Annotated in this window: 56 protein-coding genes (2 of these 56 only partly in view); 28 read left to right on the top strand and 28 right to left on the bottom strand. The window is 66.3% G+C overall.

What is annotated here, in order from left to right:
* From ACN0RC_RS07280 to ACN0RC_RS07245, 8 genes are all read right to left on the bottom strand, one after another.
* Positions 1–464, bottom strand: partial view of an amino acid ABC transporter permease gene (locus ACN0RC_RS07280; protein ID WP_417510254.1) — the 5' portion only. It extends 334 nt beyond the left edge of the window; 464 of the gene's 798 nt are visible here — the first part of the coding sequence; the start codon lies at positions 462–464; its stop codon lies beyond the left edge, outside the window.
* A gap of 35 nt (positions 465–499) precedes the next feature.
* Positions 500–1327: a transporter substrate-binding domain-containing protein gene (locus ACN0RC_RS07275; protein ID WP_417510252.1), complete on the bottom strand. Its 828-nt coding sequence runs from the start codon at positions 1325–1327 to the stop codon at positions 500–502.
* A gap of 144 nt (positions 1328–1471) precedes the next feature.
* Positions 1472–1774, bottom strand: a complete 303-nt coding sequence (locus tag ACN0RC_RS07270) for a Dabb family protein (protein ID WP_417510250.1) — start codon at positions 1772–1774, stop codon at positions 1472–1474.
* Positions 1771–2028 carry a glutaredoxin family protein gene (locus ACN0RC_RS07265; RefSeq protein WP_417510248.1) on the bottom strand — a complete coding sequence of 86 codons (258 nt, stop codon included), beginning with the start codon at positions 2026–2028 and terminating at the stop codon, positions 1771–1773. Before ACN0RC_RS07265 ends, ACN0RC_RS07270 begins: the two co-directional genes overlap by 4 nt.
* Complete coding sequence (locus tag ACN0RC_RS07260) at positions 2025–2327, bottom strand: rhodanese-like domain-containing protein (protein WP_417510246.1); 303 nt, start codon at positions 2325–2327, stop codon at positions 2025–2027. Before ACN0RC_RS07260 ends, ACN0RC_RS07265 begins: the two co-directional genes overlap by 4 nt.
* 68 nt (positions 2328–2395) lie before the next feature.
* Positions 2396–2494, bottom strand: coding sequence for a 30S ribosomal protein bS22 (locus ACN0RC_RS07255; RefSeq protein WP_003792170.1), 99 nt, complete (start codon positions 2492–2494; stop codon positions 2396–2398).
* A 136-nt stretch (positions 2495–2630) separates the two neighbouring features.
* Complete coding sequence (locus ACN0RC_RS07250) at positions 2631–2822, bottom strand: helix-turn-helix domain-containing protein (RefSeq protein WP_417510244.1); 192 nt, start codon at positions 2820–2822, stop codon at positions 2631–2633.
* Between the two features lie 160 nt (positions 2823–2982).
* Positions 2983–3399, bottom strand: a complete 417-nt coding sequence (locus ACN0RC_RS07245) for an ArsR/SmtB family transcription factor (protein WP_417510242.1) — start codon at positions 3397–3399, stop codon at positions 2983–2985.
* A 94-nt stretch (positions 3400–3493) separates the two neighbouring features.
* Between ACN0RC_RS07245 and ACN0RC_RS07240 the strand changes: the two genes are divergently transcribed.
* Together ACN0RC_RS07240 and ACN0RC_RS07235 are read left to right on the top strand one after the other, a co-directional pair.
* Entirely contained in the window at positions 3494–4924 is a 1431-nt protein-coding gene (locus ACN0RC_RS07240; protein ID WP_417510240.1) for a TrkH family potassium uptake protein, read from the top strand.
* On the top strand, positions 4917–5588 hold the full coding sequence (locus ACN0RC_RS07235) for a potassium channel family protein (protein WP_417510238.1): 672 nt from the start codon (positions 4917–4919) through the stop codon (positions 5586–5588). Before ACN0RC_RS07240 ends, ACN0RC_RS07235 begins: the two co-directional genes overlap by 8 nt.
* 1 nt (position 5589) lies before the next feature.
* On the opposite strand, the gene proC is transcribed toward ACN0RC_RS07235, so the two are convergent.
* On the bottom strand, positions 5590–6429 hold the full coding sequence (gene proC / locus ACN0RC_RS07230; protein ID WP_417510236.1) for a pyrroline-5-carboxylate reductase: 840 nt from the start codon (positions 6427–6429) through the stop codon (positions 5590–5592).
* Positions 6430–6507: 78 nt separating this feature from the next.
* Here proC and ACN0RC_RS07225 point away from each other — a divergent pair, with 78 nt between their 5' ends.
* On the top strand, positions 6508–6819 hold the full coding sequence (locus ACN0RC_RS07225; RefSeq protein WP_417510234.1) for a hypothetical protein: 312 nt from the start codon (positions 6508–6510) through the stop codon (positions 6817–6819).
* 171 nt (positions 6820–6990) lie between these two features.
* On the opposite strand, the gene tadA is transcribed toward ACN0RC_RS07225, so the two are convergent.
* Positions 6991–7446: a tRNA adenosine(34) deaminase TadA gene (tadA, locus tag ACN0RC_RS07220; RefSeq protein ID WP_417510232.1), complete on the bottom strand. Its 456-nt coding sequence runs from the start codon at positions 7444–7446 to the stop codon at positions 6991–6993.
* A 77-nt stretch (positions 7447–7523) separates the two neighbouring features.
* Here tadA and upp point away from each other — a divergent pair, with 77 nt between their 5' ends.
* Positions 7524–8156, top strand: coding sequence for a uracil phosphoribosyltransferase (gene upp / locus ACN0RC_RS07215; RefSeq protein WP_417510230.1), 633 nt, complete (start codon positions 7524–7526; stop codon positions 8154–8156).
* A gap of 86 nt (positions 8157–8242) precedes the next feature.
* On the opposite strand, the gene ACN0RC_RS07210 is transcribed toward upp, so the two are convergent.
* Genes ACN0RC_RS07210 through nadE form a run of 3 tightly spaced genes read right to left on the bottom strand, consistent with a single transcriptional unit; the run spans position 8243 to position 13030 of the window.
* Positions 8243–8644 (bottom strand): VOC family protein, encoded by a 402-nt coding sequence (locus ACN0RC_RS07210; protein ID WP_417510229.1) that lies wholly within the window; start codon positions 8642–8644, stop codon positions 8243–8245.
* A 55-nt stretch (positions 8645–8699) separates the two neighbouring features.
* Positions 8700–12167, bottom strand: coding sequence for a TM0106 family RecB-like putative nuclease (locus ACN0RC_RS07205; RefSeq protein WP_417510227.1), 3468 nt, complete (start codon positions 12165–12167; stop codon positions 8700–8702).
* A gap of 44 nt (positions 12168–12211) precedes the next feature.
* Complete coding sequence (gene nadE / locus ACN0RC_RS07200; RefSeq protein ID WP_417510225.1) at positions 12212–13030, bottom strand: ammonia-dependent NAD(+) synthetase; 819 nt, start codon at positions 13028–13030, stop codon at positions 12212–12214.
* Positions 13031–13135: 105 nt separating this feature from the next.
* Between nadE and ACN0RC_RS07195 the strand changes: the two genes are divergently transcribed.
* On the top strand, positions 13136–14086 hold the full coding sequence (locus ACN0RC_RS07195; RefSeq protein ID WP_417510223.1) for an aldo/keto reductase: 951 nt from the start codon (positions 13136–13138) through the stop codon (positions 14084–14086).
* Between the two features lie 6 nt (positions 14087–14092).
* On the opposite strand, the gene ACN0RC_RS07190 is transcribed toward ACN0RC_RS07195, so the two are convergent.
* From ACN0RC_RS07190 to ACN0RC_RS07175, 4 genes are all read right to left on the bottom strand, one after another.
* Complete coding sequence (locus tag ACN0RC_RS07190; protein WP_417510221.1) at positions 14093–17077, bottom strand: AAA family ATPase; 2985 nt, start codon at positions 17075–17077, stop codon at positions 14093–14095.
* Entirely contained in the window at positions 17077–18231 is a 1155-nt protein-coding gene (locus ACN0RC_RS07185; RefSeq protein WP_417510219.1) for an exonuclease SbcCD subunit D, read from the bottom strand. The genes ACN0RC_RS07190 and ACN0RC_RS07185 overlap by 1 nt, the downstream gene beginning before the upstream one ends.
* Positions 18232–18289: 58 nt before the next feature.
* Positions 18290–19786, bottom strand: a complete 1497-nt coding sequence (locus tag ACN0RC_RS07180) for an MFS transporter (RefSeq protein WP_417510217.1) — start codon at positions 19784–19786, stop codon at positions 18290–18292.
* 213 nt (positions 19787–19999) lie between these two features.
* Entirely contained in the window at positions 20000–20308 is a 309-nt protein-coding gene (locus ACN0RC_RS07175) for a GNAT family N-acetyltransferase (protein WP_417510215.1), read from the bottom strand.
* 327 nt (positions 20309–20635) lie between these two features.
* Between ACN0RC_RS07175 and ACN0RC_RS07170 the strand changes: the two genes are divergently transcribed.
* The 3 genes from ACN0RC_RS07170 to ACN0RC_RS07160 all read left to right on the top strand — a co-directional run bounded on the left by ACN0RC_RS07170 (position 20636) and on the right by ACN0RC_RS07160 (position 22706).
* The gene (locus tag ACN0RC_RS07170) at positions 20636–21349 is read left to right on the top strand and encodes a winged helix-turn-helix domain-containing protein (RefSeq protein WP_417510213.1); all 714 of its coding nucleotides are present in this window, start codon (positions 20636–20638) and stop codon (positions 21347–21349) included.
* 169 nt (positions 21350–21518) lie between these two features.
* The gene (locus tag ACN0RC_RS07165) at positions 21519–22487 is read left to right on the top strand and encodes a DNA-3-methyladenine glycosylase family protein (RefSeq protein ID WP_417510211.1); all 969 of its coding nucleotides are present in this window, start codon (positions 21519–21521) and stop codon (positions 22485–22487) included.
* Between the two features lie 9 nt (positions 22488–22496).
* Positions 22497–22706, top strand: a complete 210-nt coding sequence (locus tag ACN0RC_RS07160) for a hypothetical protein (RefSeq protein WP_417510209.1) — start codon at positions 22497–22499, stop codon at positions 22704–22706.
* Between the two features lie 12 nt (positions 22707–22718).
* On the opposite strand, the gene ACN0RC_RS07155 is transcribed toward ACN0RC_RS07160, so the two are convergent.
* The 4 genes from ACN0RC_RS07155 to ACN0RC_RS07140 are packed head-to-tail and all read right to left on the bottom strand — an operon-like array spanning position 22719 to position 26488.
* Positions 22719–23474: an ABC transporter ATP-binding protein gene (locus tag ACN0RC_RS07155; RefSeq protein ID WP_417510207.1), complete on the bottom strand. Its 756-nt coding sequence runs from the start codon at positions 23472–23474 to the stop codon at positions 22719–22721.
* Complete coding sequence (locus ACN0RC_RS07150) at positions 23471–24508, bottom strand: iron chelate uptake ABC transporter family permease subunit (protein WP_417510205.1); 1038 nt, start codon at positions 24506–24508, stop codon at positions 23471–23473. The genes ACN0RC_RS07155 and ACN0RC_RS07150 overlap by 4 nt, the downstream gene beginning before the upstream one ends.
* Positions 24501–25487 carry an ABC transporter permease gene (locus tag ACN0RC_RS07145; RefSeq protein ID WP_417510204.1) on the bottom strand — a complete coding sequence of 329 codons (987 nt, stop codon included), beginning with the start codon at positions 25485–25487 and terminating at the stop codon, positions 24501–24503. The genes ACN0RC_RS07150 and ACN0RC_RS07145 overlap by 8 nt, the downstream gene beginning before the upstream one ends.
* 11 nt (positions 25488–25498) lie before the next feature.
* Positions 25499–26488 carry a siderophore ABC transporter substrate-binding protein gene (locus tag ACN0RC_RS07140; RefSeq protein ID WP_417510203.1) on the bottom strand — a complete coding sequence of 330 codons (990 nt, stop codon included), beginning with the start codon at positions 26486–26488 and terminating at the stop codon, positions 25499–25501.
* 91 nt (positions 26489–26579) lie between these two features.
* Between ACN0RC_RS07140 and ACN0RC_RS07135 the strand changes: the two genes are divergently transcribed.
* The gene (locus ACN0RC_RS07135; RefSeq protein WP_417510201.1) at positions 26580–27344 is read left to right on the top strand and encodes a siderophore-interacting protein; all 765 of its coding nucleotides are present in this window, start codon (positions 26580–26582) and stop codon (positions 27342–27344) included.
* A 20-nt stretch (positions 27345–27364) separates the two neighbouring features.
* Here the strand turns inward: ACN0RC_RS07135 and ACN0RC_RS07130 are convergent, their stop codons facing one another.
* Together ACN0RC_RS07130 and ACN0RC_RS07125 are read right to left on the bottom strand one after the other, a co-directional pair.
* On the bottom strand, positions 27365–28825 hold the full coding sequence (locus tag ACN0RC_RS07130) for an MFS transporter (protein ID WP_417510200.1): 1461 nt from the start codon (positions 28823–28825) through the stop codon (positions 27365–27367).
* A complete protein-coding gene (locus ACN0RC_RS07125; RefSeq protein ID WP_417510198.1) occupies positions 28815–30167 on the bottom strand; it encodes a M20/M25/M40 family metallo-hydrolase in 1353 nt (450 codons plus the stop codon). Before ACN0RC_RS07125 ends, ACN0RC_RS07130 begins: the two co-directional genes overlap by 11 nt.
* Positions 30168–30235: 68 nt before the next feature.
* On the opposite strand from ACN0RC_RS07125, the gene ACN0RC_RS07120 reads away from it, so the two are divergent.
* Positions 30236–30982, top strand: a complete 747-nt coding sequence (locus ACN0RC_RS07120) for an SDR family oxidoreductase (RefSeq protein ID WP_417510197.1) — start codon at positions 30236–30238, stop codon at positions 30980–30982.
* Positions 30983–31064: 82 nt separating this feature from the next.
* On the opposite strand, the gene ACN0RC_RS07115 is transcribed toward ACN0RC_RS07120, so the two are convergent.
* Positions 31065–32009 carry a LysR family transcriptional regulator gene (locus ACN0RC_RS07115; protein WP_417510195.1) on the bottom strand — a complete coding sequence of 315 codons (945 nt, stop codon included), beginning with the start codon at positions 32007–32009 and terminating at the stop codon, positions 31065–31067.
* Positions 32010–32211: 202 nt separating this feature from the next.
* Here ACN0RC_RS07115 and ACN0RC_RS07110 point away from each other — a divergent pair, with 202 nt between their 5' ends.
* The 8 genes from ACN0RC_RS07110 (at position 32212) to ACN0RC_RS07075 (ending at position 39112) form a co-directional block, all read left to right on the top strand.
* Entirely contained in the window at positions 32212–33027 is an 816-nt protein-coding gene (locus tag ACN0RC_RS07110; protein ID WP_417510193.1) for a phospholipase, read from the top strand.
* A 118-nt stretch (positions 33028–33145) separates the two neighbouring features.
* Positions 33146–33418 (top strand): Rho termination factor N-terminal domain-containing protein, encoded by a 273-nt coding sequence (locus ACN0RC_RS07105; RefSeq protein ID WP_417510191.1) that lies wholly within the window; start codon positions 33146–33148, stop codon positions 33416–33418.
* 142 nt (positions 33419–33560) lie between these two features.
* Positions 33561–33725, top strand: coding sequence for a hypothetical protein (locus ACN0RC_RS07100; protein WP_417510189.1), 165 nt, complete (start codon positions 33561–33563; stop codon positions 33723–33725).
* Between the two features lie 118 nt (positions 33726–33843).
* Entirely contained in the window at positions 33844–35382 is a 1539-nt protein-coding gene (locus ACN0RC_RS07095) for a class I adenylate-forming enzyme family protein (RefSeq protein ID WP_417510187.1), read from the top strand.
* Positions 35383–35494: 112 nt separating this feature from the next.
* Positions 35495–36424, top strand: a complete 930-nt coding sequence (locus ACN0RC_RS07090; protein WP_417510458.1) for an ABC transporter ATP-binding protein — start codon at positions 35495–35497, stop codon at positions 36422–36424.
* Complete coding sequence (locus ACN0RC_RS07085; RefSeq protein ID WP_417510186.1) at positions 36421–37266, top strand: hypothetical protein; 846 nt, start codon at positions 36421–36423, stop codon at positions 37264–37266. Before ACN0RC_RS07090 ends, ACN0RC_RS07085 begins: the two co-directional genes overlap by 4 nt.
* Before the next feature lie 29 nt (positions 37267–37295).
* Positions 37296–38444 (top strand): histidine kinase, encoded by a 1149-nt coding sequence (locus tag ACN0RC_RS07080; RefSeq protein WP_417510184.1) that lies wholly within the window; start codon positions 37296–37298, stop codon positions 38442–38444.
* On the top strand, positions 38429–39112 hold the full coding sequence (locus ACN0RC_RS07075; RefSeq protein WP_417510456.1) for a response regulator: 684 nt from the start codon (positions 38429–38431) through the stop codon (positions 39110–39112). Before ACN0RC_RS07080 ends, ACN0RC_RS07075 begins: the two co-directional genes overlap by 16 nt.
* On the opposite strand, the gene ACN0RC_RS07070 is transcribed toward ACN0RC_RS07075, so the two are convergent.
* Positions 39085–39561 carry an NUDIX domain-containing protein gene (locus tag ACN0RC_RS07070; protein ID WP_417510183.1) on the bottom strand — a complete coding sequence of 159 codons (477 nt, stop codon included), beginning with the start codon at positions 39559–39561 and terminating at the stop codon, positions 39085–39087. The genes ACN0RC_RS07075 and ACN0RC_RS07070 overlap by 28 nt on opposite strands.
* Before the next feature lie 30 nt (positions 39562–39591).
* Between ACN0RC_RS07070 and ACN0RC_RS07065 the strand changes: the two genes are divergently transcribed.
* From ACN0RC_RS07065 to hrpB, 4 genes are all read left to right on the top strand, one after another.
* Complete coding sequence (locus ACN0RC_RS07065) at positions 39592–40257, top strand: SDR family oxidoreductase (RefSeq protein ID WP_417510181.1); 666 nt, start codon at positions 39592–39594, stop codon at positions 40255–40257.
* Positions 40258–40454: 197 nt separating this feature from the next.
* Positions 40455–40883: a MarR family winged helix-turn-helix transcriptional regulator gene (locus tag ACN0RC_RS07060; protein ID WP_417510179.1), complete on the top strand. Its 429-nt coding sequence runs from the start codon at positions 40455–40457 to the stop codon at positions 40881–40883.
* A gap of 99 nt (positions 40884–40982) precedes the next feature.
* On the top strand, positions 40983–42614 hold the full coding sequence (locus ACN0RC_RS07055; RefSeq protein ID WP_417510177.1) for an SPFH domain-containing protein: 1632 nt from the start codon (positions 40983–40985) through the stop codon (positions 42612–42614).
* 203 nt (positions 42615–42817) lie between these two features.
* Positions 42818–45427, top strand: coding sequence for an ATP-dependent helicase HrpB (hrpB, locus tag ACN0RC_RS07050; RefSeq protein ID WP_417510175.1), 2610 nt, complete (start codon positions 42818–42820; stop codon positions 45425–45427).
* Positions 45428–45452: 25 nt separating this feature from the next.
* Here hrpB and ACN0RC_RS07045 read toward each other — a convergent pair whose 3' ends face one another.
* Positions 45453–45923, bottom strand: a complete 471-nt coding sequence (locus ACN0RC_RS07045) for a DUF3237 domain-containing protein (protein ID WP_417510173.1) — start codon at positions 45921–45923, stop codon at positions 45453–45455.
* Between the two features lie 166 nt (positions 45924–46089).
* Here ACN0RC_RS07045 and ACN0RC_RS07040 point away from each other — a divergent pair, with 166 nt between their 5' ends.
* From ACN0RC_RS07040 to ACN0RC_RS07015, 6 genes are all read left to right on the top strand, one after another.
* Positions 46090–47832 (top strand): CocE/NonD family hydrolase, encoded by a 1743-nt coding sequence (locus ACN0RC_RS07040; protein WP_417510172.1) that lies wholly within the window; start codon positions 46090–46092, stop codon positions 47830–47832.
* A gap of 63 nt (positions 47833–47895) precedes the next feature.
* Positions 47896–49443, top strand: a complete 1548-nt coding sequence (locus ACN0RC_RS07035; RefSeq protein ID WP_417510170.1) for an ABC transporter substrate-binding protein — start codon at positions 47896–47898, stop codon at positions 49441–49443.
* Positions 49444–49494: 51 nt separating this feature from the next.
* Positions 49495–50436, top strand: coding sequence for an ABC transporter permease (locus ACN0RC_RS07030; protein WP_417510168.1), 942 nt, complete (start codon positions 49495–49497; stop codon positions 50434–50436).
* Positions 50433–52151 carry a dipeptide/oligopeptide/nickel ABC transporter permease/ATP-binding protein gene (locus ACN0RC_RS07025; protein ID WP_417510166.1) on the top strand — a complete coding sequence of 573 codons (1719 nt, stop codon included), beginning with the start codon at positions 50433–50435 and terminating at the stop codon, positions 52149–52151. Before ACN0RC_RS07030 ends, ACN0RC_RS07025 begins: the two co-directional genes overlap by 4 nt.
* Positions 52148–53011, top strand: a complete 864-nt coding sequence (locus ACN0RC_RS07020; RefSeq protein WP_417510164.1) for an ABC transporter ATP-binding protein — start codon at positions 52148–52150, stop codon at positions 53009–53011. Before ACN0RC_RS07025 ends, ACN0RC_RS07020 begins: the two co-directional genes overlap by 4 nt.
* Before the next feature lie 57 nt (positions 53012–53068).
* Complete coding sequence (locus tag ACN0RC_RS07015; RefSeq protein ID WP_417510162.1) at positions 53069–54004, top strand: LysR substrate-binding domain-containing protein; 936 nt, start codon at positions 53069–53071, stop codon at positions 54002–54004.
* Between the two features lie 118 nt (positions 54005–54122).
* Here ACN0RC_RS07015 and ACN0RC_RS07010 read toward each other — a convergent pair whose 3' ends face one another.
* Together ACN0RC_RS07010 and ACN0RC_RS07005 are read right to left on the bottom strand one after the other, a co-directional pair.
* Positions 54123–55118, bottom strand: a complete 996-nt coding sequence (locus ACN0RC_RS07010; protein WP_417510160.1) for an ABC transporter substrate-binding protein — start codon at positions 55116–55118, stop codon at positions 54123–54125.
* A gap of 116 nt (positions 55119–55234) precedes the next feature.
* Positions 55235–55407, bottom strand: partial view of an L-serine ammonia-lyase, iron-sulfur-dependent, subunit alpha gene (locus ACN0RC_RS07005; RefSeq protein ID WP_417510159.1) — the 3' end only. It continues 1324 nt past the right edge of the window; 173 of the gene's 1497 nt are visible here — the last part of the coding sequence; the start codon falls outside the window, past its right edge — the gene reads right to left on this strand; the stop codon is at positions 55235–55237.

Raw genomic sequence — 55407 nt, 5'->3', positions numbered from 1 at the left:
AGTCCTGCCCTGATCGTCTCTGCCATGTACGCCGAGGCGACGAGGATCAAGCCGACCAGACCCAGCACGACCGGGCCGCCGAGGTCCTGGTTCCGCACGCCGACGGCGATCGGAAGGATGTAGGCGATGGCGAAGATCGTCAGCAGCGCCGGGAGCCCCCGGAACAGCTCGATCCAGACCGTCGCGATCCACCGGAACGGTGCGATGACCGACATCTTCATCAGCGCCAGCACGACACCGAGCACGAGCCCGCCCGCGAATGCCACCGCGGTGAACCACAGCGTATTGACCAGGCCGACCGTGACGATGCCCGGGAGCATCTTGAGCGCGACCTCGGGATTGAGGAACAGCGGCCCGAGCCGCGCCCAATCCGCGGTGACCAGCGCCCAGACCAACAGGGCGGCCAGCACCACGTACACGGTGTAGCGATAGAGCTTCTGTTTCTGCGTGCGCCTCAACGCCATCGTCAAGGTCCTTCCGACCCGTTCGTTCCTCCGGGTCAGTTCGCGGTGAAGTACGTGTCGTAGATCGTGTCGTACTCGCCGCTGTCGCGCAGCTCCTGCAGCGCGGAGTTGACGGCCTCGAGCAGTGCCGTCTTCTCGCCCTTGGCGAAAGCGAAGCCGTACTGCTCGTCGGTGTTGTACTCCTCGACGATCTTGTAGTTCGGGTCGGCCTTCTCGTGCTCGAGGTTCACCGGCTGGTCCTGCAGGATCGCATCGATCGTGCCGGCCTGGATCGCGGGCCACAGCTCACCGTCGGACGGGAGCTGCAGAAGCTCGGCACCCGGGGCGTTCTCCGTCGCGTAGGCCTCGCCGGTGGTTCCCTGCTGGACGCCGACGATCTTGCCGTCGAGGTCGTCGATCGACTTGATGCCGGAGTCAGTGAGGACCAGCAACGACTGCAGCGAGTCGTAGTACGGGTCGGAGAAGTCGAGGTTCGCCTTGCGCTCGTCGGTGATCGTCATGGCGGATGCTCCGATGTCGCACGTGCCGGATGCGAGAGTCGTGCCGGACTGCAGAGCGTCGAACCCGACGTCCTGCACAGAGAGCTTGAGGTCGAGCTTCTTCGCGATCGCGTCGAGCAGGTCGATGTCGAAGCCGGTGTAGCCGGTGCCGTTGTCGCCGCCCTCGAACTCGAAAGGAGCGTAGGGGATGTCAGAGCAGATCGTCAGCGCGCCCGCCTCGACCAGACCGTAATCGTCTCCGCCGGATGCCGGCGCGTCCGCGTCGCCCCCCGCATCGTTTCCTCCGCCAGCACAGCCGGCAAGAGCAAGAGTGGCGCTCGCAGCGAATGCGATACCGAGAATGAGGTTACGGCGACGGGTCATGACCGCTCCAAGCTGAGGGGGCCGGATGGCCCGCTGACGGGTATGGAGTTCATCCTGACACGGCGCAGCGCATTTTTCCCAGCATCCGCGGATTACGTTTGCGTTTCGCCCGCGCACTTCGACAGGTTCAGCGAGCGGATCGGCTCAGACCTCGAAGTCGACGGCCACTCGCGATGCCACAACCGAGCGGATGTAGACGGCGACCTCTTCGTGAGCCGGATGAACGGCATATGCTTCGAGATCTGCGACGGAATCGAAATCTGCGACGACCGTCACGTCCCAGTTCGCATCGGGATAGATCGTGTTCGCGCCCGCCGAGATCGAGCGGATCTGGGGCACGACGCCGTCCAGAGCATTCAGGCGCTCTGCCATCTCGGCCGCCTGAGCGCCGCGCTCCGCGGCATCCTCACTCGCGAGCTTCCAGGTGACCACGTGACGAAGCGTCATATCTTCTCCAGTCTCTGGCGCAGCCGATCGGGCGATACCCGCCACTGCGCGTGAAATTCGTCGTCGATCAGCACGACGGGGATCTTCTCCCACCACAATTCATACAGGGTCGGATCGTCGTCGATCGACCGCTCTACGATCTCGATGTCGTCGGCAGTGTCATCGGGAAGAGCCGCAACGACCTCTTCGACGATTCCGAGCGCCGTCGGGCACAGGTGACACCCATGCCTGCCGATGACGGTGATCGTGGTCACGCCGAGGGAACCTCGACCGGGTGACCCGCTGCGATCCACTCGCCGGTGCCGCCTTCGACGTTCGTCGCGTCGTAGCCGCGCGGCTCGAGCGCCTGCACCACGCGTCCGGAGCGCCCGCCGACCTGGCAGATGACGTCGAACGCGCCTTCGGGGAGCTCGTCCAGACGGTTTCCGATCTCAGACATCGGAATGTTCACGGCCCCGGGCACGTGCCCGGCGGCGAACTCGTCCTTCTCGCGCACATCGATGAGCGGTGTGTCCTCGCGCGCAGCGAGCTCGGCAATGGTGATCGACTTCATGGATTCCTCGACTTCCTGGGCGCAGAGACACAAAACGCCCGTCCGTAGACAGGCGTTCGTGTAGCCGCTTACTTCTTGTTGCGGCGCTGGTGGCGAGTCTTGCGAAGCAGCTTGCGGTGCTTCTTCTTCGCCATGCGCTTGCGGCGCTTCTTGATGACTGAACCCACGGAAACCTCACTAAGTCAGGGGCTGGGCGTCACAGAAAATCGGACACCCGGGTACGGGCACGGAAAATGCCTCGGATCAGTTTAGCAAACGCGAAGGCATGCGAAGTCCATGATTCACATTCACTGGTTGCCAGCGTCAGCCGACGTCGGCGATGGGACGCTGGAGCGCTGCGGTGACCGCGCTCTCCGGCACACGGTAGCTGCGGCCGAAACGGATCGCCGGAAGGCTGCCTGCGTGCACCATGCGATAGACGGTCATCTTGGACACGCGCATGAGATCTGCGACCTCTGCGACGGTCAAGAATCGAACCTCGGGAACATCGGGCATGCCCTGTACCCCTTTCTGCTGATGCCCAACTCTATGGGGAAGTCGGGACGCGTGTAAACCCATGTGGCGAATGTGATCCATGTGACGACAGCGCTGTCGTCACCGAGGCAGAAGGTGCGCGACAGGGCCGCGCGCGGCCTGCGCGCGAGGGGGGTTCGACTTATGCGCCCAGACGCTTGAGCGCGGTCGTGACGACATGCTTTGCGGATGCCGCGGCACGACCGACGACCTCGGCCGCGTGGCTGGCACCATCGGGAATCGGCAGGAAGGAAAAGTCGATCTCCGGAGCGCTCTCGCCGAATGCGTCGACCAGGAACGGAACCAGCCAGTCGTCGACGACCTCGAGCGGCTCGACCTCGATGCTGTAGAACCGGCGCTGTCCGTCTTCGCGGACGCTGACCAGTTCGGCATCCCGCAGCACCTTGAGGTGCTTCGAGACGGTGGGCTGGCTGACCCCGAGCTCGCTCACGATCTGTGAGACGCTGGTGCCGGCGTCACCTTCGGTGGACCGTCGCAGCAGGAGCTGGAGGATGTCGCGCCTCGTGCCGTCTGCGATCACGTCGAAGATGTCCGTCATGATGATCAGGGTAGTCGCCCCGCGGCCGGAGTACCATGACGAAGGCTCGTCGTGACCGGCGCCGAGCGACTGCAGACGACTTCGAGGGGGCCGGATGTCGAGCATCGGCTGGTCGGCTTCGTCTCGCGCGCGCACGCATGACCTGTGGCACGTCGTGCGCCGCTTCATCACCTCGTCGCCCTCGCGGTTCGCGATCCTCATCTTCGCGTCGCTGATTCTGCTGTTCACGGCGCTGTTCTCGCTGCCGATCGCCTCGACTGCCGGCACCGTGACCCCGCTGAGCGATGCCCTGTTCACCGCCGTCTCCACGATCTGCGTGACGGGGCTGGCAACAGTCGACATGGCAGGGCACTGGTCGCCGTTCGGACACGTGCTCATCTTCCTCGGCGTGAACATCGGCGGAATGGGTGTGCTCACCCTGGCATCCGTTCTCGGTCTGGTCATCTCGAAGAAGCTCGGCCTGCGCGCGAAGCTGCTCGCCGCCGGCGACAGCAACCCGCTGCGCGCCCATGGCGGCGTGGTCAACGAAGGTCAGACTGTGCGCCTCGGCGAAGTCGGCCAGCTGCTGACCACGGTGGCGATGTCGCTGCTGGTCATCGAACTCGTCCTCGCGCTCCTGCTGTATCCGGGTCTCGTGATGGCCGGCATCCACCCGCTGACCGCCCTCTGGGAGGCACCGTTCTACTCGGCAATGGCGTTCACGAACACGGGCTTCGCGCCGAATGCCACCGGAGTCGTGGAGTTCGTCGACGACTACTTCGTCTTGACTGTGCTCATGGTGGGGGTGTTCCTCGGCAGCATCGGCTTCCCCGTCATCTACACCCTCGCCAAGCACCGCTTCCATGCGAAGCGCTGGTCGCTGCACTCCAAGCTCACCCTGATCACGACCACGATCCTGCTTATCCTCGGCGCCGTGGTCTTCGTCATTCTCGAATTCGACAACCCCAAGACGTTCGGGTCGATGGATGCCGCGGATACGACCTTCCAGTCCGTCTTCCTGTCGACGATGACACGCTCCGGCGGATTCAGCGTGATCGATATCAGCGATCTGAACGGGTCGTCCAAACTGTCGATCTCGATGCTCATGTTCGTCGGAGGCGGGTCCGCCTCCACCGCCGGCGGCATCAAGGTGACCACGCTGGCCGTGCTCGCGATCGCTGTCTGGTCAGAGGCTCGCGGTCGCCAGAGCGTGCAGGCGTTCGGGCGTCGCATCCCCAGCGACGTGCAGCGTGTCGCCCTCAGCGTCGTCGCGTGGGGAGCCACGATCGTCGCCCTCTCGACAGTCGTGATCACCCAGATCACCAAAGCCTCCACCGAGGATGTGCTCTTCGATGTGATCTCGGCGTTCGGCACGGTCGGGCTCACCACCGGACTGACCGAAAGCCTCCCCGATCCCGCTGTCTACGTCATGGCCCTGACCATCTTCATGGGGCGCGTTGGTACAGTGACTCTCGCCGCGGCGGTCGCCGCGACGACGCGAACGCAGCTGTATTCGCTGCCCGTCGAAAGGCCGATCGTTGGTTGAATCCCTCCGCAGCGACGCCCCTGTCCTCGTCATCGGACTCGGGCGCTTCGGTGCCGCATGCGCGGGCGAGCTGGACCGGCTCGACCGCGAAGTGCTCGCCATGGACGAGAGCCTCGAGCTCGTGCAGAAGTGGTCCGACCGGGTCACCCACACCGTGCAGGGCGATGCGCGGAACATCGACGCGCTCAAGCAGATCGGCGCGCAGGACTTCCAGGTCGCGGTGGTCGCGGTCGGTTCGCTGATCGAAGCATCCGTTCTCATCACCGCCAACCTCGTCGACCTCAAGGTCCCCCAGATCTGGGCGAAGGCGGTGTCGCAGTCGCACGGCAAGATCCTCGCGCGCGTCGGCGCCAACCACGTCATCTACCCGGAGCGCGAAGCCGGCGAGCGCGTCGCGCACCTCGTGAGCGGGCGGATGCTCGACTTCATCCGCTTCGACGACGACTTCGTGCTGGCGAAGATGTACCCGCCGAAGTTCATCCGCGGTGTGAGTCTGCAGGAATCCGGAATGCGCACGAAGTACCGGGTCACGGTCGTCGGCGTCAAGACGCCCGGCAAGCCGTTCCGCTACGCCGAGGCCGACACCGTCATCACCAACCACGACCTCATCATCGCGTCGGGCACCAACAGCGACATCGAGCGCTTCGCCGCGCTCGATCGCTGACTCACTCCCCGCGGGAGAGTTCCTTCGCGCGTTCCAGCGCCGCATCCGTTGCTCTGGCGAACACCTCGTCGAGATGTGCGCCCTGCAGCACCGCAACCGCGCGCTCGGTCGTGCCCTTCGGGCTCGTCACGCGTCTGCGCAACTCGGCGGGGTCGACATCGGATGCTTCGAGCAGTGCCGTCGCGCCGATGAAGGTCTGCTCCGCCATGAGCCGCGCATCTGCTTCGTCGAAGCCCTTGCCGATCGCCGCTTTGGTCAGCTCCTCGATGAGCAGGAAGACATACGCCGGCCCCGAACCGGAGATCGTCGAGAGCGCGTCGATCTTCTCTTCCGGCACCTCGACGACGGCTCCGACGAGCTCGAACAGCTGCCGGACGAGCGCGAGATCCTCGGCCGTGGCTGCCGCACCGCGGGCGAGGCCGGTGACGGCCTTTCCGACGGTTGCCGGCGTATTCGGCATCGAACGGATGACTCTGGCCTTATTCCCCAGGCCCTCAGCGAACGTCGCGAGAGTGACGCCGGCGGCGAGACTGACGACGATCGCGTCGTCGCGCAGGACGGGCGCGATCTCGCGGAGCAGATCGGGAACCATGGCCGGCTTCACGCCGACCAGAATGATGCGAGCGGATGCCGCGGCATCCGTATTTCCCTCCGGCGAGGTCTCCAGCGCGACAGCCGTGACGTTCGCCAGCCCTTCCAGCGCGGCGGCCTTCTCCGCCGTGCGGTTGGTGGCGATGATGCCGCCGTCGACAGGGACGCCCGATGCGACGACGCCGTGCAGAATCGCACCGCCCATCGATCCTGCGCCGAGAAATGCCAGAGAAGGAAGAGAGTGGGCCATGCCGCAATCCTACGCACGGCGTCCGACGCCGCCGCAGTGCCTCCTGCGGATCGCAGCCGCCCGAACTAGACTCGCGGCATGAGCGGATCCGCCAGCAAACACGACCTCGACCTGATCATGGATGCCATCCTGGGATGCTCCGAAGTCGAGAAGCTCATCAGCCTCAAGACGTACGTGATCGAGCCGGATGACCTTCTCGTCACTGCGAAGATCGCGCTGCCCGCGGAGAAGACCGTCCGCGATGTCGCGGACAGCATCGAGGAGATCGAGGAGCAGATCCGCAAGACCGTCCCTTCTGCGCGGACGATCTGCATTCAGCCGGATATCTACCGGCCATCGCTCGATCCTGAGCCCTCGACCGATGTGTTCGTGCTGAAGTCCGCGGACTGAGCGTCGCGCGCGGGGCGGCGGGCAGGCGGGGCTGCGAGGCTGTGAGGCTGCGGGGTCGCACCTGGCCGCTAAGTCTCAGCTTTGGCGACTACTTGCGCCACCTCGGTCATCACGCCTCGTCGTGAGGTGTCACCTGCGCGCGCGTTGTGACTTGCGCGCACCTCAGCACTCTCAGCGTCGCGGCTCGAAGAATTCGCGAAGCAGCGCGGTTGCGGCATCCGCCTCGACCCCGCCGACCACTTCGGCACGGTACGGGAGCCTGCGGTCCCGCAGCACGTCGTACATCGAGCCTGCTGCTCCCGCCTTCTCATCCCACGCGCCGAAGACGACACGGCCGACCCGCGCCTGCAGGATCGCTCCCGCGCACATCACGCACGGCTCGAGAGTGACGACGAGGGTGTGACCCTCGAGATTCCATGAGCCGATGGATGCCGCAGCCTGACGGAGGGCCACGACCTCGGCGTGCCCGGTGGGATCGTGCGTTTCTTCGCGAGTGTTGCGGCCCTCGCCGATGATGCGACCTGCGCTGTCGAGGACGACAGCACCGACGGGCACCTCACCTGCGGCCGCTGCCTCTGCGGCGAGCGCGAGGGCGCGCCGCATGGCGGAGTCGTCGGCGCGTCTCATGCGTCGAGCCTAGTTCCCGGAGCATCCGCCCTGCGGATCGGATCGTGCGGATGCCCCGGGCGCATTACTCTGTAGACATGCGTGTCCACGTCGCCGACCACCCTCTCATCACTCACAAGCTCACGGTGCTGCGCGATGAGCGCACCCCGTCGCCGGTTTTCCGCCAGCTGACCGAAGAGCTCGTGACCCTGCTCGCCTACGAAGCGACGCGGAACGTCAAGGTCTCGCCGATCGAGATCACCACACCTGTCACCAAGACCATGGGCGTGAAGATCTCCGAGCCGCGCCCGATCGTCGTGCCGATCCTGCGCGCAGGTCTCGGCATGCTCGAGGGGCTCGTGAAACTTCTCCCCACGGCCGAGGTCGGCTTCCTCGGAATGGTGCGCGACGAGACGACGTACGAGCCGACGACCTACGCCGAGCGTCTGCCTGAAGACCTCAGCGATCGTCAGTGCTTCGCCATCGACCCGATGCTCGCCACCGGCGGCTCGCTCGCCGCGGCGATCCAGTTCTTTTTCGACCGGGGCGCGAAGGATGTCACCGCGATCTGCCTGCTCGGCACCCCCGAGGGCCTCGAAGCGATCGAGAAGCTCGTGGGCGACCGCGATGTGACGATCGTGCTCGGCGCGCTGGATGAGGGCCTCGACGAGAACCGCTACATCGTCCCGGGCCTCGGCGACGCCGGCGACCGGTTGTACGGCACCGTCTGAGCTGGCTCGGGCGCCATCCTCGGGCGCTCGAAATCAGGAGGAGTCCCCGACATCAGGAGAATCTGGACAAATCGTCCTGACCTCGGTCACATGTCCTGATTCTGGAGCGTCTCGCGGTTCCGCTGCTGCTGCGTTGCCCAGACGCCGAGCTCGTTGCCGCTCGGATCGGCGAAGTGCAGCCGTCGTCCACCCGGGAACGAGTATGCCTTCTGCACAATCGTGCCACCGGAGCGGACGATCGCTTCTGCGCTCGCGTCGAGGTCGTCGGAATACAGCAGAACCAGCGGGCCGCCCTGTGCACGAGGTTCGGAGGATCTGAGGAGCCCGCCGACCTCTTCACCATCCCCCTGCGGTGATGCGATGCCCGCGTAGTCGCGACCATAGTCGACGAAGGTCCAGCCGAATGCGGCCTGGTAGAAGGCGATAGCGGCGGCGAGGTCCGTCACGGTGAGCTCGGTGTAGTTGAGTGTGTGATGTTGCGGTGTCATGCCCGCACGCTAACAGTGGGCTCCGACACCCTTCGCGTCGGCGAAGCGGCGGCTCTCAGTCGCGGTCGGCGCCGACGAGGCGTGCGAACGCGCTGAGCCGCGCGACGCCCTCGGGTGTGCGCGGCAGGTCGTCGAGCAATGCGGGCGAGTAGATCAAGTATGCGGCGACCTGTGCGCGTGAGATCGCGACGTTCAGCCGGTTCTGCAGCAGCAGGAACTCCGGACCACGCGGCGCATCCCGACCGCTGGATGCGGCGAGAGTCGTGATCGACACCACCGCCTCCTTGCCCTGGAAGTTGTCGACAGTCCCCACGGGCACCTGACCGAATCCCGCCGCGGCCAGCGCGTCGAGGACAAGCTGCTTCTGCGCGTTGTACGGCGCAACCACGATGATGTCGGCCTGCTCGAGAGGGCGCGGCGCGGCATCCTGTTCGGTGAACTCGCGGCCCAACAGGTCACGCACGAGCCGCACGACTTCTTCAGCCTCTTCGACCGACTGCGTCGCGTTGCCGCGGTGCCGCAATGGGAGCACGTGCACGCCCGGTTCGACTCCGTCGATCACGCGCTGTTCGGTACCGGATGCTGACGCCAGCTGCCCCGCGTAAGACAACCGTGACACGGGTTCTGCGACAGCCGGATGCATCCGCCAACTGCGATCGAGGAAGTACCCGTACTCGGGCTTCACCACAGCATCGCCGTCCATCACCCATCCGAGAGCCGAAGTATCGACCGGTTCGGGGTGGGCTCCCTGACTGACCTGCGGCAGCTGCTGCGGGTCTCCGAGCAGCAACAGCCGCTTCGCGCCGGCGGCCACGGCGATCGTGGAGGCGAGCGAGAACTGGCCGGCCTCGTCGATCACGATGAGATCCAGCGCCCCGCGCTCGACCCGGGTGATGTTGCTGAAGTCCCAAGCGGTTCCGCCGACGACGACGCCCTGTCCTTCGCGCTCCCGGAAGAAGGAGGCCATGCCGTTCTTCGGAATCGGAGTGTAGACCGGATCGCTCCCCTTCTCTTTGGGGCTCTTCGCCACCTGTCCCGCGGGAACTCCGGCGGCGACGACTCGCCCGAGCAGCGTCTCGATGATGGCGTGCGACTGCGCAACGACCCCGACCCTGAAGCCGTACTCGTTCACGAGCCGTGCGATGACATGAGAGCCGGTATAGGTCTTGCCTGTGCCAGGAGGGCCCTGCACTGCAAGATAGCTGCGATCGAGGTCGCGCACCGCGCGGACGATCGCATCGATCACGTCGCCGTCGGCAGGCGGCAGTCCTGCGCCTGAAACAGTGCGCGGGGGAACCCTGCGGAGGACATCGGTCGCCGCGTCAGCGGGGAACGACGGAGCCGCCTGGTGCACCGCATCCGCCCACTCATCGATCGCATCCTGCAACGACGCCACGCGCGGCGGTGCGGCCGGGGTGAGGGCGATCGGCAGTTCGTCCCACGTCTGTCCGTCTACCGCGTTCTCTGCCACCACGTAACCGTCTTCGAGCACCGCGACGATCTTGACCACGCGGGGAACGTGCACTGCCCGCGACGGGGCATCGATAACGAACGGTGCGGGGAATGGGTAGAGCGCGAACGGCTCGCCTCCCTCGTTGAGCGTTGTTCCCGGCGACACGTCGCCACGGATCTCGATCTCACGTGACATGACCCGTCGCCCCTCTTCGACACTCCACTCCCGGCGGACCACGGAGGCTGAGGCATCCACTCTGACGACATCGCGGGTCTGATCCCACATCGAGACAGGCTCGCGCAGCCGCTGGAAGTGTGCCACCCAGAAGCTCTTCGCCTCACGCGGGAAGTAGTCGATCGCCGCCGCCGCAACCCGGTGCGCCTCACCGTCTCCCCCACGCTCGACGTCGCTCTCGGCATCGGCGAGCAGCGCGACCGAGCGCGGAGACGGTTCGTAAACCACCGCGTCCGGTTCGTCAGGAGGTGCGGGATTGACGCCCTTCTCCTTGGCGATCTCGATCAGCCAGTTGCGCAGGCGCCTGGTCGACACGCAGTCGTAACGGTTGTAATCGGCGAGATCGGCGAGCACGGCATCTGCTTCATCGGTCTGCCCCACTGCTGCGAACTGACGAGCCGCGACGTACTGCACGATCGAATCGTCGCCCTTCTGCACATCGCTCGTGCGCACCTCTTCGCCCATGTACAGCGGCTCGAGCTTCTTGATCGAGTACGACCGAGAACCCACCCGCACGGTGCGCAGGACGAGCGGATAGAGATCGACGAAAACGCCCTCGCGCAGCAGCTTGTCGACCTCGCCTTCGCGGATGCCGTGGCGCGACGCCATCGCGACCAGGTGCGAGGTCTCATACGGCGCGTAGTGATAGATGTGCATGTCGGGGTGCGAGGCTCTGCGGACATTGACGAAGTCGAGGAACAGCTCGAGCGCCCGCTTCTCGTTGGCGAAGCTGTGCGCCCACAGCGGGGTGTACTGATCGTCGTTGTCGACCCAGCCGAACAGGTAATCGATGCCCCACTGCGCGTGTCCGCCCGACGCGGGCTCGGTGTAGAGCGGATCACCCTCGAAGTCGAAGAAGATGTCGCCCTGGCTCGGCCGCGGCAGCGTGTGGATGGCCTCTGGGTGATACACGTCGAAGGTCGGGGCGTCGTCGATATCGGCCCTCAGCTGCAGTCGGGCCTGTGCCCGAAGCGAATCAAAGGTGTCGCCGTTCATCCCGCGGGGAACATCGACCGCCTCGGCCAACGCGTCGATCGTCTCGATACCCGCGTCGCGCAAGCGCGTGCGCTGCACAGGGCGCATCCGCGCGACCATGAGCAGGTCGCGCGAGGCCTCGACCTGTTGGCTGCAGGTCTCGCAGCGACCGCAGGCAGTGATCTCGAGGTTTCCCCGGTCATCGCCCCAAGCCAGCGGCAGCCCCGCTGCCCCCGCCGCCACATCGCGATCCGCGATCAGGGCGCGAAGTCGCGCACGTCGCACGTGGAACAGCGGCAGCAGATCGTCGACGGCGTGCGTGCTGATGGTTCCGTCACCGAGGATCAGGTCGACCTCGTCGGAGCGCGGGATGCCGAGCCGATCGAGCTGGTCGACATATGCCGCAAGCTGCATAAGAGCGGTGACCCGCGCGGTTCGGGCGAGCTTGGAGTCCTGCACGCGCCAGCTGCCGTTATCTTCGCGCAGGAGGAAGTCGGCGAATCCGACGAACTCGTCGGTCGCGAACGCGGCCTGGAAGAGCAGCTTGGCGTCGGACCGGAGCGCGGCGAGAGTCTCTGCCACGACCGCAGAAAGCTGCTCGGGCTTGGCCGAGTTCACCTTCGGAACCTCGTGGACGGCGTCTGCCCCGAACCGCTCGCGATATGCCTCGAGCACCTTCACCTCGTGGGCGTCTCCGAGAACCGCCGCGCGTTTGAGCGTGGCATCCTCAGGCTCTTCAACGGCAGGCACGCGGCCGAGCTTCGCGTCGATCGCCCGCGCCCACGCGAACTCGCATTCTGCCGCCGCTTTCAGGTCGCTGGCGCTGAAGATGACGCGCTGCGCCTGAGTGTCGATCCGCATGCTTCGAGAGTAGCCGGGGGCTCAGACACTGGACGTGTGCGGCGTCAACGCCACCACGCGTCGTCCGGGGTCACCGGCAGGTGGCGCTTGTGCTGGGAGGCCAGGTACTTCTGTTCGATACGGCTTGCGGCATCAGCATCCACCGGCTTGCCCTCGAGGTAGTCATCGATCTGCTCGTAGGTGATTCCGAGTTCGTCCTCGTCGGCACGGCCCGGCTGGCCGTCGAGAAGGTCGGCGGTGGGCACCTTCGTCCACAGCCGCTCCGGCGCCTGCAGCTCCTGCAGAAGCTGCTTTCCCTGACGCTTGGTGAGACCGGCGAGCGGGAGGACATCGGCCGCGCCATCACCGAACTTCGTGTAGAAGCCGGTGACAGCCTCGGCGGCGTGGTCGGTTCCGATGACGAGGTGCCCATCGTGACCGGCGAGCGCGTACTGCGTCACCATGCGGACGCGCGCCTTGATGTTGCCGCGATTGAAATCCGAGATCGATGCGCCGGCAGCCTGTTCGAGATCCGTCTCGACACCGTCCACACCGTGCTGGATGTTCCCTTCGACGACGCGGTCAGCAGCGACGAACTCGATGGCCGCCACCGCGTCTGCCGCGTCGTACTGCACCTTGTACGGCAGTCGCACGGCGATGAAGTCGGCCGCACCGCCCTCTGCGCGCACGCGCTCCACAGCGAGTTGGGCGAGCCGGCCGCCGAGGGTGGAGTCCTGGCCGCCCGAGATTCCGAGCACGAACCCGGATGCTCCCGTCTTGACGAGATAGTCGACGAGGAACTGCACCCGTCGTTCGATCTCGACCGCGGGGTCGATCTCCGACTGCACACCGAGAGTCTGAGCGATCTCCTGCTGAAGTGTCATGCATCCAGTATCGCCCGACCGGTGTGACGACGGCGAGACTTGGCGCCGCACACCCGGGCATACGAGAGAATCGAAGTACCCCGCCCTCACGTGAAAGCGAGCACAATGACCCTCCTCGGCAGCAGCGACCTCGATGTCTTCCCCCTCGCCCTCGGCGGGAACGTGTTCGGCTGGACAGCCGACCGCGACTCCTCCTTCGAGATCCTCGACGCGTATACCGCGGGTGGCGGAAACTTCATCGATACGGCCGATGGGTACAGCGCCTGGGCGCCGGGCAACAGCGGCGGCGAGAGCGAAACACTCATCGGCGAATGGCTCGCCTCGCGCAAGCCATCAGGCCTCACGATCGCGACCAAGGTGAGCAGTCATCCGGACTTCCGCGGGCTCTCCGCGTCGAACGTCCGCGCCGCTGCCGAAGCTTCACTGAAGCGCCTCGGCCTCGACTCGATCGACCTGTATTACGCGCACTTCGATGATCTCGAGACTCCCCTGGAGGAGACCGTCGCCGCATTCGGACAGCTCGTCGCCGACGGGCTCGTGCGCAACATCGCCGTCTCGAACTACTCCGCCGACCGCATCCGCTCGTGGATCTCGATCTCGCAGGAGACGAGAGTGCCGCTGCCGGTCGCGATCCAGCCGCACTACAACCTCGTGCACCGCGAAGATGTCGAGGCGAGCATCATTCCCGTGGCCGAGGAGTTCGCAATGGGGCTCGTGCCGTATTACGCGCTGGCCAGCGGATTCCTCACTGGCAAGTACCGATCGCAGGATGCCGCGGGCTCATCTCCTCGCGCCGAGGGCGCCGCGAAGTACGCCACGGAGCACGGTCTTCGCATCCTTGCCGAGCTCGAGCACATTGCCGGAACGCACGAGGCATCGATCGCCTCGGTTTCGTTGGCATGGCTCCGCGCACAGCCGACGGTTGCTGCTCCCCTCGCGAGTGCTTCGCGCGTGGAGCAGGTCACGGACCTACTCGCGGGCGCAACACTCGAGCTGACTGCCGACGAGGTGCAGGCTCTGAACACCGTCTCAGAGTGGAGCCCCGCCAGCGTCTGAGCCTGATCAGCGGCTGCGGATGCGACTCGGGCCGGCCTGAGTCTGCTCAACCACGAGCTGTGCGGGGATCTGCTCTTGCATGGATTCGACGTGGCTGATGATGCCGACGGTGCGTCCGCCGGAGCGCAGCTCGTCGAGCGTGCGCATGGCGATTTCGAGGGTGTCGGCATCGAGAGATCCGAATCCTTCGTCGATGAACAGGGTGTCGAGCTGGATGCCGCCGGCACGTGCCGTCACGACCTCGGCGAGACCGAGCGCGAGCGCAAGTGAGCTGAGGAAGGTCTCGCCTCCCGACAGCGACTGCGCCGGGCGCGTTTGGCCGGTGAACGCGTCGAACACCACAATGCCGAGGCCGGATGCTGCACCGCGCGCCGCGAGCGCATCGGAATGCTGCAGGCGATATCTGCCCGTCGACATATCGCTGAGGCGCCGGTTCGCCGTGTCGACGATCTCTTCGAGCTCGGCTGCCAGAACGAACGTCTCGAGCGTCATCTTGTGCGTGTTGCCCGCACGCCCTGCGATCGTGTCCGCGAGGCCGCGGAGCACTTCGAAGTCCGCCTGCTGCTGCGCGTTTCGTGCATGGGCGGTCTGCGCAGCCTCGATCAGACTGCTGAGCTGCTCAGCAGTGGCCTGTGCCCGCCCGGCGAGATCGACCAGAGCCTTCCAGTCCGAGCGCGCGGTCGCCGCGGCCTCTTCGACGTCAGTGAGGTCAAGCGGCTCCTCCGGGAGAACCCGCATCTCGAGGGCGAGCAGGATCTCGCGCTCCTTCGTGCGCTGCACCATGTGTGCGGTGATGCGTGCGTCAAGCGCCTGCTGGTCGGATGTCGATCGGAGCGCCGCACGCACGCTGGCCGCGTCGTCGAACTCGGAGTCAGCAAGGGCCTCGACTTGAGCGGACTGTGCGTCGGCGAGCACGGCGGCACGACGAACCTGCTCCTCGAGAGCATCGGCGAACGCGCGTGCCGTGCGGATGAGATTGGATACTGCCGCGATACGCGCACCGACAGAATCCGCATCACCTCGCGCTTCGGCGATCAATCGCTGTGCCTCATCGCGGCGCTGGGCGACCAGGGCGAGCGCCTCGGTCGCGGCCGCCCGCGCAGTGGCCGCGTCGGTCCGCTCCTTCTCAACCTCAGCGGACTGCGCGGAGAACTCCGTCAGTTTCCGCTCGGCCGCGTCGAGAGCGGCGACCGCCTGCTGCGCCGCGGTGTGGGCGTCACGCGCGGCTGCCAGCTCTGCAGACGCAGTCTCGACCGTGCGCTCCTCTGCGCGCGCGGCGGCGGCGGCCTGTGCGGCTCGGACCTCGGACACACGGTTGTGCGCTGCTCGTTCGACCTCGACCGCAGCATCCCGCTCGGCCTCCGCGCGCTCGATGTCGTCAGCCGAGACCGGATCGCTGTGCGCTGCCGGCGACGGGTGCACCGTTGACCCGCACACTGCACACGGCTCACCATCGGTGAGCGCGGTGGCGAGTTCGCCGGCGAATCCGTCCAGACGTCGTCGGCGCAGCTGCGCGAGCGCGCTCTGCTGCGCAGCCAGAGCGTCAGAGGCTTCGACCAGCACACGTTCGGCGGCAGCGCGTTCGGCACCCAGGGACTCCACCTGCACAGCAGCTTCGCGTCTTGTCTGCGCCGTGGTCAGCGCGGCCGCAACGTCGTCGATGCGATCGACACTGCGCCGGGCTGCATCTCGTTGCGAGGTCAGCTCCGCAAGGCGGCCCGGCTGTTCTGCGTGCGCCGCTTCGGCAGCCTCCACACGCGCAGAGGCCCGATCGACCTCAGCCTGTACCGTGGCGAACTCTGCGGTCAGAGCATCCGTGTTCTGCTCGAGTTCTGCGGCGTGCCGCCAGGCACCGATCTCTTGAGTGCGATCGGCGGCCCACTCCTCCAGAGCGGAGGCGCTCACGTCGTCGAGCTCGACGCCCGCAGCGACCCAGGCTTCGCGCGCTTCGACCTGCTGCACGACCGCCGCATCGTGCGCTTCGAGTGCTCGCTCGGCTGCGGTGATCGTCGTGAGCAGTACCTCGGCCTCTCGGGCCCGCCGCAGCTGCGCGCTGGCCTCATCGATCTCAGGCTGCTCCGCCTCCAACCGTGCCAGGGCTGCCCTGGCCCGATCACGTTCCTGCTGCGCCTTCTGGTCGTCACGAAGAGCCGCAAGTGCGGCATCCGCCTCGGTCAGTCGTTTCTCGGCCTCATCACGCTCGGTGCCCCGACGCTCGACCTGATACACCGCACGCGCCAACGCGTCATGCAGCGCCGAAAGCCTCAGATCGATCGCGACCGGCTGCCCATCGGCGTGACCGTGTTCGCCCCACAGGTCGGCCGTGGTGACCACGCGCTCGGCCTCATCTATGCGTGCGCCCACCGTGGCTGCGACTCCGGCGAGCGCAGACTCGGCCGCGCGCCGTCGTGACTCGAATCTCGACTGCACGTCCTCGAAGCGCTCCGTGCCGAAGAGCCGCCGCAGCAGCGCCTGGCGCTCTTTGCTGTCGGCGAGCAAGAACCGGGCGAACCTGTTCTGTGCGAGCAGGATCACCTGCAGGAACTGCTCTCGGCTCAGCTGCAGGATCTCATCGAGTTCATCGGCGACCCGCTTCTCTTTGGCAGCGAGGGTGATCCACTCATCTGCCTCGAGAACATCGAGCTGCACCCCGGATGCCTGCTTGGTCAGCCCACCGCCACGCTTGGCTGGGCGCTCGTATTCGGGTGAGCGGATCACCCGGTAGCGCCCGGAGGTGGTGCTGAACTCGACGACGACTTCGCTCGGATCGCCCGGTTCGCAGTGATCGCTGCGCAGCCTCTTCTCGCCGCCCTCGTAGCGCGGGACTGACCCGTACAGGCCGAAGCAGACAGCGTCCAGGATGCTCGATTTGCCGGCACCCGTTCGTCCCGCGATCAGGAAGAGGCCGTCGCCCGCGAATCCGTCGAAGTCGACGATCTGCCTCGTGCGGAACGGACCGAAGCCCTCGATCTCGAGACGGTGAAGGCGCACTAGACCAGAGCCTCGGCGACTGCGCGCTCATCGAGCACCTCGCGGATGAGCTCGCTCTCGCGCTCGCTCGGGCCCTGTCCTGCGCGCACGTGTTCGAGGAATGCCTCGATCCGATCGGTGTCGGTGACGGCGGTCTTCAGTCGCGCAGCATAGGAATGCTCCTTCGCCTCACGCCCCGAAGCCGGAGTGTGCTGCACCATCGCGCAGTGCGGGAAGTGCTCTTTCACGCGGCGCATCGGCTCTGCCTGCGGCAGCGCGTCGGTGTAGACCGCGCACACCCAGGCGTCAGCGTGCGCTGCGACGTTCTCTGCAGAGAGGATCTCGTCCAGAGTGCCGGTGAGCGTGACCAGAGGCCGTGGCACCGGCAGAGCGAGCCACTGGACGGACGCGAGTCCGGATGCATCGAGATCGATCAACCAGGATCCGCGCTCTTTGTGCTGTTCGCCGAAGCTGTAGTGCAGCGGTGCACCCGCGTACCGCACTCGATCGCTGATCGCCTGCCGCCCGTGGATGTGTCCGAGAGCGACGTAGTCCGGCCCGTCGAAGACCTCGAGCGGGACGACATCGAGTCCGCCCTGTCGGACTTCGCGCTCAAGGCCGACCGTGGCGTCGACACCGGCTGCGAAGCAGTGCGCGATCGCAACCGAACGTCCCTCGTGCGCGCCCATTTCGGAACGGACGAGGTCCATCGCGTGGGCCATCGTCTGCGCCTGTGTCTTGAGGGCAGCTCCCCGCCAGTGCTGGCGCACGATCGCCGGTTCGAGATAGGGGATGCCGTAGAAGTGCACGGGACCTGTCTCATCGGCGATCGTGACCGGCTCGCCCACCGCCAGCGGGTCGGTGAGCACGTGAATGCCCTCACGCAGCAGTCCGGCCTGGAAGCCGAGGCGAGCCGCTGAGTCGTGGTTGCCGCTTGTGACGATCACCTGCGCGCCCGTGTCGTGCAGTGCAAGGAGTGTGTCGCCCAGGAGCGTGTAGGCGGAACCCGCCGGCGTCGCAGAGTCGAACACGTCGCCGGCGACGATCACGACATCGACAGAGTTCTCTCGCACCTGCTCGACCAGCGTCGCCAGCACCTCGGCCAGAGCATCCATGGTCGAGTTGCCATGGAAGGTCCGGCCGATGTGCCAGTCGGAGGTGTGCAGGATTCGCATATTCACACCGTACGGAGGGCCTCGGACATTCGCCCAGAGGCGTGCCGCGGCATCCGGATCAGCGCACTGTCGAAAGCGTGTCGGTGTCGTCCGACAAGCGCGCGGCGGGCGCATCGTCTGCAACGGATCCGCGCGGCAGCAGATCTTCCTTGCGCCCGCGCACCGTCGTGATCGCAATGGCGGACGCCACCAGCATCCCGATCGCAGCGGCGACGAAGACGCCGCCGTAGCCCGCCGTGAGCGCGCCGGGCGAGGCGGGCTCCGGACCTGCGACGACAGCCGCGTACACCGCGGTGAACACCGATAGCCCGATCGATCCGCCGATCTGCATGGCCGAGTTGGTGACCGCAGAGGCGACACCCGCATCATGCGGTGCGACACCGGTGAGTGCGACGTTCTGCAGCGGGATGAAGACGAACGCCATGCCCATTCCCATCACCAGCAGTGCGGGCGCGACCTGCACGAAGTAGTTGCCACCCGGAGTGATGAACGACAGGTAGAGCAGCGCGGCCGCGACGACGAGCGGACCGCCGATCAGCATCGGGCGGGGGCCGATGCTGCCGAGCATCTTCGTGGCGAGCCCGGCGAGAACCATTGTGCCCAGCGGCAGCGGAAGGCTCGCGACGCCCGCTTCCAGCGCACCCATGCCGAGCACGATCTGCAGGTAGAAGGTGAGATAGAGCGTCGCGCCGATCATGACGCTGCCAGCGACGGCCTGGATGAGGAAGACTCCACCGCGTACCCTGTGCGTCACCACGCGCAACGGCAGCAGCGGATTGCTGACGCGCATCTCCACCCACACGAACACGGCCAGCAGCGCGATCCCGAGCACGATGAACGTAATCGTCAGCGGACTCGTCCAGCCGGTCTCGGCGAGGCTGAAGCCGTAGGCGAGCGAGCCGAGGCCCGCTGTCACGAACAGCGCACCCCACAGGTCGTAGCGGTTGTCTCCGTCCGCTCTGCTCTCAGTGAGGAACAGTCCACCGCCGATAAGACCGATCATGACGAAGAAGAGGTTGACCAGCAGGCACCAGCGCCAGTCGAAGAACTCGGTGAGGAACCCGCCGAGCACCATGCCTACTGCTGCTCCCGCACCCGCGACCGTGCCGAACACCGCGAAGGCGACGTTGCGGTCCTTGCCGGAGGGGAAGAGCGTGGTGAGCAGCGCGAGGGCAGCGGGCGCGAGCATGGCGGCGAAGACGCCCTGCAGGGCGCGTCCGAGGATCAGTTCCCACCCGGCAACGGCCATGCCGGCGTACAGCGATGCCAGCCCGAACCCGATCATGCCGACCATGAACGTGCGCTTGCGACCCCAGTAGTCAGCGATGCGTCCGCCGAGCAGAAGCAAGGCCCCGAATGCGAGGGCGTATGCCGTGACCACCCACTGACGAAGGTGATCGTCCATGTTCAGGGCGATCTGCGCCTGGGGCAGCGCGATGTTGACGATGGTGCCGTCGAGGACGACGACGAGCTGCGTCAGCGAGATGACGAACAGCGCCCACCATTTGGCTTTGGGGTGGGAGCGCAGAGAGCGGGAACGCACGGATGAAGACATGGAAAAACCTCCGGTGTCTGATGAGGATGCCGGAGGTTTCAAGCCTCGGACCAACGCTCGAAGAGGAGCAGCTGGCCACCTCAGCTAACGTCGCTGAGCAGACGTCAATTGTATCGTCTGGATGCTGGGGAGACGCTGACGGACCGCTACCCGACGAACGGGGTCGCGTAACAGAGCGTCACATTTTCTGCGTCGGGAACGTCTTCTTCTGCGTCAGGAACGACGCAGGATGCCGGCGCGCTCAGGATGCTGAGCGAACCACTCTGCGACGTACCAGCAGACCGGCTCGACCTTTCGATCGCCACGGCTCTCGAGGTCGGCGACCGCGCCCTCGACAACGCGCGCCGCATAGCCGTGGCCGCGGAATGTCGGCACAGTGAAGGCTCTGGTCATGGCGATCGTCTTGCCGTCATCGCGATAATCCAGAGCACTGACCAGCTGTCCGTCACGCATGAGCGTGTAGCGCGAAGCATCCTTCTCATCGGTGATGAGGAACCCGTCAACCATCGTGGAATTCGTCATGGCTCCACGCTAGGCCACCCCGTCACATCCGGACTCGTTTTGACACCGTGCGACATTCTCAGACATAATCCAACCCATGACCACCAACGCACGCCCTTTGTCCGCCCAGGAGGCGAACAGGACTGCCGGGATGATGATGCCCGGTCGCGTTGGCATGTGTTGCCGAATGTGTCGCTGATCCTTCAGTCATACCGCCCGGCTCAGCCCTTCGCCATCTGCGACGCCTGAGCCACCGAGCACCCACCTGCGTGCTCGCTCTCGGCCCTCCGGGTCATTCCTGCAACGCATCCGAGCCGCATCGGCTCACCCTCCCAAGGACTCATCATCATGTCGAACATTGCCCTCCTCGAGCGTCCCGCAACTCGCGCCCCTCACCTTCGCGCCGTTCCGCCGATCACCGCCGCCGCGACGCCCACGAGCCCCGCTGATCTTCCCGCTACCCGTTCACCTCGCGGTTTCGCCCTCTACGTCGGTCTCGACGAGATCAAGGCGGCCGAAGCCGGAGTGAGCCTGCCGCTTCTCGTCGATGCCCTGCGCCGCACTCTCGCTGAGCTCGCCCCGGGCGCCGAGACCCACGCCACCGTCGCACTGGCACCGCATGGATCCGGCGGTCGCGACCTCGACGTCGTGCGCCTCGCACTGCAGGAGCCCGGCGCCGTCGCCCGCGCCAAGGCCGCCACCGAGTCCGAAGAAAAGGACGAGGACTACGGCGTCACGGTCGACATCTCTCGCAAGCGCGTGCTGATCGATGGCGACTCCGCCGCATTCACGTACAAGGAGTTCGAGCTGCTGCAGTACCTCGTGCTGCGTGAGGGACGCACGATCGAGCGCTCCGAGCTGGTCGAAGCACTGTGGCAGTCCCCCGACGACGAGACTCCCGGCGAGCGCACGATCGATGTGCACGTGCGTCGCCTCCGCGCCAAGCTCGGGCGCTACGAGGACATCGTTCGCACTGTGCGCGGTGTCGGCTACCGCTTCGATCGCCACGCCGACGTCGTCATCCGCTACGGCCACGGCACCCCCTCGCCCGACCGCTTCTGAAGACGCGCAGCGGACTCGACGCGTCGCACGCATTTCCGGACGCGCAGGGGTCGCAGATGGGCGCCTCCCCCGCGATATGGCGACGATTCGCGCCACCTCCCGGCGGCGCGAGCAGCGCGCCAGCGGCTGTCCGTGACGAGGCGTCAGTGCCGAGGCGTAGGGTGTTCGCATGACGACGACAGCGGATGCCGCAGCATCCGCACCGGCGACCTCATCAGCCCGCGCCACCCCACTGACCACGATCTATCGTCCCGCACACCCGCTGCACCTGTTCCGCACAGTCAGCGTCCTGATGCGCGGCCCGAAGGACCCGACGATGCTCGTCGATGGCGGGGCACTCTGGCGCGCGGCCCGTACTCCCGATGGCATCGCGACCCTGGCGCTGCGCCAGTCTCCGGAGGGGATCCACGCCACTGCCTGGGGCCCCGGCGCAGACTGGGCGCTCACGCAGCTCCCCCGACTCTGCGGTGCAGCCGATGAGGCGACCGAATTCAACGTCTCTACCCACCCGGTTCTCGCCACCGTCGCTCGGCGCACGGCCAGCACGCGGCTCACCCGCACCGACCTCGTCTTCGATGCGCTCGCGAGTGCGACTCTCGAGCAGAAGGTCACCTCTTACCAGGCGTTCGGCGCGTGGCGATTGCTCGTCACGAGTTTCGGCGAGCGCGCGCCCGGCCCCACTCCCCGGCCGATGTTTGCTCCTCCGACAATCGACGGGTGGCGCGACATCCCCTCGTGGGCCTGGCATCGCGCCGGTGTCGAGCCTCCGCAGTCGCGTGCGATTGTCCGCTCAGCCGAACGCGGGCAGCGCATCGCGGATGCCGTGATCGCCGCCGAGACCGGCGATGACCGTGACCGGGCGCTCACCAGCCTGCCCGGCATCGGCGCATGGACGTCTGCCGAGACGCGCATTCGCGCGCTCGGAGATCCGGATGCCGTCAGCGTCGGCGACTACCATCTCGCGCACCAGGTTGGCTTCGCTCTCACCGGATCACGCGTAGATGACGACGGGATGCTCGAGCTCCTCGAGCCCTGGCGAGGAAACCGCCAGCGGGTCATCCGTCTCATCCTCGCCAGTGGCATCGTCGAGCCCCGCCGCGGACCGCGCCTCGCCCCCGAGGATCATCGCCGCCGCTAGGCTGACACCATGGCGGGAACGAAGAAGCAGCGCTGGACCTGGCTCGGCGGCACGGTCGTGCTCGTCGTGCTCGGAATCGTGATCGGGCTCATTCTGCAAAACGTCTGGCTGGGGCTTCTGCTCGCGGCCATCATCTCGGTGGGCTGGCTGCTCGCCGTCGAGTCGCGCAAGGGCGGCAACGTCGGTGTCAACGACGAGTCACGCGGCATCGAGCTCTAACCTGTCAGAGCTTCAGTAATACACGGCCAATCGCCCGCGCGGACCGTCGATCACCTCTACTGGGGTATCGAAGACGTCGCTGAGCACAGCATCCGTCATGATCTCGTCCGGCGTGCCGAAGCGTACGACGCGGCCATCCTTGACCGCGCAGATGTGATCGGCGTAGTGGCCGGCGAAGTTGATGTCGTGCAGCACGATCACGATCGTGCGCCCGAGCTCGGCGGCCGCGCGACGCAGATGCTGCATCATCTGCACAGAGTGGCGCATGTCGAGGTTGTTGAGCGGCTCGTCGAGCAGCACGTAGTCGGTGTCCTGCGCGAGCACCATCGCGACGTATGCCCGCTGCCGCTGCCCTCCGGAGAGTTCGTCGAGGTAGCGTCCTTCCAGCTCTGAGAGACCGAGGAAGTCGATCGCCTCGCTGATCACCCGCTCGTCCTCGACGTTGAGTCGTCCCTGGGAGTGCGGGAAGCGTCCGAACCCGACCAGCTGACGCACGGTGAGCCGCGTGATGAAGTGGTTCTCCTGGCGCAGGACCGACACGATCTTGGCGAGGTCCTTCGACGGCGTGCGGACGACGTCGTATCCGCCGATCTCGATCGTTCCGGCATCCAGCCCGAGAAGGCGACCGATCATCGTGAGCAGCGTCGACTTGCCGGCACCGTTCGGTCCCACCAGCGCGGTCACTCCCCCTGCGGGGATCTGCAGGTCGACCGGACCGATCGAGACCTCGTCGCTGTATGCCTTGCGCACTGAGGTGAGAGAGATCACAGTCGGCCCTTTCTGAGAATGACGATGAGGAAGAGGGTTCCGCCGACGAGTTCGATGATGATCGAGACGACGCCCTGCGCGTAGAAGAGGTTCTTCATGACGAAGTAGGCGCCCGAGAGCACGACGAATCCGGTCAGCACGGCGATCGGGAAGACGTAGCGGTGGTCGTAGGTGTCGGCGAACTGATACGCGAGAGTCGCCACGAGGAAGCCGAGGAAGGTCATCGGACCGACCATGGCGGTCGACACTGCCATCAGCACCGACACCAGCACGAGCGTGCGGATCAGCTCGCGGCGGTGATTGATTCCGAGTCCCATCGTGATGTCTTTGCCGAGGGCGAGCAGGTTCAACCGGCGCGAGCCGGACCAGAGCAGGATGCCGGCGGCCAGAGACAGCGGGATCGCGATCGGCAGCTGCTCCGGGTCAGCGTTCGAGACACTGCCGAACATCTGCGCGGTGAGCACATCGAACTCGCTCGGGGTCAGCAGGCGTTGCGTGAACGCCGAGACCGAGCCGAGACCGCCTCCGATGATGATGCCGATCAGCAGCATGACCTGTAGGTTCGCGTAGCGTCCGGACAGCAGCCAGCCGTACAGCAGCACCGACAGCCCAACCATGATGGCGATCTGCAGCACGAACTGCACGTTGCCCTGAAGCGCGACGAGGCCTGCGATGCCGAAGAAGTACACCCCGGCCGTCTGCACAGAGATGTAGAGCGCCTCGAACCCCATGATTGACGGCGTGATGATGCGGTTCTCGGTCACCGTCTGGAAGCTCACCGTCGCGATCGCCTGGCAGAAGGCGACGACCGCCATGACAACGATGCTGGTGCCGCGCATCTGGGCGATGAGCCAGAAGCCCTCGGTGCCGACCGGCATCGGGTTCTCCCAGGCGAGGAGCCCGAACGCGAAGCCGACGGCCATCACGATCAGGATGCCGAGGATCACGAAGTACTTGCGGCGGGCACGTCCGTTCGGCAGGGCGCCCGCATGTCGTGGTGCGGACTGCGGGATCACCGGTGCGGCCCTAAGCACGACGACGCTGCTTCAACAGGAGGGCGATGAAGACGATCGCGCCCACGACTCCGAGGATCAGCGACACTGGCACCTCGAACGGCATGATGATCGTGCGTCCGATGATGTCGCAGACCGTCACGATCGCGATGCCGAGCAGGCACACCCACGGCAGGTTGCTGCGCAGGTCATCGCCGCGGACCATCGAGACGATGTTGGGCACGATGAGGCCGAGGAACGGCAGATTCCCGACGATCACGGTGACGACGCCCGTGGCCACAGCGATGAGCGCGGTGCCCAGCAGCACGACCCGGTTGTAGTTCAGGCCGACGTTGGTCGAGATCTCCTCGCCGAGACCTGCGACAGTGAACCGGTCGGCGACGATGAAGATCACCACACCCACGATGGCGACGATCCACAGCGCCTCATACTGTCCGCGCAGCACCGAGGTGAAACTGCCGGCGAACCACACGCCGAGACTCTGGAGCGTGTCAGTCTGCAGCGCGATGTAGGTCGAGATCGAGCCGACGACCGCCCCGAGCATGATGCCGATGATCGGCACGATCAGCGATGACCTCAGCGACACGCGCCGCAGGAAGAGGAAGAACACCATCGTGCCGATGAACGCCGCAATGACAGCGCCAGTCATCTTCGCCGCGATGCCCGCTGCCGGCGCGAGGATCATCACCGCGAGCAGTCCGAGGCCTGCCCATTCGGTGGTTCCGGTCGTGGTCGGCTCGACGAAGCGGTTCTGGGTCAGCAGCTGCATCACCAGGCCTGACATCGCCATCGCTGCGCCCGCGAGCATCAGCGCGATGGTGCGCGGGATGCGCGTGATCGCGAACATCTCCGCCCCGTCTTCGGCGCCGAAGACGTCGTAGACGCCGATGAACAGCGAGGCGACCAGCAGGAGCGCCACAACGGCGATGCCGATCAGCAATGCGGGGTCGAACAGCCTCCCGCGCGTACGCGGGAGGCTGTCCGGTGTCGTGCGACTCATCTCTGGGACGCTCAGCGCGCCTCGAGTGCGTCCGCGAAGTTGTTCAGGAACTCGGTGTACGTCTGGATGCCCTCGTTCGTGTACGTGTCGGCGGGCATGTAGACGATGTGGCCCTTGGTCACGGCGGTGACGTTTGCGAGCGCCTCCGAGTGCTCGAGAATGTCGGATGCCGGCGAGTAGTTCGGGTCATCGGAGGCGACAGCGGCGTCGCGATCCATCACCAGGATCCAATCCGGGTTCGAATCGGCGATCGCCTCGACCGCGATGTCGTCGCCCTGGTGGTCGTCGCTGGCTTCGGCGACCTCAAGAGCGGGAGTGAGCTCGAGGAAATCGAATACCGGTCCGAGCGTGCGGCCGACATGTGGTGCGAGGTAACCGATCTCGCCGCCCGAGGTGGTGACGGCCATCACGCTCTCTCCGTCGTACGCCTTCTTGACGCGGGCGATCGCGTCGTCGAGCGCGTCTGTGAGCTCCTTCGCCTCGGTCTGCTTTCCGAAGATCTCGCCGAGGACGGTGGTCTGGCGCTTGAGCTCCTCATCGAAGGGCTCACCCTCGCGGGGGTCGAGTTCGAGAACCGTGGCATCCGGTGCGTAGCTGACGAAGTCGTCGTGGAACTGGGCGAAGCGCTGACCGTTGATGATGAGGTCGGGTGCGACGGCGACGATCGCCTCGAGGTTGGGTTCGCGGTGGTTGCCGAGGTCGATGATCGACGAGTCCTCGGTGTACGAGATCGTGCTCGGCATGAGAGCCACGGCACCAGCTGTCAGCTCGATGCCCCAGGAATCCAGAGTCTCGAAAGTGCGGTTGTCCGTCGCGACGACGGAGGTCAGCGGGAGGTCGAGCGTGTGCGTGCCGTTGTTGTCTTCGATCGTGATCGAGGTGGCTTCTGCCGCGGAGGTGGGCTGTTCAGGTTCTGCGGCGGGTGTCGAAGCGCAGCTCGCGAGAGCAAGTGCAGAGACGAGAACGGCGGATGCTGCGGCGTACACGCGTCGCGATGACATGGAGAAGCTCCTCTTGCTGTGGGGGCAGATGGTCGAGCTGGTTAAGGTAAGCCTTACCTTAACCGGGACTTAGTCAGGCTAGCCTAAGTTCATGACCACTTCGAAATCGTCTTTCTCGCTGGTGCGCACGCCTCTCGACCTCCAGTTCCGTACGGCGACTCTCACAGCGCGCGAGGTCCTCTCCCCGAACTATGTGCGCGTGCGGCTCGAAGGCGACGACCTGTACGGCTTCACGTCGCTCGGCAGCGACGATCACATGCGCCTCTTCTTCCCCGATGAGACTCCAGATTCGGTCGAGGAGATGCGGGCTGCCCCCAGCCGCGAGTACACGCCGCTGGTGTGGGACGAGAACTGGCTCGAAGTCGAGTTCGCGATCCACGGTGACGAAGGCGTCGCTGCTCGTTGGGCGGCGACCGCTCCGATCGGATCACAGATCGGTGTCGGCGGGCCGCGCGGCTCTGCCGTGCTCACCGGCACGCCCGGCTCGTGGTTCTTGGCAGGCGATGAGACAGCGATTCCTGCAATGCGCCGCTTCGCCGCACTGATCGGCGATCAGCCCGCACGCATCGTCGTCGAGGTTCGCGGCTCAGAAGACGAGATCGCGTTCGATGCTGCGGTGAAGGTCGAGTGGCTGCACCGCGGCGATTCACCCGCAGGTTCCGCACTGATCTCGTTCCTCGAAGGTCTTAAGGAATCGGATGCCGTCGGCGAGGACCCGTTCGTCTTCGTCGCCGCCGAGCAGTCGGTCGTCAAACCCGGCCGCGCCCTGCTCGCCCGCTGGGGCGTCGAGACCGATCACGCCATCGTCAAGGGGTATTGGAAGCGCGACGAGAACGAATACCACGCTCCGCACTGATCGCCTGCGCACCGACCGATTCACACGAGCGGCGCGGCCTCGAGGCCAGGGGCCCGATCGGTGAAGGCCTGCTTCGGCACGAACACCAGGAGCACCGCCGCGGCGAGCGCGGTGACGCCGCAGACGATCCACACGATGAAGTAGCCCTCGAGCGAGCCGGCGGTACCTTCGGTTCCCCCGGCTGTCGCGGCGACACCGTGCAGCAGCGCGATGCCGAACACGCAGGATGCGATCGCCCCGCCGATCGTCTTGACCGAGTTGGTGAGGCCGGTGGCAACACCGGTCTGCGTGTCGGGCGCGGCGGATGCTGCGGCCGCCGGCAGCGCAGCCACCAGGGCTCCGGAGCCGAGCCCGACGATCATCATGTTGGTGACGGCCTGCAGGTAGGTGTCATGGAACGGCAGGAAGAGTAGGAACCCGACGCCGACGAGGATGGATGCTCCAAGCAGAGTGAGGCGAGGGGTCGCGAGACGGGCGATCACGGGGAACAGCAGGGCGCCGATGATCATGCCGATCAGATAGATGCCGATCACGAGCGAGGTGGCGAAACCGGTCGCTCCCAGCCCGTATCCGTATACCGCCGGGTCGGTCCGGACGAACGTCGACAGCGGCGCCTGCGCGCCGAGCACGCTGACGCCGAAGAGTCCGGCAGTGAGGAAGACCGGCCTGAGTGCGGGCGAGCGGAACATGCGCACATCGATCAGCGGGTCATCGTGACGCAGCTCCCACAGCGCGAACGGCACGATCAGCGCCAGCCCTAGCACGACGACGGCCCAGGACCACGGGTTCGCCAGTCCCCCATCGAGCCGCAGCAGGCTGAGGCCTCCGGTGAAGCAGATCAGCGCCATCGAGATCAGCACGAGTCCGACCGTGTCGAGCACGCCGCCGGTGGAATCGGGCGATTCCTTCACTCCGAACAGGATGACGAAGAAGCACACCACGATGAGCAGAGCCGGGATCAGCAGCACGATCGTCAGCGGCAGCACATCGATGAGAGCACCGCCGACAAGCGCGCCGATGATGGCACCGGCCTCGAGAGAGGCGACCAGCATTCCCGCTGCCCGCGCGGTGATGGCGGACCGCCCTTCCATCCGCCGCGACCGTGACCAGATCAGTGCGATCTCCAGCGGCAGCCATACGACGTAGAAACCCATCAGAGTCCACGCAATGAGGAAGACCCAGAAGGAGTCTGTGAACGGCAGAGCGAGGGCTGCGGCGCCCGTGAGTGCGGTGGAGATCAGCAGCATCCGCTTGTGGCCGATCATGTCGCCGAGCTTGGCGAAGGCGGGAACGACGAGAGCCGACAGCATGAGCTGGGTGCCCTCGAACCAGTTCACATCGGCGTCGTGGATCTGCAGGTGCCGTGCGATGTCCGACAGCATCGGCGTGTAGTAGCCCTGCAGCACACCACTGGTGAACTCGACGAAGGCGAGGAATCCGACGACGGCGGTCAGGGCGCCGAGAGTGACCTTACGAGACATCCGCGTCCTCATTCAGCTTTTCGAGCAGTGCCCGGTGGAATATCTCGCCCCGCTCGAGCGTCGCGATCTCGACATTCTCGTCGACGCCGTGGATAGACGCGCGCTGCGCGTTGGACATCTCCAGCGGTGCGAAGCGGTAGACCGTCGGGGTGAAGCGGTGGAAGTGGCGCGAATCGGTCGCCGCCATCATCACGTACGGCACCGGCCGCACACCGGGGAAGGCGTCCTCGAGCGCACGCCCCAGCAGCGCGAACTGCGCGTTGTCGGTGGGCGATTCCGGAGACGGCTCGCTGCCTTCAAGGACCTCGATCAAGACGAGCGGGTCGCGGATGCGGCGGCGAACGCGCGTGACGGCGCCCTCGACGGTCTCGCCGAGCGCGATGCGCAGATTCACCGTGGCGGATGCCTGTGAGGGGATGACGTTCGCCGCTGTTCCGCCGGACTGCATAGTGGGCGCGATCGTGGTGCGCACCATGGCGGCGGGCTCGCCACCGAGGGCGGCGAACACCCGGCCGGTGAGCGGCGGCACGGCGGCGAGCACCTTCAACAGCAACCGTGACGGGCCAGAGGTCTGCTCGGAGAACAGCGACAGCATCCGAGGGATCGCTTTCGGCGTGCGCGGGCGGAACGTTCCGGCGCTGAGGCGATTGACCGCACGCGCGATGCGACGCACCGCCGTCAGCGGGGGCGGCGCGGAGGCGTGCCCGCCGTCGCCGCGCGCGCTGAGCTTGAGCGTCAGCACGCCCTTCTCGCCGACGCCGATCATCGCGGCCCGTCCCTGCACGAACGCCAGTGGCGCGTCGACGACGGCGCCGCCCTCATCGAGGACGAGCCACGGCACGATTCCGCGCTTCTCGAACGCACGCGAGATCTCTGCTGCGGCGGCGCCGAAGGTCTCTTCATTGCCGCCGAACGAGAGATAGACGTCGCGGGCGGGTGCGAAGCCGGTTGCGAGCAGGTTCTCGACCGCTTCGAGCACGACGATGAGCGGGCCCTTGTCGTCGAGGGTGCCGCGGCCGAACACCCGGCCGTCGGCGATGACGCCCGCGAAGGGCGGATATGTCCAGGGGTCTGACTCGTCGACGGGCACGACGTCGTAGTGCGCCATGAGCACGAGGGGTGCGGCGTCGGAAGCGCCCTTCCAGTGGAACAGCAGCCCGAGATCGGTGTGCCGTTCGAGTACGAGATGCGCGTGGGTGAGCGGGTACAGCTCAGCGATCAGGGCGACGAAATCATCGAACGGCCGCATGCCGCGCTCTTCGAGTTCGGCGGAGACGGTCGGCAGCTGGATCATGCGGGAGAGCCGCTCGGCGATGCCAGAGCGGGCGACGACTGCGTCCATTTCTTCATGCTATCTGTGCGCATCGGCCTCCCTGCCGCCGAAAACGTGCCCGCAGTACAGTCGAGTCCATGAGGATAGCCATCGCAGGTGGAACAGGAGTCGTCGGCGCACCGACGGTCGATGCGGTGCAGGCCGCCGGTCACGAGGCCGTGATCCTTGCCCGCTCGCGGGGCGTGGATCTGCTCACCGGCGTCGGGGTGGATGCTGCGCTCGACGGCGTCGACGCAGTGATCGACACCCTGAATGTGACCACACTGAGCGCAGATGCAGCCGTCGAGTTCTTCACGAAGGCGACCAGCAACCTCATCGCGGCATCCGAGCGCGCCGGCGTCACCCACGTCGTTCTGCTGTCGATCGTCGGCATCGACCGAATCCCAGTCGACTACTACGCCGGAAAGCTGGCTCAAGAGAAGGTCGTCGAACGGTCTGCGGTGCCATGGACGATCCAGCGCGCCACACAGTTCCACGAATTCGCGGCGCAGATGTTCGCGCGGGCGAAGTTCGGCCCTCTGCACCTCGCACCTCGAGCCCGTACGCAGCCGGTGGCCGCCGCCGAAGTCGGCGAGAGGTTGGCGTCGCTCGCCGCAGGCGCACCGCAGGGTCGAGCGCGCGACTTCGCCGGTCCCCGCGAAGAGGCTCTGGATGCCATGGTCAAGGCTTACGCAAAGCGCGCCGGGTATCGCGGTTGGGTGCCGTCTGTCAGCATTCCCAGCGCGCAGATGAAGGGAATGCGCGAAGGCCTCGCCCTGCCGGGCCCGGACGCCGATCTCGGCAGCCAGACCTTCGCCGACTGGCTCGCCGCGCGGTCAGCCTGACGCTCAGGTCGCAATCTGTGCCGCTTTCGCGCGCCCAAAGCGGCATAATTCGCGACCTGAAGTGAGTCATCGCCGGTCGGGTTCAGATCGTGGGGACTCCCACCGCCGGATGCAGCGTCTCCGGAGCGCGTGCGGCAAGCTCCGCCGCCGTCGACAGGACGACCCCTCGCATGGCACGTGCGGCGACCGTGGGAGTCACATCCGACCTGTGCGCAATGCCGATCGTGCGAGTGAGCACCGGGTCGATCAGCCGCACCGCGCGCAGCGCAGGGCGATCGACCAGAACCGTCGCCGGCACGACCGCGACCCCGATCCCCCGCTCGGCGAAGCGGAGCACAGCATCCATCTCGCCGCCCTCGACCACCACCTGCGGACTCAGCCCCGCCGCGCGGAATGCCGCGTCGGTCACAACGCGCAGGTCGTAGCTCTCCGCCAGAGCGATGAACGGCAGGTCCGCGAGATCAGTGAGCGAGACCTCCCGCTCGGCGACCGGAGGGACGTCTGCCGATGACACCACGACGAGGTCTTCACTGATCAGCGGCTCGGTCACGAGCACCGGCCCCATGACCGGCGAGCGCTCCGAGAGGGTGATCAATGCCATATCGACGTTGCCGGTGGCCAGCTGTTCGATGAGCAGATTCGTGCCGCCCTCGACCAGTTGGATCTCGATGCCGGGGTGTGCGACGCGGAAGGTGCGAAGCACTTCGGGCACGAGGCTGATGCACAGCGTCGGCGCCGCGCCGAGGCGCACGCGTCCGCGCTGGAGCCCGGCGAGCTCCGCCATCTCCGTGCGGATCGCATCGGCATCCGCCAGCATTCGACGCGCACGCGGAAGCAGCGTCTCACCAGCCGCAGTCAGCGAGATATTGCCGCGGGCGCGGTGAAACAGCTCAGCTCCGAGCTCCTGCTCCAGTGTCGAGATCTGCCGACTCAGCGACGGCTGCGCGAGGTGCAGCCTCTCGGATGCGCGGGTGAAATGACCGAGTTCGGCGACGGTGACGAATCCTTTGAGCTGTTCCAGATTCATGCCCTCAGCGTATCGTCGCGAGCTTTGCAATGCGCTGGCGTGATCGCCGATGCGCAACCGCTCACACCCGGCGTTCAGCGGCCACGGAGGTCGCGCACAGCATCGATGATGCAGAATCGTTACCTTGTGCGCTCGACCCGAGAGCGCGCACACGCCGCCTCGAGAGCGGCCCCCACCACGTTTAAGGATCGTTACGTTCGTCATGTCTGAAACTTCTTTGACCTCTTCTGCCCGCCGTCGCCTCGTTGCACTCACTCTCGTCGCTGGCGCGGCCCTCGGCGTCCTCGCGACCGCTGGCCTCGCAACGGCGGTGCCGGTTGCCGCGGACGTATCCGGGCGCACAGCGGTCACGGATCGCAGCGAACTGCGCGCCGAACTGGCCAGTTCCGCCGCAACAGTCGAGCGTGGGCGCGATGCCGTGGCCGCAGCATCGGCCGCCGTGGCGGAGGCGAAAGCATCCGGTTTCGATCTTGGCGCCATCACGATCGATACCAGCGGGCTGGCTAATGTTCTCAATGCGCTCTCCAGCGATGAAGCGGTCGGGCCCACCCGCGCCGTCCTGACGGCGAACACGCTGGTCGAGACGGAAATCGCCACCGCCAATGTCGCCGAGCTGCGCGGACGGCTGGATGCCGCGATCGCGCAGAAGCAGGCCGAAGAGGCCGCCGCCGCAGAAGCTGCCGCGCAGGCCGCGGCGCTTGCCTCAGCGAACACTCCCGACGGTGCGCGTTCGGTCGCAGCGACCATCGCCGCCAGCGAATACGGCTGGGGAGCCGACCAGTTCTCTTGCCTCGACTCGCTGTGGACGAAGGAATCCGGCTGGGACTACCAGGCGTACAACCCGTCCGGCGCGACCGGCATCCCCCAGGCGCTGCCCGGAGACAAGATGTCTAGCGCAGGAGCCGACTGGCAGAGCAACGCCACGACCCAGATCCGCTGGGGCCTGGGCTACATCGCCAGCGTCTACGGCACCCCGTGCTCGGCCTGGGGCCACTCGCAGGCGATGAACTGGTACTGAGTCAAACCCTCTACCTGTCAAGGCCCCTTCGCTCGTCGCACCGCGCGCCTATCGTCGCAATCTACGACGGTGCCGCAGCCAACCACGGCGGTGCCCCTGATGTGCAAGGGAGAAGACGATGCCTCGCGATGCCAATTCACGGCTGAAGGATCCAGAGCTCTATCAGGAGCTGAGGGATGACGGCGCGTCCAAGGGGAAGGCCGCGCGCATCTCCAACGCGACCGGCGGTACGAAGAAGGGTCGCTCCGAGGTCGGCCGACGCGGTGGAGAAGCGGGCGACTACGAGGACTGGACGGTCGACGAGCTGCGCAAGCGCGCCAAAGAACTCGGGATCACCGGGTACTCGGGCAAGCGCAAGGCCGAGATCATCAAGATGCTGCGCAGCCACTGACAGTTGCGGCCGCGCGCGTCAGATATCACCGTCGAAGCATGGCGTCAAGCCCCACGACGGGATGGTTGTCGCCCTGCCACGCTCAGGGATGTCGAAAGGACAAGCTCTTGCTCGTCCGACACACACTGCAAGGAGAACAACCATGAATATCGCTCTCATCATCATCATCGTCGTCGCCGTCATCCTGGCGATCGTCGGTGGACTGAACGCCGCTCTCAACTGGTTGCTCTGGGTAGCACTGATCGTCGGAGTGATCGCGCTCATCGCGTTCCTGTTCCGAGTCATCGGTGGTCGAAACCGCGTGTGACCTGAAACCCGCCTGAGTTCTGACACACGACCCGATCACCCCCTCTTGCATGAGGTGGGTGATCGGGTCGCGGCATCTCCCCCTGTGGCAGCCGGGCGTCCAGTGGTATATCTGAACCATGTCGCTCAGTGAGCTCTACCAGCAGGCACGTGCAGACACACCAGACAAGACGGCCCTCACCTTTCGAGATGCGTCGCTGTCCTTTCGCGAGCTCTCAGATGCCGTCGACCGCTCAGCCAGGCGTCTCCGCCACCTCGGCATCGGGCATGGCGATCGCGTCGCGATCTTCATGCGCAACCGATCCGAGTTCATCGAGCTGTATCTCGCGTGCTTCTGCATCGGAGCCATCGCCGTCCCGCTCAATCACCGCTTCCAAGCCGATGAGGTCGCGTTCGCCTGCAATCACTGCACCGCAGCGCTGCTCATCACCGACGGACCGCTGTATCCACGCATCCAAGATGTGCAGACCGAGATCCCGACTCTCAAGGCGATCTATCTCTACGGTGACGTGCCGCCGGAGGTGACCGATTCGAGATGGGATGCCGTCGACACCGCGGATGCCGCAGAGTGGCCCACCATCGCCGACGACGATCCGGCCATGATCCTCTACACATCGGGCAGCACGGGAAAACCGAAAGGCGTCGTCCACACCCACGGGTCGATCCTCGACACGACAAAGGGCCGTGCGGCAACGCAACAGCTCTCAGCCGACGACATATCTCTGGCCGCCACCGCGATCTGCCACGGCGGCGGATCGATCGGTGTCACGTTCCCAACGCTGTACGCCGGCGGCAGCGTCGTGATTCTGGAGGAGAGCGAACCGGGCCTGTTCCTGGAAGCGCTCGCGAAGCATCGCCCAACGCGCACACTTCTGCTGCCTGCGCAGCTGCTCGACGCGGTCGAATCTCCCGAGGCTTCGGACGTGGACTTCAGCAGCCTGCGCGAAGTGCAGTGCGGCGGCGACCAGATCTCCCCCGACCTTTACACGCACTTCTCAGAGGTCGAGCGTCTCGAGCTGAATCAGGCGTACGGCATGACTGAATGCGAGGGATGCAGCATGAACCCGCCGTTCGGTCTCATCAAGCGCGGCTCGATCGGACTGCCCCGCGAAGGCGTGGAGTTCCGCGTGGTGCGGGGTGGAAAGGACCTGCCCGACGGCGAGGTCGGCGAATTCCTGGTGCGGAGCAGGTCCGTGATGGCCGGCTATTGGAACGACCCTGAGAACACGGCGGCGGTGATGGTCGATGGCTGGCTGCACACTGGCGACCTCGGCAGCCGCGATGAAGAGGGCTATCTGCATTTCGCCGGTCGTATCAAAGAGGTCATCATCAAGGGCGGCTCGAACATCGCGCCCGGCGAGGTGGAGGATGTGCTCAACGCGCATCCGGACGTCGAGTTGAGCGGGGTCGTCGGTTCGCCCGATGAGAGACTCGGCTCGCTCGTGCATGCGTTTGTTCAGCTGCGTCCGGGTCTTGACGCTCCCCCGTCTGAGCAGGACCTCATCGCGTTCGCGTATGACCGACTGGCCGCCTATAAGGTGCCCGATCGCTGGACCTTCGTCGCCGATCTGCCCAAGAACAACGTGGGCAAGATCGACCGTAAGTCGCTGCACGCGCGGGCTGCCGAGCTCGATGCGGAGGACCCGAACCACTCGTGAGCTGATGAGCACCAGTACCCAGGTACTGGTGACCCTGCAGAACCCGCACCTCTCTCCGATGCCGTCGAGAGGGCACCGTTCCTACGCTTCTGAACATGCGAAAGGTACTGAATTGATTGCCGCCGAAGCGCTCGTGAAGCGCTACGGCACCAAGGTCGCCGTCGATGCGATCGACCTCACGGTGAAACCCGGCCAGGTCACGGGGTTCCTGGGACCCAACGGCGCGGGAAAGTCCACGACGATGCGAATGATCGTGGGGCTCGACCGTCCCACGTCGGGGACTGTGGAGGTGAACGGTCGCTCATATCGGGAGCATCCGGCACCCCTTCACGAGGTCGGCGTTCTGCTCGATGCGAAGGCCGCTCATCCAGGGCGTTCGGCGTACAAGCACCTGCTCTCCATCGCTGCCACCCACCACATCGGAGCATCCCGCGTGCGTGAGGTCCTGGGTCTCGCCGGTCTCGATTCCGTCGCCGGCAAGCGCATCGGCGGCTTCTCGCTCGGAATGGGCCAGCGACTGGGTATCGCTGCAGCGCTCCTCGGCGATCCCGAGACGATCATTCTCGACGAGCCGGTCAACGGACTGGATCCCGAGGGCGTGCGCTGGGTGCGCACCCTGATGAAGAGTCTGGCCGCAGAGGGACGCACCGTGCTCCTCTCTTCCCACCTCATGAGCGAGATGGCGCAGACCGCAGATCAGCTGATCGTGATCGGACGCGGCAGGGTCCTTGCGGACGGCCCGATCAACGAGATCATCTCGCGCGCCACCGCATCGGTGATCCGGGTCAGAACGCGGGAGGCGGAGCGTCTGATGGCGGCGACCACCGGCCCGGATGCCACCGTGTCTGTCCTGGCAGACGGCGCAGTCGAGATCTCCGGACTGACCGCCGAAGAGGTCGCCATCGCCGCCGCGGGCGCGGGCATCATGCTGCATGAAGTGGCCACAGTATCCGGATCGCTCGAAGAGGCGTATATCGCCCTCACCGCCGGTGAGGTCGAGTACCGATCATCCGACACCGCAGCAACAGGAGCACGCCGATGACAACTCTCGAGAAGAAGCGTGCGACCTTCGTTCCGCGCGCGGAACGCCTCACGTTCGGCGGGATCGTCCGATCCGAGTTCACCAAGATCACCAGCCTTCGCTCGACCATCGGTCTGCTGCTCGCGATCATCGTCTTCGGGATCGGCGTGAGCGTTGCGCTGGGTTTGACGATCGAGGGTGCGGGGCTACCCGACCAGCCGTCGGCAGGCTTCATGCTCGACCAGGTCACGCTCGGAACGGTCCTGTTCGGCCAGCTCATCGCCGCCATACTCGGCGTGCTCGTAATCAGTGGCGAGTACTCGAGCGGAACGATCCAACCGACGATGATCGCCGTCCCCGCGCGCTTGCCTGTGCTCTGGGCGAAGACGGTCGTCGTGTTCGCCATGGCGACAGCATCCGCGCTCATCGCGACGTTCGGATCCTGGGCCGTGACCTATCCGATGTTCAGCGCGTTCGGCCTCGAGATCGGTCTGACCGAACCGGGCGTAGTGATGTCGTTCATCGGCAGCTCCGTCTACGTCGGCCTCTCGGCTATTCTCGGGTTGGGCATCGGGACCCTGTTGCGCGGTGCCGCGGCGAGTGTCGCCACTGCGATCTCGGTGATGATGCTGCTGCCCCTCGTGCTGTCGGTTCTGCCCGCATCTCAGGCGGTGCGCAATCTTCAGCTTCTGTCCATGTCGAAAGCAGGAGATGCCATGAGCAATCCGATCGAGGATGCGGGGGGCTTCGTGGATCTCACGGCCGGGTTCGTGAGCCCGACGGCCGGTTGGCTCATCGCCATCGTCTGGGCCGCGAGCTTCCTCGCGCTGGGTGCGTTCCGACTGCGTCGGGGGGACGTCTGAACGCCCGGCTCGTCGATGCCATCATCCTGGTGGCATACGGGGTCGTTGCTCTGGGGCTGACTGTTCTCTCCCTCGAGCCGCCGTACGCCACGCCCCTGTGGGTGATGATCGTGTTGGCAGCCGGCGGTTTCACGACACTGGCTCTCCGTCATCGTCGCCCGTTCGTCGCCTTCGCCGCGGCGGTGACGCTCGCCGTCCTCTCGCTTGCCGTGGGATCGGGGGCGGAGACGCTCATCGCGGTGATCGCGATGTACTCCGCGGGTGTGAAGTGGCGCGCAGGGGTCACGTGGATGCTGTTCGGAGTCGCGGCGCTGTGCGGCGCGCTGGGAGCGTTCGCGCTGACCATGCGCGGCACCGTCGGCCCGCCGATGCTGGGGCTGCAGCCGCCGATTGCACCTCGTGACAGCCTGCAGGACTGGGCGAACTTCTTTGTGATCATCATCGTGGTGCTCTTGATCGCCACCCTGCTGGGCACCAGCATCGGCCACCGGCGCAGGTATGTCGCCGAGCTGGTGCACCGGGCGGAGCAGCTGGCGCGCGAGCGCGACCAGCAGGCCGAGACAGCACGCGCCCACGAGCGAGAGCGCATCGCGCGCGAGATGCACGATGTCATCGCGCACAGCCTTTCAGTCATGATCGCGATCTCCGACGGTGCGTATCTGGCCGCCGATACCCGCCCAGCGGAGGCGAAGGAAGCGATCGGTCACGTCGCCGAGACCGGCAGGAAGACGCTCGGCGAAGTGCGCCGGTTGCTCGGGTCGGTGCGGGCCGACGGTTCCGGAAATGAGCATGCTCCCCAGCCGGATGCTTCCCAGCTCGCATCCCTCGTGCAGGAATTTGTCACGGCGGGGCTTCCTGCACGACTCACTGTCACCGGTCAGGCTGTGCCAGACCCGGCGTTGGGCCTGACGGTCTACCGGATCGTGCAGGAGTCGCTGACCAACGTGCTGCGCCATGCGCGCGACGTCGAGGCGGTGACGGTCGCGGTGGCCTGGCAGACGGAAGAGGTGACGATCGTCGTTCAGGATGTGTCGTCGATTCCGTCCATGCCGTCGGATGCGGGGCGCGGGGTGCTCGGGATGCAGGAAAGAGTCGCTCTGTACGACGGTGAGATCGAGGCAGGGCCGTATGAGAACGGATGGCGAGTCTTCGCGCGTCTGCGATGGGAGGATCGGTGACCGTGACGGATGATATTCGGGTGCTTCTTGTCGATGACCAGGAGCTCGTGCGCTACGGCTTCCGGCTGATGCTCGAGGCAACCGACGGCATGGTGGTCGTCGGTGAAGCAGATGACGGGGCGGGGGCGATCGGCGCGGTCGAGCGCCTGCAGCCCGATGTCGTGCTGATGGACGTGCGGATGCCGGGCGTCGGCGGCATCGAGGCGACCAGGCAGATCACGAGCCGGCATCCCGACACACGCGTTCTGGTGCTCACCACCTACGACCTCGATGAGTACGCCTTCGGTGCGCTGCATGCAGGGGCCGCAGGCTTCCTTCTCAAAGACACCCGGCCTGACGGTCTTGTCGCGGCGATTCGCGCGGTCCATGCCGGCGACGCGGTCGTCTCGCCGCGCATCACCGCGAAGCTCATCGAGGCCGCCGCTCCCCATCTGGGCAGCCCCCGTGAGGAAGACGCCGATGACGCCCTATCAGCGCTGACCGCACGTGAGCGCGAGATCTTCGTGCTCATCGGCCGCGGGCTGACCAACAGCGAGATCGCCGCGAGCCTCTATCTCAGCGATTCGACGGTGAAGGCGCACGTCGGACGAGTGCTCTTCAAACTCGATCTGCGCAATCGGGTGGAGGCCGTCATCCGCGCCTACGAACTCGGCGTCGTCGGGGCGTAGCGCACTTCGCAGATGCTGATCCAGTCGTTCGCGCCGGAGGGATACAGCGGCGTCGTCACGTCGGCATCATCGAATGGCCGCCAGACGACCGGGACGACCGAGCCGTCGGACTCAGTGAGCGTGCCGCCCTCGCCGGCCATCACCGGATCCAGCCGACCCGAGTACAGGGCGACGATCTCGTGGCCGAGTTCGTCATTGAACCGGAAGATGTTCTCGACGATGCCAAGGTGGGTGAGGTCGAGGATGCGCGCGCCGAGTTCCTCGTCGACCTCGCGGACGATCGCTTCCCGATGCGTTTCGCCCAATTCGACGCTGCCCCCGATCAGTCGGTGAAACCCAGCCGGATTCTCGAGGCTGGGAGCGTTGACGCTGACGAGATGCCTGGTGCCATCAGCACTCGGAGCGATGAGCATGGCTTTCACCCGAATGTAGGAGCGATCGATCGTCATGCCTCCATCATCCTCGGCTAACCTCGACGCATGCCACTCGCGCTTGTCACCGGAGCCGCTCGCGCCAACAGCATCGCTGCAGGTATAGTCCCTCGCCTGGAAGCAGACGGCTGGGAGGTCGTGACCAGCGACCTCGCATCAGGTGACTATCCGTGCGACCTATCGGATGCCGCGGCACCCGCCGCTCTCATCGACCAGATCTCGCGTGAACGCGGAACCATCTCAGCCATGGTGCTCAGCCACGCTCATGACATCGAAAGCGGCATCCTGGACACCACCGCGGAGAGCTTCGACCAGCACGTCGCCGTCAATGCGCGCGCGTCTCTTCTGCTGATCGCCGCTTTCGCTCGCCAAGCGGATGCTTCAGGCGGTGCGATCGTCGCGTTCACGAGCGACCACACGACGGGCAACCTTCCGTATGGCGCGTCCAAGGGAGCACTTGACCGCATCGTCATCTCAGCAGCGCGCGAGCTCGGCCCTCACGGCATCTCCGCGAATGTCGTCAACCCTGGTCCGATCGACACCGGGTGGATGGACGATGAGACCCGTACGACTCTGACTGCGCAGCATCCGCTCGGCCGTTCAGGAACGCCCAGGGACATCGCGAGCGTGACGTCATTCCTTCTCTCAGAAGAAGGCCGCTGGATCAGCGGGCAGCTGCTTCACGTAGATGGCGGCTTCTCCGCCCGCTTCTGAGGGGCAATCAAGGTGTCCAAAAAGTTTTCGTGACCAAACCGTTGCATTCGTTACCCCGCCGTTATACAGTGATCACACGGTGAATGTTTGCTGTGGCATCCACCGCATGTGATTGCAGGACACTCTTGGTGCAAGGGACAAGGGCCGGTCGGGAGCCTCTCCGACCGGCCCTTCACCATTCCGTTACTCTTAGTGTCATGACGGACCGTAAACTCGCGCTCGAGGCGTGGGAAGGCCTGTTCCGCGCGCAACATGAACTATTCATGGCGATGGCTGCGGACTTCGAGAACACGCCGATCAGCCAAGCCGAGTACGACGTGCTCCTCACCGTCACTCGCGCACCCAACATGACCGTGCGCCTGCGCGAGGTGACGACGAACATGCTCATCAGCCAGCCGAGCGTCTCGCGCCTCGTCGACCGCATGGTCGGCCGGGGCCTCATCACGAAGACCTCCGACCCAGAAGACGGTCGCGGGGCCGTGCTGACTGCGACGGATGCTGGAGCGCGAAGCTTCCGCGAGGTGGCCACAGCCCACAGCCGATCCATCATCGAGCGCATGTCTCCTCTGAACGATGAGGAGCTGTGCGAACTGCGAAAGCTCACCGACAAGCTCCGCGGCCGCTGATTCCACAGTCTTCCCGCAGCTCGGCAGCGACCGGGCCATCTCTGGCATAGTCGTGTGTGCAGTCCGCGCACGAGCGGACTACCGGAGGGGGAAACTTACATGGAGATCGCCGGAGCTATCGGCATTCTGATTCTCGTCGGCATCGCTGTCGTCGTCCTGATCGTGGTCGGGTTGATCGTGCTGCTGTTCGCACGCAGCTGGATCAAGGTCGCCCGCGCTGACGAAGCGCTGGTCATCTCAGGGCGCAAACAGAGGGTGCAGCGCGCAATCGTCAACGCCGATGGCACGAGCAGTTCTGAGAGCGTCGACTCGCCTGTGACCGTCATCGTCAACGGCAAATCGCTCGTCAACCCGATCACGCAGCGTCACGAGATCATTTCGTTGCGCTCTCGTCAGGTGTCGCTGAACGCCGAAGCACAGTCACTCGACAGCGTGACGCTCAACGTCGATGGTGTGGCGATCGTGAAGATCGGCTCCGACCCGCTGTATGTCCGCCGCGCCGCAGAGCGCTTCGCCTCGCAGGATGCCGCGATCGAACAGTTCACCACCGAGCAGCTCGAGGGTGCACTCCGCGGCATCGTCGCGACGCTCTCGGTCGTCGAGCTCATGCGCGAGCGCAAGAAGTTCTCTGACCAGATCGCCGCTGACGTCTCACAGGAGCTCGCCGAGCAGGGGCTGATCCTCGACTCCTTCCAGATCAAGGGCATCACCGACGCGGTCGGTTACATCCAGTCACTCGGTGCGCCGGAGATCCAGTCGAAGCGTCAGTCGGCAGAGATCTCGCAGACGAACGCTGACCGCGCGATCAACCAGAAGATCATCGCCAACCAGGAGTCGAACCTGGTCGAGCAGACAGCTCTCGACACGAACACCGCGAATGCGAACGCTGGCATCGGCCGCGCCCGCGCCGAGGCTGAGCAGGCCGAACACCTCGCCCGCGCCCAGGCCGAGCAGGCCGTTCTGCAGCAGAACGCCGAGAACCGCCAGGCCCAGCTGGATGCCGACGTCAAGCGCGTCGCCGACGCACAGCGGTACGAATCCGAGACCCGCGCCCAGGCCGACCTCTACACCCGCGAGCGTGCCGCTGAGGCCGCCGCGATCGAGCAGGTCAAGCAGGCTGAGGCGCGCACCCGTATTGCCGAGCAGCAGGCTGAGGCCGACCGCGCCCGCGCCGCCGGTGAGGCCGCCGCAGCCGAATCGAAGGCGACGGGTGAAGCGAATGCACTGCGTGCTCTCGCCGACGCCGAGGCAGAAGCACGCCGCCTGCGCGCGAACGCCGAAGCCGATGCCATTCGCGCCGAGGGCGAAGCTCGCGCTGCCGCGACTGAAGCAGAGGCGAAGGCCATCGCTTCGAACCAGGAAGCCTTCCTCTCGCAGCGCGTACTCGATGTGCTGCCGTCGATCATGAGCGAGTTCGCCAAGGGCTACGCCACGATCGGCAACGTGTCGATCATCGGCAGCTCCGGCGAAGACGGCGCATCGAACGTCGTTGGTGCCGACAACGCGAAGGCGTTGAAGTCAGTCTTCGACAGCGTCAGCTCGGCAACGGGTCTCGATCTCGCCGCCATCATCCAGGGCCAGGCAGTCGGCCGCGGCATCGGCGATGGCATCGCGGGCGCCCAGACCAACACCCACGCGCAGCCCGCAGCCTCGAAGCCGGCGAAGGCGCCGAAGCCGAGGGCCACCGCACCGGCTTCCACACCTCCCGCGACAGACGCCGCCGCGGAGTAACCCCCAGAAGGCGTCGACGCGGATTCGTCCCCCTCCACCCCTTCTTCGTACCCGGTCGTACCCAGTCACCACTCATGCCAGTTGCTTTGCGCCGGATATGAGCGCGCATAACCGGCCGTTTTCATCTCGCCTGGCGCCGCACACCACCCCGCATCACGCACCGCACACACCACCTGGTCGCGGCGAGAGGCGAAGATAGAGAAGTGAGCAGCATCCCGTTCGATATCGCCGAGATCGGCGCAGGCCTCGTCTTCGCTGCCGCGCTCGGCGATCTCGACTCTGCGCTCGACCGAAGCCCGACCGTGGTCATCAGCGCGCCTCCCGGCACCGGAAAGACCACGCTCGCACCTCCAGTGCTCGCGAACCGCGTGCACGGTCGTGTGATCGTCACCCAGCCCCGGCGGGTTGCCGCCCGTGCCGCCGCCCGCCGGCTCGCACAGCTCGACGACTCCGAGCTCGGCACCCGGATCGGCTTCACCGTCCGCGGCGAGCGCTCCGTCAGCCGAGAGACGCAGATCGAATTCGTCACCGCCGGCGTGCTGCTGCGGCGCCTGCTCAGCGACCCTGGGCTCGACGGGGTCGACGCGGTCATCATCGATGAGGTGCATGAGCGCGCCCTCGAGACCGACCTGCTGATCGGGCTACTCACCGAGGTACGCGAGCTCCGCGATGACCTCACGCTCGTCGCGATGTCCGCGACGCTGGACGCCGAGAAGGTCGCCGCTGTCCTTGGCACCGATGAGCCCGCCCCGATCGTCACGCAGACCGTGCCGCAGCATCCGCTCAAGGAACGCTGGGCGCCCAGCCCGAATCCGCGGCTCGATGAGCGCGGCGTCACCTGGGGCTTTCTCGATCATGTCGCCGGCGTCGCGGCATCCGCTGCCCGAGAGCTGACCGGCGCAGACCCTGCGGCCGACGTCCTCGTGTTCGCGCCGGGTGCGCGTGAGGTCGCCGAGATCGCTCAGCGCATCCGCACAGCTGCCCGCGATTTCGATGTCCGCGAGCTGCATGGGCAGATGCCTGCGCGCGATCAGGATGCTGTCATCAGCGGGCGTGCGCCGACCGACACGCCTCGCATCATCGTCACGACCTCGCTGGCCGAATCGTCTCTGACCGTGCCCGGCGTCCGGATGGTCGTCGACACCTGTCTCTCCCGCGCTCCGCAGCGCGATGCCGCCCGCGGCATGACCGGACTGGTCACCGTACCCACCTCACGGGCCTCGGCGATCCAGCGGGCGGGCCGAGCGACCAGGCAGGGCCCTGGAATCGTCATCCGCTGCGTCGACGAGCGCACTTTCGCGGCCGCTCCCGCGCGTCCGGCTCCCGAGATCGCGACCGCAGATCTCACCGACGCGGCCCTGCTGCTGGCCTGTTGGGGAGCGCCCGGCGGCGCGGGACTGCGGATGCTCGACCCGCTCCCCGCCGACAGTCTGAGCGATGCCACCGCTGTGCTGCACGGCATCGGGGCGATTGACGACGAAGGGCGCGCGACCGATGAGGGGCGAGAGCTCGCCCGCATCCCCACCGATCCCCGACTCGCTCGCGCGTTGCGCGACGGCACGCCCCTCGTCGGCGCACGGTTCGCCGCCGAGGTCGTCGCACTGATCGGTGGCGACATCCGTGTCACCGGCGGCGATATCGCATCGACTCTCGTCGAGCTGCGCAACCGCCGGATGCCGGACTCGCGCCGCTGGACACAGGAGGTCGCCCGCCTACTGCGCAACGCGTCGTTCGCGAACGATGACCGCACTGGAGCGAGCACCCGCACAAGCACCGGTACGAGCACCGCCACGAGCAACCGCACGAGCACCGACGACGTCGGCCTGATCGTCGCTCTCGCTTTCCCCGAACGGATCGCACGGCGTGCGGAGCGCACGGCAGGAGGCGCAACCTTCTTGCTGGCCTCGGGAACCCGCGCGGGAATCACCGGCCCCCTCGCCGACGCGGAATGGCTCGCGGTCGCCGATGTCACGCGCGCGCAGGGACGCGCGGCAGCAGGCACCGGGGCGGTCATCCGCGCCGCCGCAGCGATCTCCGAAGAGCAGGCCGAGCTTGCGGCAAGTCATCTTCGCACTGACCGTGTCGAGGTGGAATTCACCGGTGGACGCGTCACAGCGCGCCGCGAGCGCCGCGTCGGAGCGATCGTCCAGACGTCCGTCCCGGTGCGCGCGCAGGCCGATGAGGGCGGGCGGGCCGCCGTGCGCCGCGCGCTCAACCGCAATGGCCTGGACGTCTTCACCTGGTCGGATGCCGCAGACGAGCTGCGCCGCCGACTTGCGCTGCTGCACCGCGTACTCGGATCGCCCTGGCCGAATGTCTCCGACTCAGCGCTGCTCGATGACCTCGAGACCTGGCTCGGACCGGAACTCGATGCTCTCGCCGGCGGTCAGCCGGCGGCCCGCGTCGATCTCGCCCAGGCGCTGAGGCGACTGCTGCCGTGGCCTGCGGCATCCGATTTCGACTCACTCGCCCCGGAGCGGCTCGAGGTCCCCAGCGGATCGCGCGTGCGCATCACCTACCCGCCGCTGGACGACGCGACCGCACGCCCCGTCGTGGCCGTCAAACTGCAGGAGTGTTTCGGATGGGCAGAGACGCCGCGGCTCGTCGGCGGACGCGTCCCGGTACTATTTCACCTGCTCTCCCCCGCCGCGCGCCCGCTCGCGGTGACGGATGACCTCGCCTCGTTCTGGTCGGGGCCCTACACGCAGGTGCGCGCGGAGATGCGCGGCAGGTATCCCAAGCATCCGTGGCCGGAGGATCCCTGGCAGGCTGCGCCGACGCGGCACACGACGAAACGCGCCGCACGCGGATAGACCGCACCCGAGTAGACCGACTCGTTCAGTCGATGACGAACACGTTGAGGCACACCCGATCGGGGTGCCGCTCCCCGGTGCCGACGAACAAGCGCGAACCGAGCCACGCCCAGGGTCCCGCCGGTGCCGAGAACTGCGGATACGAACGGAAGTAGATGCGCGCCGGATCTACCGTCTCGCCCTGCGCGAGCAAGGCCAGATCGGCTGCGGATCCCGTACGGATCCCCTGATTCTCGACGTAGATGCGAACACCGTCATCCGTGACGAATGCGTATTTCGCCTCGAGCGTCTGACGAGCATCCTCGTGCAGCACCTGGAAATCAGCGCCACCGGGCAGGACCGTTCCCGTGATCGAGGGTCCATGAACGGTCCCCCCGTTGATCGGCACGATACGACGATGCGCACCGGACACGATGCCGAGGTCGATCGGATCGGCGACCTCGACTTCAAGGCGTGCGAAGAAGGTCAGCGAAGGCGCGTGCGGCGTAACTGTCACGTCGACGATGTTGCCAGAGTCACCCCCGGCGCGGTGCACGGAATAACCGGCATCCCAAGCCGATAAAGACGGTTTGACCGCGTCAGGTCGCCGCACGAAACTGGGCGAGCATCCCGTCATGAGCGGGAATGCCGAATCGCAACGAAGCAGATCCGAAAGGTCGACGATGATCAGGCAGCTCGATGACGCACCACTCATCACTCTTGACGTCGAGTGCGTCCTGCGCGACGGCACCGTGCTGCGCGCGGACGTCTACCTGCCGAAGACCGACTCCCCCGTTCCCGCGTTGCTGCATCGCACGCCCTACGACAAGTCGCAGGTACCAGGGTCCGAGTACGTCGACATCGCACGGCTCGTTGCGAGCGGCTACGGCGTCGTCGTTCAGGATGTGCGCGGTCGCTACCGGTCCGACGGCGAGTTCAGCCCGTCGGCGAACGAAGCGCGAGACGGCGCCGACGCCGTCGCCTGGGTGGCGGACCTCGACTGGTGCGACGGCTCGGTGGGCATGTGGGGCGCGTCGTACACGGCGGAAGTCCAGTGGAGTGCGAAGAGCGAAGGGGCTCCCGCGCTCCGCGCCATGGCGCCCGCGCTCTCTCCCGCGCACAGCAGTTTCGACGGCTTCCGCTACCGCGGCGGGGCACGCGAGTTCGGCAGCATGGTCGGCTGGGCACTCGCTGCTTCCGACGACCGCATCGCCCGTCTGGCGGATGCCGAACGCGTCGAGGCCGAAACCGCCCACGCCGCTGTGCTCGCGGCTTTCACCGACCAGACGCTGTTCCGCGCAGCATCCTGGTCTCAGATCCCGCAGGGCGACCCGATGGTCGATTGGATGCTGCGTCAACTCGCCGAACCGCACGACTCCGACGCCCACGACCTGCACAAAATACACGCCGCGTACGACCGGATGGACGCTCCCGCGTTCCTGATCGGCGGCTGGTACGACGTCTTCCTCGGCTCGACTCTCGCGCACCACCGCAGCCTCGTCGCGCGGGCGGAGCGCGGCGAGGGCCCCGCCCCTGCGCTCCTCGTCGGCCCGTGGTCGCACATCGACCAGAGCGGACGGATCGGCGATGTCGACTACAGCGCGACCGGCTCGTCAAAGGACATCGGCGGCACGGGCAGCCTGACCGACTGGCATCTGGCCTGGTACGACAGCATCCTGCGCTCGCGCGACGAGAATCGGATGCCGGCGGTATTCGCCTTCGATACCGGCACCGCATCGTGGTGCGCACTGGAGAGCTTCCCGCCCGCCCACGAGGTCGAGTCCTGGTACCTCGGCGAGCGCGGTGCGCTCACCCAGGCCGTTCCGGCAGCCGGGCGCACCGACTTCGTCGCCGACCCGATCGACCCGGTGCCGACCATCGGCGGGCCGACCCTGCTGGCACCGCCGTACGTCGCGGGTCCCTTCGACCAGCGTCCGCTCTACACGCGCGACGACGTCGTTTCGTTCCGGTCAGCCCCCTTCACCGAGGCCTATCCGGTCGCAGGTCCCGTCGCCGCAGAGATCGCCTTCTCCACCTCGGGCGACGACGCCGACATCGTCGTGCGGCTGTGCGACGAGCATCCGGATGGATCGAGCATCCCGGTCGCCGACGGCATCGTGCGGCTGAGCGCGCGCGATATCGACCCCGACACCGGGCGCGGCGAGATCCGGCCGGTCCCGGCCGGCATGACCGCATCCGTCCGGGTGGACCTCTGGGCTGCGATGCACACCTTCGCGCCCGGACACCGCGCACGAGTCGATGTCACCTGGAGTTCGAGCCCCCGCTGGGACGTCAACCGACACGTCGTGGCGGATCCGTTCAGCGCCGATTACGCGCGCCCTGCCACTCACACCGTGCACCTCGGCGGCGCGCAGGCCTCGCGCATCGACCTGCCGCGGGCCATCGCCGCAGATCCACCGCACTGACCGCCGTCCCGCACACATCACGCATCACGCAATCCCGACCGACCCGAGAGAAAGACACGCGCCATGAAGAGAACAGCATTCGCACTGCTCACGGCCGGCATCGTCGCCGCCGCCACGCTCACCGGCTGCTCAGCCGGCGGAGGTGCCACCGCAAGCGATGACGACATCCTGACCATCGCGGTGCCCACTGCACCGGTGAGCCTCGACACGCTCAAGGCCGCCGGAGGAGCCCCCGGTACCTGGTACGAGACGCCGGCCTACGCGGGCATCCTCGAGCGCGACCCCGACGGCTCCTATGTCGCCGGGCTCGCCGCGGAGTTCGGATACGTCGGCGACGGCAACACCGACTTCGAGTTCACGCTGCGCAGCGACCTGAAGTTCGCCGACGGCACCCCGCTCACCGCCACGGAGGCCGCGGCCTCGCTCACCTACTTCACCGAGACGACGACGGGTCCGAGCCGGGCGATGTACGCGCCGCTCACATTCGAGGCCGTCGATGACCTGACGGTGCACATCACCGCCTCGCAGCCGACGCCGCTCATCCCGTCTCTGCTCACCGCCGATATGCTCGGCGGGGCCCCGATCAGCCCCGCCGGCATCGCGGACGAGTCGGCCCGCGCGTCGAACACCTACGGTGCAGGCCAGTATGTGCTCGACACCAAATCGACGGTGAACGGTGACACGTACACCTACGTTCCCAACGAGCACTACTGGGATCAGGATGCAGTGCAGTGGGACAAGATCGTGCTCAAGGTGATCTCGAATACCACCCAGCAGGTGCAGGCCCTCAAGACCGGGCAGGTCGATGTGATCATCGGTGACGCCTCCATCGCTGGCACCGTCGACACCGCGGGCATCGCTCAGATCGAAGCACCGTCGCAGATCATGAACCTGTTCCTGATGGACCGCGACGGCACGCTCATCCCTGAGCTCGCCGACGTCCGGGTGCGGCAGGCGCTCAACTACGCGATCGACCGCGAAGCCATCACGGAAGCCGCTTACGGCGAATACGGAACGGCGACGACCCAGCCGGTGATCGACGGCGGCCCCGAGTACGGATTCGATGCGTCCCTGGATTCGTTCTACCCCTACGACCCGGCGAAGGCGAAGCAGCTGTTGGCGGATGCCGGCGTTGAGAACCTGACGATCTCGGGAACGTACCTGTCGTACTCTCCCTCCGACACGATCGTCGGTCAGGCGATGGCGTCGCAGCTCGCCGAGGTCGGCGTCACGCTCGACCTCAAGCCCGAGCCCGACTTCGGCAGCTGGGTCAACGACCTGGTGTCCGGTCAGTACGCCTCCACCCTGCTGACGAGCGCCGGCGACATGTACACGTCGACGCAGTTCGCCTGGACTCCTGACGCCGTAATGAACACGTTCCAGGTCTCGGACCCGGCCGTCAACGAGGGATTCACCGCGCTGGCGACCGCTCCCGCTGACGAGATCGAATCCGCCGCGAAGGAGATGAACCGCATCATCCTCGAACAGGCGCTCGCGATCTCGGTCTCGTCGTTGGACGCGATCTACCTGTACAACACCGACGTCGTGGAGATCGGATTCATCGGCACGACAGGTGGCCTCGCTCCTGTTTCAGCCTGGGTCAACCCCTAATCAGTTCAGGCGGCACCGGCGACGGTGCCGCCTCCTCCTTGATTGCAGATCATGACGACACTCATCATCCGAAGACTTCTGCTGGCGATCCCGCTGCTGTTGATCGTCTCGTTCATCACATTCTTCCTGCAGAGCTTCATCCCCGGCGACCCCGCGCTCTCACTCCTCGGACCGAGCGCAACACCGGAGCAGCTCGCCGCGTTGCGCGCTGAACTCAACCTGGATCAGCCGATCCTCGCGCAGTACGGGATCTACCTCTCGGGGCTGCTGCACGGCGACCTCGGTCAGTCGATCTTCACCGGCCAGCAGGTCATCGATTCGATCTTCGAACGCCTGCCTGTTTCGCTGTCTCTCATCGTCGCGACGACTGCCGTGTCGGTACTGATCGGAACGCTGCTCGGCGTGGTCAGCGCCACCGGCGGCCCGTTCATCGCCCGACTGACCGATATCGCATCGCTCGTCGGTGCGGCACTGCCGAACTTCTGGGTGGGACTCGTGCTGGTGTCGGTCTTCGCCGTCTCGCTCACGTGGCTGCCCGCCACGGGGTACGTGCCGTTCGAGATCTCACCGGAGATGTGGGTGCAGAGCCTGATCCTGCCGGTCGCCGCTCTCTCGCTCGGCGGAATCGCCACGGTCACCAAGGTGGTCCGCGACGGCGTCGCAAATGCCATGTCCATGGAGTACGTGCGCACTCTCCGCGCGGCAGGAGTCTCGCGCGGCCTCCTCATCTGGAAGCACTCGCTGCGCAGTTCTTCGGTGACCCTGGTCACCGTGCTCGGCGTGATCTTCGTCGGCGCGCTGTCTGGCACCGTCCTCGTCGAGAACGTCTTCGTGCTTCCCGGGTTGGGCTCGCTCGCCGTCTCCGCCACAGCCCGCCAGGATCTACCCGTGATCCAAGGCGTCGCTCTGGCCTTCACCGTCATCACGATCATCGTCAACCTGCTCGTCGATATCAGCTACGGGCTGCTCAATCCGAAGGTGCGCGTCTCATGACCACCCAACCGATCCAGACCCGGCGTCCCGCGCGGACCCCCTCGCTGCTGAAGCAACCGGTCGCCGCTGTCTCCCTCGCGATCATCGTCGTCGTCTCGCTCGCCGCTGCGCTCGCTCCGTGGATCGCACCGCAGGATCCTCTGAAGCAGTCCCTGTCCGAGCGTCTTCAGGGCCCGAGCGCGGAGCACCTTCTGGGCACCGACACTCTGGGGCGCGATGTCCTGAGCCGGCTGATCTGGGGCGGTCAGCCGACACTGACCGGGGTCCTCGTCGCCGTTCTCGTGTTCACCTTCGTGGGCGTCGCGCTCGGCCTGCTCGCGGGATATTTCCGCGGATGGGCGGATGCCGCGATCAGCGCGCTGGCAGACATCCTGATGTCCGTCCCCGGTGTGGTCCTCATCCTCGCCGTGCTTGCCATCTTCCAGCAGCAGTTGATGCCGGCGATGGTGATGCTGGGAGCTCTGGGTGCGGGCAGCCTCGTGCGCGTCACACGCGCGGAGGTCATGAAGATCCGCGGTGAACTCTACGTCTCAGCTGCGAAGGTCTCGGGCCTGCGCGCCCTCGTGATTCTCGTCCGGCACGTTCTCCCCGGCGTCGTCAGCCCGGTGATCATCCAGGCCTCTCTCTTCGCGGTCACAGTCCTCGCCGTGCAGACCGGCCTCGGGTTCCTCAACCTCGGCGTCATTCCTCCCGCCCCGAGCTGGGGAGGTCTGGTCGGCGAGGCCGCAGGCAACCTGGCTCAGGCCGGCTGGTTGCTCTTCGTCTCCGGTGCGACGATCACGATCGTGGGGCTCGCCTTCGCACTGGTCGGAGACGGCCTGCGCGATGCCGACGCCCAGCGGCGGACTCCGCTGGCGGTGAACGTGCGGCGCAAGCGCGTCACCGCGCCTCCGGCGACGCGCAGCGAAGGATCCGCCGCGGACGAGGCATCCGCCCTCATCACGGTGCGCGATCTGCACATCACGTTCGATTCCCGCCCCGACCCAGTGGTGGAAGCAGTCTCGTTCCAGGTGGAGCGCGGCGAGATCATCGGTCTCGTCGGCGAATCGGGCAGCGGCAAGACCATCACCTCGCTCGCGATCATGGGTCTGCTCCCCGGTACCGCGTGGGTATCGCAAGGCGAGATCCTGCTCGACGGCGTCGATGTCGCCAACGGCGATGATCGCCTGTTCGCGCCGATTCGAGGACACCGCATCGGGCTCATCTCGCAGGAGCCCATGGTGGCGCTCGACCCGCTCTTCACCATCGGCAGCCAACTCAACGAAGTTCTCCGGAGCACGGTCCGAGGCCGCGCCGCCCGCCGAGCTCGAGCGCTCGAACTGCTCCAGAGTGTGCACCTGCCGAATCCTGCGGACGTGCTGAAGCGGTACCCGTTCGAGCTTTCCGGCGGCATGGCCCAGCGCGTCGTCATCGCGCTGGCGCTCGCCGGAGACCCCGACGTTCTGATCGCCGACGAACCGACGACCGCGCTCGATGTCACGGTTCAAGCCGGCATCCTCGGTCTGCTCCGTGAGCTGCGAGACTCCCGAGGGCTCGCTGTTCTGCTCGTCACCCATGATCTTGGCGTAGTCGCGGATATCTGCGATCGGGCGATCGTGATGGAGCACGGGAGGATCGTCGAGTCCGCCGACGTCGAACCGCTCTTCGCGAACCCCCAGCATCCGTACACACGTGCGCTCCTGAGCAGCACCCCGTCCCTGGTAGGTGCGCGATGATGCCGACGGAAACCGTGCCCACGACCGAGGTGGCGCCTGCTCTCGCCGTCGAGAACCTGTCGGTGTCGTACGCCGCGCGCAGGCGGCGAGCCCCACGGGTTCCGGTCGTACGCGATGTGTCGTTCACGATCGGCGTGGGCGAGACCGTGGCCCTGGTCGGCGAGTCCGGGTCTGGGAAATCCACGATCGGAAACGCCGTGCTCGGACTCGTGAGCCCCGACAGCGGAACCATCCGCGTCGATGGGCGAGATGTGCTGCAGATGCGCGGCGGCGAGCGCCGAGCGATGGCCGTCGATCTGCAGGCGGTTTTCCAGAACCCGTACGGCTCGCTCAACCCCTCACTCAGTATCGGGAGCACTCTGGCCGAGCCGTTACGGGCGAGCGGGGCATCGAAGGCAGAAGCGCACAGCCGGATACGAGCGCTGCTCGCTCAGGTGAACCTGCCGGCTGACGCGGCTGACCGCCTGCCGGGAGCCTTCAGCGGCGGCCAGCGCCAGCGCATCGCGATCGCCCGTGCCGTCGCGTTGCGCCCGCGCCTGATCGTGTGCGATGAACCGACGAGCGCCCTGGATGTCACCACGCAGGCCGCGGTGCTGACGCTCCTGCGGGAACTGCAATCCGACCTGCAGGTGTCGTATCTCTTCATCACGCATGACCTCGCCGTGGTGCGCGACTTCGCCCACCGGGCGTGCGTACTACGCGGTGGCGAGATCGTCGAAGACGGGCCAGCCGAGGCGGTGTGCGAGAGCCCGGAGCATCCGTATACGCGCAAACTGCTGGCGGCAGCCCCGGTGCCGGATCCGGTGCTCCAGCGCGAGCGCCGCGCAGCGTGGCAAGCGCTCGAGGCCGATGACGTATGAGGGGCGACCGGGTTCCCCACGCGCGGATCGCCGGTGTGAGCACCTAAACTCGGGCTCATGGCGAGAACCGCGATGAGTCGAGTGACGCTGCGGCAGCTCGAGTACTTCCGGGCGATCGCTGCGACCGGTTCCCTCGCAGCCGCAGCCGAGCAGTTGCACGTCTCGCGATCGACGATCGCCGGTGCTCTCGATGACCTCGAGAGCGGTCTCGGAACCCAGCTGTGCGTGCGTCACAAATCGCAGGGCATCGAGCTCACCGCAGCCGGTCGGACCGTGCTCGAATCCAGCCTCGGCGTGCTTACCCAGGTCGAAGACCTCGAGTCGGTCGCGCATCCCCACCGGCTGAGCGGTGTGCTGTCGGTCGGATGCTTCGGTTCGCTCGCCCCGACGGTGCTCCCGAAGCTCATCAGCCGCTTCACCGCCGATCATCCCGACGTTCAGGTCGACATCGAGATCGAATCGACGGACGTGCTGATCGAGCGCGTGATGTCCGGCCGACTGGACCTCATCATCTCGTATCGCCTGCACACCGATCCTCGGCTGGATGGCCGGCAGCTCTACGAGACGCGCATGCACGCAGTGCTCCCGATCGACCACCCGCTCGCACGGCAGTCCGTCATCGATGCCAGAGACCTCGCGGACGAGCCCATGGTGATGATGACCACGCCTCCCAGCGAGGAGGATATCGCCGACTACTACGCGTCCATGGGAATCGTGCCGAACGTGAAGTACCGGGTGTCGCACTTCGAGTTGGGCAGGTCGCTGGTCGCCGCAGGGCTCGGCTACGGCTTGTACATCCAGCGCCCCCGCCACGACCTCACCTACGACGGCATCCCGTTGGCCACCCGGCCGCTCAATCCCCCACCGCTCCCCGGCCAGGTGCGCATCGCGTGGCCGCGCGGCCGAGCATTGAGTGCGAAGTCGGCGGCGTTCACGCAGCTCGCGCTGCTGCCCGAGCACGAGCTCGCTCCTCGATCGCTCTATACGGACTGAGGCGAGGAATCCGTCCGCCGATCGCACCCGCGAGGGCGAGAGAACACGCCGTGACGGCATCCGATGGATGCTGTCACGGCGTGTTCCGGCGGTCTCCCGCGACCGCCAGACGCTCAGCTCACTCGCCGAATGCGGCCTTGACCTCGGCGAGATTCTTCGCGTGGACCTCGAGCACGTCGGTCAGGCTGATCGGCTTGAGCAGATCCAGCTCATCCGCAGGCGGCAGTCCGTTGGGACCAGCCTCGCCTGGGAGCAGCGGGTAGTAACCCAGCTCTGCCGATGCCTGCTGCGCTTCCGGTGTGAACAGCCACGCCATCAGTAGCTTCGCGGCGTCGGAGTTCGGCCCACCCTTCAGTAGCGCGACGTAGTGCGGCGACAGGTGCACCCCGTCTTCCGGAAGCACCCAGTTCACCGGTGCACCGCTCGCACGGTCGCGCAGGTAGAACGCCATCGGATACGCGGGCTGCACGGCGAATTCGCCGGTTGCCACTGCTGCCCCGGCAGCCGGCGTCGATGCCTGGAAGGTGATGTCCTGCGCAGCGAAGTCACTGAGCCACGAGTCGCCGAGTCGTCCGTCCCACATCACGTGAGACAGCGTTCCCATGCCCGCACCGTTGCGCGTCATGTTGTCCGACGTCATCTGGCCTTTCAGCGCGGGGTCGAGCAGGTCGTCCCATGTGGCAGGTGCTTCATCCTCGCTGAGCAGGTTCGTGTTGTAGGCGAACCCGAATGTGGCCGCCGTCGCCGCCCAGGCGGCTCCTGTGGGCTCGCCGTACGCCACCTCGTCCAGCTCACCGGCCAGTACGGGCTTGAACGGCTCGAGCTGGTCTGCCAGCAGGTTGCCGGCGATACCGGCGTCGCCGTTCTGGATGAGGTCGCCGACGTGCTGACCGCTGGCGAACTCCGCCTCGAGCTTCGCGGTCAGGTCCGGGCCCAGGATATAGACGGGGTTCACCGTGATCCCGGGGAAGCGCTCCGAGAAGATCTCGTACATCGCGGCTTTGTCCGTCTCGCCCGGGCCGTAGATCGTCACGCTCGTCTGTCCGGACTCCTTCGCAGCCGCGTAGAGCTCGTCGAGCTGTGCGGCTGCTGCCTCGCCGCCGAGCGCCTCCACGTTGCTGACGTCATTGCCCGCATCGTCGCCCCCACTGTACGCAATCCTGCCAGGAGGAACGTTCCGCTACGCGGAACTGCACCGGCGAGGATCGGCGATTCGTCGAGTCAATCCCGTCAGCACTCGATGACGTTGACCGCCAGCCCGCCCTCGCTGGTCTCTTTGTACTTGGTCGACATATCGGCGCCGGTCTGCCGCATCGTCTCGACGACAGCATCCAGCGACACATAGTGCTCGCCGTCACCGCGCAGTGCGAGACGCGCGGCTGTCACGGCGGTGGATGCCGCGA

Origin of the sequence: Microbacterium sp. (assembly GCF_048259935.1) — a bacterium.
Classification (GTDB): Bacteria; Actinomycetota; Actinomycetes; order Actinomycetales; family Microbacteriaceae; genus Microbacterium.
Note: the sequence above shows the minus strand (reverse complement) of the source record. Positions and strands in the feature narration are given on the sequence as shown.

Excerpts from the sequence above, each read along its gene's own strand:
- ACN0RC_RS07070 (WP_417510183.1), bottom strand. The coding sequence starts at position 39,561 with ATGACGATCGATCGCTCCTACATTCGGGTGAAAGCCATGCTCATCGCT.
- ACN0RC_RS07065 (WP_417510181.1), top strand. The coding sequence starts at position 39,592 with ATGCCACTCGCGCTTGTCACCGGAGCCGCTCGCGCCAACAGCATCGCT.
- ACN0RC_RS07135 (WP_417510201.1), top strand. The coding sequence starts at position 26,580 with ATGACCACTTCGAAATCGTCTTTCTCGCTGGTGCGCACGCCTCTCGAC.
- ACN0RC_RS07125 (WP_417510198.1), bottom strand. The coding sequence starts at position 30,167 with ATGGACGCAGTCGTCGCCCGCTCTGGCATCGCCGAGCGGCTCTCCCGC.
- ACN0RC_RS07145 (WP_417510204.1), bottom strand. The coding sequence starts at position 25,487 with ATGAGTCGCACGACACCGGACAGCCTCCCGCGTACGCGCGGGAGGCTG.
- ACN0RC_RS07270 (WP_417510250.1), bottom strand. The coding sequence starts at position 1,774 with ATGACGCTTCGTCACGTGGTCACCTGGAAGCTCGCGAGTGAGGATGCC.
- ACN0RC_RS07140 (WP_417510203.1), bottom strand. The coding sequence starts at position 26,488 with ATGTCATCGCGACGCGTGTACGCCGCAGCATCCGCCGTTCTCGTCTCT.
- ACN0RC_RS07105 (WP_417510191.1), top strand. The coding sequence starts at position 33,146 with ATGCCTCGCGATGCCAATTCACGGCTGAAGGATCCAGAGCTCTATCAG.
- ACN0RC_RS07185 (WP_417510219.1), bottom strand. The coding sequence starts at position 18,231 with ATGCGAATCCTGCACACCTCCGACTGGCACATCGGCCGGACCTTCCAT.
- upp (WP_417510230.1), top strand. The coding sequence starts at position 7,524 with ATGCGTGTCCACGTCGCCGACCACCCTCTCATCACTCACAAGCTCACG.
- ACN0RC_RS07195 (WP_417510223.1), top strand. The coding sequence starts at position 13,136 with ATGACCCTCCTCGGCAGCAGCGACCTCGATGTCTTCCCCCTCGCCCTC.
- ACN0RC_RS07180 (WP_417510217.1), bottom strand. The coding sequence starts at position 19,786 with ATGTCTTCATCCGTGCGTTCCCGCTCTCTGCGCTCCCACCCCAAAGCC.
- ACN0RC_RS07130 (WP_417510200.1), bottom strand. The coding sequence starts at position 28,825 with ATGTCTCGTAAGGTCACTCTCGGCGCCCTGACCGCCGTCGTCGGATTC.
- ACN0RC_RS07030 (WP_417510168.1), top strand. The coding sequence starts at position 49,495 with ATGACGACACTCATCATCCGAAGACTTCTGCTGGCGATCCCGCTGCTG.
- ACN0RC_RS07245 (WP_417510242.1), bottom strand. The coding sequence starts at position 3,399 with ATGACGGACATCTTCGACGTGATCGCAGACGGCACGAGGCGCGACATC.
- ACN0RC_RS07165 (WP_417510211.1), top strand. The coding sequence starts at position 21,519 with ATGACGACGACAGCGGATGCCGCAGCATCCGCACCGGCGACCTCATCA.
- ACN0RC_RS07025 (WP_417510166.1), top strand. The coding sequence starts at position 50,433 with ATGACCACCCAACCGATCCAGACCCGGCGTCCCGCGCGGACCCCCTCG.
- ACN0RC_RS07205 (WP_417510227.1), bottom strand. The coding sequence starts at position 12,167 with ATGCGGATCGACACTCAGGCGCAGCGCGTCATCTTCAGCGCCAGCGAC.
- ACN0RC_RS07085 (WP_417510186.1), top strand. The coding sequence starts at position 36,421 with ATGACAACTCTCGAGAAGAAGCGTGCGACCTTCGTTCCGCGCGCGGAA.
- ACN0RC_RS07170 (WP_417510213.1), top strand. The coding sequence starts at position 20,636 with ATGTCGAACATTGCCCTCCTCGAGCGTCCCGCAACTCGCGCCCCTCAC.
- ACN0RC_RS07075 (WP_417510456.1), top strand. The coding sequence starts at position 38,429 with ATGGGAGGATCGGTGACCGTGACGGATGATATTCGGGTGCTTCTTGTC.
- ACN0RC_RS07015 (WP_417510162.1), top strand. The coding sequence starts at position 53,069 with ATGGCGAGAACCGCGATGAGTCGAGTGACGCTGCGGCAGCTCGAGTAC.
- ACN0RC_RS07260 (WP_417510246.1), bottom strand. The coding sequence starts at position 2,327 with ATGAAGTCGATCACCATTGCCGAGCTCGCTGCGCGCGAGGACACACCG.
- ACN0RC_RS07060 (WP_417510179.1), top strand. The coding sequence starts at position 40,455 with ATGACGGACCGTAAACTCGCGCTCGAGGCGTGGGAAGGCCTGTTCCGC.
- ACN0RC_RS07120 (WP_417510197.1), top strand. The coding sequence starts at position 30,236 with ATGAGGATAGCCATCGCAGGTGGAACAGGAGTCGTCGGCGCACCGACG.
- ACN0RC_RS07110 (WP_417510193.1), top strand. The coding sequence starts at position 32,212 with ATGTCTGAAACTTCTTTGACCTCTTCTGCCCGCCGTCGCCTCGTTGCA.
- ACN0RC_RS07250 (WP_417510244.1), bottom strand. The coding sequence starts at position 2,822 with ATGCCCGATGTTCCCGAGGTTCGATTCTTGACCGTCGCAGAGGTCGCA.
- ACN0RC_RS07240 (WP_417510240.1), top strand. The coding sequence starts at position 3,494 with ATGTCGAGCATCGGCTGGTCGGCTTCGTCTCGCGCGCGCACGCATGAC.
- tadA (WP_417510232.1), bottom strand. The coding sequence starts at position 7,446 with ATGAGACGCGCCGACGACTCCGCCATGCGGCGCGCCCTCGCGCTCGCC.
- ACN0RC_RS07160 (WP_417510209.1), top strand. The coding sequence starts at position 22,497 with ATGGCGGGAACGAAGAAGCAGCGCTGGACCTGGCTCGGCGGCACGGTC.
- ACN0RC_RS07035 (WP_417510170.1), top strand. The coding sequence starts at position 47,896 with ATGAAGAGAACAGCATTCGCACTGCTCACGGCCGGCATCGTCGCCGCC.
- ACN0RC_RS07100 (WP_417510189.1), top strand. The coding sequence starts at position 33,561 with ATGAATATCGCTCTCATCATCATCATCGTCGTCGCCGTCATCCTGGCG.
- ACN0RC_RS07210 (WP_417510229.1), bottom strand. The coding sequence starts at position 8,644 with ATGACACCGCAACATCACACACTCAACTACACCGAGCTCACCGTGACG.
- proC (WP_417510236.1), bottom strand. The coding sequence starts at position 6,429 with ATGGCCCACTCTCTTCCTTCTCTGGCATTTCTCGGCGCAGGATCGATG.
- ACN0RC_RS07020 (WP_417510164.1), top strand. The coding sequence starts at position 52,148 with ATGATGCCGACGGAAACCGTGCCCACGACCGAGGTGGCGCCTGCTCTC.
- nadE (WP_417510225.1), bottom strand. The coding sequence starts at position 13,030 with ATGACACTTCAGCAGGAGATCGCTCAGACTCTCGGTGTGCAGTCGGAG.
- ACN0RC_RS07040 (WP_417510172.1), top strand. The coding sequence starts at position 46,090 with ATGATCAGGCAGCTCGATGACGCACCACTCATCACTCTTGACGTCGAG.
- ACN0RC_RS07225 (WP_417510234.1), top strand. The coding sequence starts at position 6,508 with ATGAGCGGATCCGCCAGCAAACACGACCTCGACCTGATCATGGATGCC.
- ACN0RC_RS07275 (WP_417510252.1), bottom strand. The coding sequence starts at position 1,327 with ATGACCCGTCGCCGTAACCTCATTCTCGGTATCGCATTCGCTGCGAGC.
- ACN0RC_RS07115 (WP_417510195.1), bottom strand. The coding sequence starts at position 32,009 with ATGAATCTGGAACAGCTCAAAGGATTCGTCACCGTCGCCGAACTCGGT.
- ACN0RC_RS07095 (WP_417510187.1), top strand. The coding sequence starts at position 33,844 with ATGTCGCTCAGTGAGCTCTACCAGCAGGCACGTGCAGACACACCAGAC.
- ACN0RC_RS07055 (WP_417510177.1), top strand. The coding sequence starts at position 40,983 with ATGGAGATCGCCGGAGCTATCGGCATTCTGATTCTCGTCGGCATCGCT.
- ACN0RC_RS07175 (WP_417510215.1), bottom strand. The coding sequence starts at position 20,308 with ATGACGAATTCCACGATGGTTGACGGGTTCCTCATCACCGATGAGAAG.